Genomic DNA, 40838 nt, shown 5'->3' with positions numbered 1-40838 from the left:
GCAAGGGCGTCACCCCATTGACCTGACCACCCATCAGGACCACCCCGGCCATCAGTATGGATTTCTGATGGCCACCAGTTGAGAGAACCCAAGTCCACCTACCTGGGGATCTTCATGGCCGTTGACACCACGTCCCCGCCATCGAACCAGACGATGTTTCGACTCTCGGCCAGCCGTGGGGGCGACCGTCCTTTGGCCCACTCCCAGCCCTGGACCAGGTCCACATCGTTTCGATCCTCGGCTGCCTGTGGAAGGCGACCGCCAGCACCGACCCCGGCTGGGTCAACGACCCCGGCGTGTTTCGATGCTCGGCCGCCCGTGGGAGCGACCGCCGTGATCAACGACACCACTCTGCCGGTGACGCCGGTGGTGTTTCGATGCTCGTCCACCCATAAGGGCGACCCCTTCAGCCTGACTCGTGGTTCTTGGCCGCGTGCTCGGCGCGGACGGCCCGCCGCTGCCAGCGGCGCACCTGCTCCTGCATGTGCCGCTGAAGATGTGACAGGGTCGCCGTCGCGATGACGGCGGCGAGCCACACGCCGCAGATGAATGCCGTGACGGCGGTGGCCATGACCAACGGCGTTTCGGATACCGTCCCCAAAGCGTGCTCGATAAAAATATTCGACGAGAGATCGGCGCCCATCGCGAGATCCTCCCTTGTTTTCCCGGCGACTCCGATGATTTACACTTCGAACGTTAAGCTCCTCTGCGAGCGACGTAAACGATCACTTTGTGCACAGTTCGGAGACAGGGGACGTAAACGGGACGCGGAAGGTACGGCCGGTGGACGGAAGCACAAGAAACGTGCTGGCGGAGTGCGAGCGAGAGCTCAGAGAACTGCGCAAGGCTATGGGCTGCACTCCCGAGCGACTTGTGGAGTGTCCAGAACTGATGAACGTGCTACAGAATTCCACTGGGCCAGGCCGGTCGAGAACAATCCAGGCTTGTATAGACGCACTCACAGACTTCGTCAAGCGCATCAGCGACACAAAGTATCGAGAACCTCTTCTCGTCGCGCTCCATCTCGACCCGGTTCATGAGGGTGACACGCTCGCACGACGGCGCGGCAGTTACGTCGCCGCGCTCCGGTCGTCCAGAAGTCCTTTGGCCGCGGACGTGCGTACGATCGAGCGGCGGGAGAACAGGGCGATCAAGGCGGCCGTGCGGCTGCTGCTGGAGAACCGCGAACCGGCCGACGGCGGCAAGCTCGCGCTGGCACATGCGGCAGGACCGTCCTTCTCCAAGGATCTGGCCATCGAGGCCATCTCCCATGTCTGCCGCTTCTCCGATACCGGTGCCATTGTCGAGCAAGAGGTCACCCGATGGGTGCGCGCGGTGGTTCCGCTCGCCGATCCCCGGATCCTCGTCGCGAACAGATATCTCGCAGAAAGCCGTCCGGGGGTGCTCAGAATGGAGAATCTGTACGGGTGCCGCGTGATCGACCAGGTCGAGGATCCCGGCGGCAGCATTCTGGCGACCGTCGAGATACTCCAGCAACTCAGGCCGGAGGACGGAATATACCCGTTCAGTTGCCGGCTGCTCATCGACAGCCGTATCCGTTCCCAGCCGGTCCTCCGATGGCGCCCGCCCTTTCATCACCCGAAGCGAATCGAGTTCAAACTGCTCTTCGAGCCGGAGATGGTTCCGATCCGGGCATGGTGGTTCGGCGCGACATTGGATATCGAGGGGCAGCTCGAACCCGCGCGGAGCGAAGGCCGTCACCTGAAATTGCTTCATGACGGCCGATACCTCTACAAGGTGTTCGACGAGCAGCAGCTCATGCCGAACCATTACTACGGTATCGCGTGGGTTTGGGAGTCGTAACAGGCTCTGGTCCGTCGTTGTGTAGGGTACGTCGACACAACTCTGCCCGACGGGCACGCGCCCTTTTACACGATCAGATCGGAGGGATCAAGCGTATGGAAGGCGAAGGCTGAGCAATTTTGCAGGAAGCGGCAGGAAGCCCGTGGTTTCCTGCCGCTTCTTTTATGCGGATCCTGTGCCTTCCAAGACTTACTCTCCAGTCCTGAGCATGAAGAATGCTCAGATTATTGGCCATTTTGGGCATGCGGCGAGGCGGTTTTGGGGTAGACCTCATGACACAGGCCACACTTGCCCCAAAAATCCCTTACGTCACTGTAGCGGGGTCTAACTTGCTTCTCAAATTGGAGTCGCCACGAGCGTACGAGAGAGTCCTGGAGCCGTGTAGCGGCGGTCGGCAGCCGCTCGTCACAACGGAGAAGGCGCAGCTCAAGGGCGATATTCGGGCATGCGACCGCACAGACCGCCATGCGTCTGCAACCGGCTTGCCGTAGGGTTCTCTCGCGTCCGGAGATCATCGCGGCAGTCGCACCCTTTGCCCGTACGTCTCCGTTCAAGCACTTACTGTCCTGGATCGCCCCAGGTTGGGGCTTATGTCCAAACTGTGGCTGGAGTATTAGGCTCTGCTGCGTGATGAGAAGCAAGGCTGCTCGGAGTGCCGGGGACGTCAAACGTGAGCGCACGCGAGCCGTTCTCCTCAGCGCGGCTCGCGCGCTGTTCACCGAGCGTGGCTGGTATCGCACACGAATTGAAGATGTGGCGACGACAGCCGGGGTGAGTGCGGCCACTGCCTACAACCATTTCAAGAGCAAACAAATTCTGATGGGATTTGTTTATCGCCCGCTCGTCGGCCAGCTGTCGAAATCGGTGGAGCTGGCCCTTGGGGACGAGTCTGATCCGGTCGACGCCATACTCCGGCATTTCCATGATTTGGCGGCTCTGGCGCGCAGACGCCAACGGCTGACGGAGTCGCTGGTCGCCGCGATGAACGAACAGACGATCAGACACGGCAGAGTGAGCGCGGAACCCAACGAAGCGGATGTCCGTCATCTTGTGCCGCTGTACACCATGCTCGCCAAACTGATGGAGCACGGCCAGAAATGCGGAGTTCTGCGGTCGGGTCCTTCCGTCATCGCCGGGGCGGCCTTCTGCACCGATGCGCTGTTGCACCAGGCCCTCAACCTGCACGAGGAATCCGCTCACGACACCGCCCTGAACATGCTGGACCAACTGCTCTCCACGTGGGCGGCGAACTCCGACATCTCCAGCGATCGTGCCTCCATCGCCGTCGCCTCGGACCGGAAGGGCCAGGAGGATCTATCTCTGGTCCTGCACCGGCTCATGCGGCGAGACGCGGACGGGTCCCGGCGGGCGCTCGCCAACGACAGCCTCACCAGGGAATATCTGGAAGCCGGTCTCCGGCTGAGTTCCGTCGCTGACGGCCCCGACACCTACTTAGGACTGCCGTCGGAGTACGAGATCTTCAAAGAGATCGAGCGGGCGGGACGGGCGCCGGGAAACGAAGAGGAATTCCACAAGAGATGGTCCAGTAGGGACGACTTCGCGCTCGATCTGCTTGCTTACGCGTTATGGGTCAGACATTGGCGGCCGGATTCCATCGTGAAATCGGCGGATCTGATCTCCAATGCCGTGGACCCGGTACGGGGGGCGCAGGAGGTCAGCAGCCAGGAACTGGCGTCCATTCTGGCGAACCCGGCGATGGGTCTGTCCCTCATCGCCACGGCCATGGCAGATCGCTTCCCCGAACTGAAGACCACGACCGGCAGCGCCAGGAGTGCGGTCCGGCAGAAATGGATCCCCATCTACGAGGAGATGCTGGCGGTGAACGATCTGAGACTGCGCCCCGGCATCACCATCGAGGACCTCGCGGACATCCTTTCCGTGACCGTCGAAGGCGTCGCCTTCCGCGCGCTGTCTGGTCCGGCGGAGGACTATGAGCGCCTCAGACTGACGCTGCGCAAGGCCGTGCTCGCCGTCCTGGTCTCCATGGTGGATTCCGGGGACGATCTCAGCCTCGACGAACAACTGCGGCGAATCATCCTCGCCCCCCGGAACATCTGATCTGTGCCAGGCCAGCACTCAGGGCCTCGGGATCGACGGACATGATGCCGACGCGGGCGTCCACCTCGACTAGCAGCCCGTACGGTGGGTCCGGCAGGCGGCCGGGTGCGTGGATGCTGTCGTGTCGATCCAGACCCACGGGCGCCCAGCGGCGTGGGCCCGGATCTACCTGAGTTTGCGGAACTGCACCGGCAGGAACGGCCGCGGGGTCTCGGGTAGGCCGAGGACCGGCCGTAGTGCCGGTGGGCTGTGCGACCAGGAGCAGGCCCACACGATGTCGAAGAGTTCGGCCAGCCGCCGCAGCGCGAGTCTTCGCCGCCACCGTCCCCGCCGAGGTGCTGACGACCATGGCGACGGCCGGGCCAGCCGCGTGGGCCGCATACCTGGCTGAACTGCGCACCTGAACGTGGTCAGCGACCTGCCTTTGCCCGGGGTCGGCGGGCGGCCAGTTCGACCCGGACGAACAGCATTACCAGCACAGCCATCACGACCGACGGGGCCACGAGCCAGAGCCAGCGCTGGGCCCACCAGCCGACGGTCGGCTCCGCCGGCAGGGTGCCGCCCAGCCCTTCATAGGCCCACAGCACCACCAGGTACGCGGTCATGTGCCAGAGAAAGATGGTCAGCGCGCCCACGTTGAGTGCCACCACCGGCTTCCAGGCAGCCGGGCGGCGCAGTAGGCGTTCGGCGGCCGGCGTGATCAGGACCAGCAGCCCGAGCTGGAAGACGGCCAGGGAGGCGATGGCGGCGTTGGTCGGGAAGATGTTGGATTCGACGCCGGCGGTGGCCACCATCGAGGCGGGGTAGCCCGCTACCGCCGTCAGCCCGACCAGCCCGGCCAGCCCGGTTCCGGCGACCGCGAGCCGTTGCGCCGGCGGCCGCCGCCCCAGCTCCCAGCTACGCCAGGCGTAGCCGAGCTGGTGGCAGAACAGCCACACCAGGGCGGCGGTCGCCCAGCCCGCCCAGGTCAGGCCGGCGCCGCGGTGCGCCACGCTGCCGAGGGCGATCAGCAGGACGAGCACTGCCAGGACCCTGGCTCCGTAGCGGGCGTTCAGGCTCGCGGTGATCGGCACTGCGGCGATCAGCAGGCCGTACACGACCAGGAACCACAGCGGCGTCAGATAACCGGGGAACCACTCCCACATCCATCGGTGCGAACCGGGCAGGGCAGCCGCGATCAGCTCGCCGGCGAGCCAGATCAGGGCCCAGACGGCGGTCGGCCAGAGCAGCCGGCGCAGCCGGCTTCGGACGAACCGGCCGGCGGTCGTCCCACGTGCCTGGGCCCGTTGCCAGCCGACCAGGTTGGCGTACCCACCGACCAGGAAGAACACCGGCATGATCTGCAGCACCCAGGTGGCCAGCCAGCCACCGGGCACGGCATGGATCGGGTTCGGCATGGCCAGGTTGCCGTCGGCGGTGCGGTGGGTGACCGACAACGTCCAGTGCCAGAGGGTGACGACCACGATGCACAGCGCGCGGGCGGCGTCGACCACCCGGTCGCGGGACGCCGGCGTGGCCTCGACGAGCCGGTCCAGCGTCGATCGTCGGTCCGTGGCGCTTCGGGGCCGCCGGTCTTCACGTCCTGCGCTCAGCGGTACAGCTCCTCGATGTCGGCCGCGAAGTCCTTGTGGACCAAGGCACGCTTGACCTTCAGGGTCGGGGTCGGATATCCGTTCTGCTCGGTCAGGTCGACCGGAAGGATCCGGAACCTGCGGATCGACTCTGCCCGGCTCACCATCGTGTTGGCCTCGTCCACGGCTGTCTGCAGCCTGGCCAGCAGCTCCGGATCGTCACGGAGCTCGGCCGGGCCGGCCCGCCCGGGCCTGCCGGCGGCCCGCTTCCATGACGCCGGCGCCTCGGCGTCCAGGGTGATCAGCGCGGCGGTGTACGGCCGCCGGTCGCCGACGACCACCGCCTGGCTGATGAGCGGATGGGTGCGCAGGCGGTCCTCCAGCGGCTCCGGGGCGAGGTTCTTGCCGCCGGCGGTCACGATGATCTCCTTCTTGCGGCCCGAGATCCTCAGGAACCCGTCCTCGTCCAGGGCGCCGAGGTCGCCGGTGAGCAGCCAGCCGTCCGCGGTCTGGGTCTCCCTGGTCTTCTGCTCGTTGCGCCAGTAGCCCTGGAACAGGATCGGACCCTTGATCAGGATCTCGCCGTCGTCGGCGATCCGGATGTCGACCCCGGCCAGGGGCGGCCCCACCGAGCCGATCTTCTGCGCGTGGGGCGGGTTCACGGTCGCGGCGGCACTGGTCTCGGTCAGCCCGTAGCCTTCCAGCACGGTGATGCCGATTCCCCGGAAGAAGTGGCCCAGCCGTACGCCCAGCGGCGCCCCGCCGGAAATGGCGTAGCCGACCCGGCCGCCGAGCGCGGCCCGCAGCCGCCGGTACACCAGCCGGTCGGACAGGCGGTGTGCCAGGCGCAAGCGCCAGCCTGGCCGCCCGTCTTCCAGCGCCTGGCTATACGCTACGGCGGTACGGTCGGCCCAGTCGAAGATCCTCCCCTTGCCCTGGGCGTGGGCCCGCTGCTGAGCACCGTTGTGGACCCGCTCGAACACCCTGGGCGCCGCCAGCAGGAACGACGGTCGCAGAGCGGCCAGGTCCTCGGTCAGCCTGGCCCGGTCGGCGCTGTGCGCCAGGCACACGCCCCGCTCCACGCAGGCCACTGGGATCACCCGCGCGAACACGTGCGCCAGCGGGAGGAACAGCAGAGTCGAGGCGTCCCGGCCGAAGATTCGCTCCAGGCTGACGATCGCGGCGCGCGCCTCGTACAGCAGGTTGCCGTGACTCAGCATGCATCCCTTCGGGCGGCCGGTGGTGCCCGAGGTGTAGACGATCGTCGCCAGGTCGTCGGCCGACACCGCCCGGCGGCGCTCACGCAGCCGGACGTCGTCCACGCCCCGCCCGTCCTCGCGGAGACGGTCCAGCCCACCTCCGTCGACCTGCCACACCCGCAGCGGCCCGGGCAGGCCCTCGGCCGCGTCCTCGACCAGGCGGCGATGCGTCTCGTGCCCGACCACCACCGCGACCGGACCGGCGTCCTCCAGCACCCAGCGGACCTGCTCGGCCGAGGAGGTCTCATAGATCGGGACCGGCACCGCCGCCACCGTCCACAGGGCATAGTCCACCAGCGTCCACTCGTAGCTGGTGGCGGCCAGCAGCGCGACCCGGTCACCAGGCCGTATCCCGGCGGCGAGGAAGCCGGCCGCCAGACTGCGAACGTCGGCCGCGAACCGCCCGGCCGTCACCGGACGCCAACCGCCGTCCGACCGGCGCTTGAACAGGACCAGGTCGCCGTTGACCCGGTCGTCGGCGAACACCACGTCGGCGAGTTGGGTGTCCGGGGCAACGGTTATAGGAGCGGGGATCGCATAGACACGCATCGTCCATCTCCCTTGAACAGAGGCCGGTCAGGCGGGCGTACGGCGGCGAGAAGCAGCCCATTAGCCTGTTTCCCCAGGTCACCAGGCGCACACTTGACTGTCCGGGGTGCTCCGCGGCGATAGGCGGCCGGAGCCCGGCAGGACAGGCCGGGTTCGTGCCACGCGCAGCACAGCAGCGCCGCACAGGTACGAGAGCACCCCGGCCCATGGGAGCCCGGTCGGCCCGTGGTAGCCGGGGCCGGAAACGGCGACGAAGAGCAGCCCGGCCAGCACGGCGGCCAAGCCGAGCACAGTCGCACCATCGCGCCACGGACCGCGCTCGGCGGAACGCGGCGCCGACCGGCGCAGTTCGATTCGCGCGAAGAGGGCGACCAGGACGACGAGGACGAGGGCACAAGCCGCTGTCCACGGCACTCGCCACAGCAGCCACGTCGTGGAGTGCAGCGGGGGCTGCGGCAGTACACCGGTCGGGAACAGCAGAGCGGCCGCGACCGCCGCCGCTCCCATATGCCAGAGGAACACGGTCAGGTTGACCGCGATCACCGCACTCCACGGGCCGGTCCGGCGAAGCCATCGGTTGGCCGCGGGCGCAAGGGCCAGGACCAGTCCGGTCCGCGTGGCGGCGAGCGCCATCAGTGCCAGGGTCGGCGGAGCCGTGTTGTACCCCACCATGCCGACCGGGTACGGGCCCACCACGGTCAGTCCGATCAGGGCGACCAGGCCGCCGGCCACGACCGCGAGTGCCTTGCCGCGGCTCAGCCGCAGGAGCCCGTCCCGCCAGCAGAAGCCGAGCTGGTAGATGTGGCTGCCGACAGGCGGCCGGCCGTCCGAGGCCGGCGATGCGCCATCCAGGCGAACAGGTAGGTGCTCTGACCGACGACCGGCACGTGCAGGCCCCTCCGCAGCAGGTCGGCGACGGCGACGATGACCACCATCGCCAGCGGGGCGGCAAGCCCCGCGCGGCGGTGCAGCGCGTGCAGCCACGGCGTGAGCACCACCAGGACGAGGTAGGCCAGCAGGAACCACAGCGGGATGGAGGCAAGCCACGCCGCGTGGCCGAGCAACTCGCTGTTCACCCCGGCTGCCACCGCGGCCACCGATACCAGCGGCAGCACCACGAACAGCGCAGTCGTCGGCCGGAGCAGCCGGTCGGTCCGCCTCAGCACCCAGCCGATGCCGTCGCCTCCGGAGGCGCGGTGCGATGCCATCGAGGCGCTGCCGGCGTAGCCACCGACCAGGAAGAAGATCGGCATCACCTGGAACAGCCAGGTGACCGGGTCCATCCAGCTCAGGACGTCCAGCGCGTTGTACCCGGACAGCCGGCCGTCCCGGTAGGTCACGGCGACGACGAACCAGTGCCCGAATACCACCAGGCAGATGGCCAGCGCGCGCCACATGTCGACGCTGCGGTCGCGACTTTCCGGCGTGCGCGCCGCCAGGTCACGCACCATCGCCGCCAACCCCCGCATGACTGCAACCCTCGCCCACCATGGATCATCGTGCGACACTTCGCCACCGGAGCGGAGGCAATGTTGATCCCGTCCCCCTGACCTGCGGTTCTCACCTCAGTAGGCAGCCGTAGGTCATCAGTACAGCGGAATCGGCCCCAAATACCGCAGCAGGTTGACGCCAGGACGTAGGAGGTGGTCCCCACTGTGCGGGGTGAGGATCGGGGCACGGGCGGACGTGCCGATGTTCACCCACCGGCTGCGGTCGGGGGTGCGGGTCGAGGTCGGCTCCGTGCGCACCGACACCCGCACCGTCTACGCCACCCCGAGGGCGGTTTCGTGCTGGAGCAGCACGCCCGCCCGGTGCGCGGAACTGGAGGTGCTGCGCCTCCTCGCCACCGGGCTGAGCAACGCCGAGCTCACTGACCGGCTGAGCCTCAGCCCGACGACGGTGAAGACTCATGTCGCGCGCATCCTGTCCAAGCTCGGCCTCAGGGATCGGGTGCAGGCGGTCGTTCTCGCCTACGAGACCGGGTTGATCCCCCCAGGCTCCCCCGTCGGCCGGCCGCCACCACCTTCACTCGGGCGCCCAGGCCCCTGTAGGTAGGGCGAATCGGCCAGTAACCGGTGGCCAGCAGCACCGCATCGACCTGTTCGCGACCACTGCCGTCGGCCCCTTCCACCTGCCGGCCCTCCAGCCGGGCGGACATCGGCCAGCGCCGCAGGCGGCCCTCGCGTAGCGCCGCCGGTAGCGACCGCCATCCAGCGCCGGCGTGGCGGGCGTGCGCACATGGATGGCGATGCTGCGATACGCCTGGGCATTCACGCACAGGTCAAGCCGATGATCGGACATCGTTGCCGGACGCGACCGCCACGATCCGGCCGAGATCGAACGGCTTCGTACCTTACCGCTCTCACGCGCGATCAGCAGGCTCGTAGGAGCCGGTACCGGCCACCACGTTCAGCACCGTCTGCGCGTCCCCCGTGCGCGCCCCAGGTGCCGTTTGTGACACACGGCGAGATCAAGGGCCTATGACGGTGATCGTTCCATCATCCGCTTTCCAGGAGATCGACCCGTTCTGGAATCGGCTCAGTCTGCCCATCCCCGGCCAAGGCTCCTCGTCGGCGATGGGATAGCCGAGCAGTCCCCCTGGTCCTCCGCGCTGCCACCAGGCATCCCGGATGAGACCCTGCACCTCGTGGGCGCCGGTTGGCGGCGACCAGTAGATCGACCCTCGGAATATCTGACGGTCGATCATTCTTTGGAAGTGGCTGACGGCGCCCCCGTCGGGGGCGGGCAGCTCGTCACTGACCGGATAGCCGTACTTCTCCCGCCCCAGTTCTGTCCACTTGTGCAGGATGGCACCGTGCACCTCATGGGCGGTGGTGCTGGGACTCCAATAAATAACTCCGTACTCGTACTCCCGGCGTTTTCCGACGTTATCCGTATTGAACATCTCCGGGCTGGTCGGGCCGCCGAGCGACAGCGTTTCCGCGGCCAGCGCGTGGTACTTCGCGTCGATCTCCGCGTAGTCCAGTACATCGGCCTTCAGGTCGTATCTCATATGGACCCGCTGATTGCCTACGCCGTTGATGGAGAACTTTGAGTATCGCGCTCCCATTTCCCCGTCGATGCGGGCCCCGGCACTGTTGGATCCGAGGAAGGGAACGTCCCATCCGGCGGTGAAGCTGAATCCGGAGCCCAGGTAGCTCACGGTGCCCTGGACACCTGTTGCGAGGCCGATGCTCTGGGCGCTGAACACCCCAGAATGACCAGGAGGGATCTTGTCAGGCGGAAGCTCGTGACATCCGCCGTGCACGTCTTTCTGCGCCCAGAAGGCCAGAGTCATTTTCGTGTGGTTATCGATCTGGAGAATCGCGGATCGACTCTCGAAGCTCCCCGACAGTTCATTGAGGATCTGGATGAATCCCTGCGAGGCCGTCACTCCGTCGCCGAGATCTCCGACTGTGATTCCCATTCTCGTCTCCCTCCTGGATGTGGGGTGATTAAGGGATGTAGCACCTTCGATGCGCGACGACACATCGCAGCATGACGCTGTGGACCGGCTTGCGATGGGCCACCGCGTCCGGCCCTCAGGACCAGTGCCATCACGGCGAGCTCTCTCGTAGCAGATCGAACCGTAGATGGGATACGGGGCCGGCCAGCAGCGGAAGCCGTCGTCGCTGGCGCCACAACACTGGCTTGCCATCCGTGGCACGCGCCAGCGCGTACCGACGCTCCAGCCGCATGCCCTGGTTCGGCACGGCGGAGGCCGCCAGGACGTGGCCGTTGCCCGCCCCGAGCAACTCGGACTGGGCAGCGGCCCGGCCTGCCACCAGCCCCTGTACGAACATCCTGGATGAGCCATGCTCGATCCGGTAAGGATGCCAGTGCTCCGGCAGGGTGGTAGAGGCAAGCCAGGTGAACCTGCGCGTGCCGGTACGGCGGGTCTCCTCCAGGGCCGCTGCGCTGTCGGCGGACAACGCACGATCGATGCCGTCCGCGCGTAGTTCCACCGCCCACAGCAGATTGGCGTCTTCATCCACCCCGAGCAGGACGTCGTCGAGCGCCGGTCCGGTCAGTGGCGTTGCCGCCGTCGGCCACACGACCAGCGACGAGCGGTCGAGTCCGGACGTCCGGAACAGTGACCATGGACCCGGGGCCTCGTCCGCCTGGGCAGGTGGATCGGAGTCGCCCGGCGGAATGTTCAGATCCCACCAGTCGTCGAAGGTGTCCTTCACCCGTACGTCACCGAGCCCGACCACGACGCCGGACGTGGGACGCCCTTCATCCCCGGGCTCGATGCGCGGGGCGGGGACAGGGAAGGTGAACCAGTCGTTGGCGTGGTCGCAGACCAGTTCCAGGAGCAGTGCGGTCGCCAAGTGGGCGCGGTCCGGCGGGAAGCCGCCGATGTCGACCGTGCCGTCCTCGATCTGCCACCACCGGGGACCGGGCGCGCCTGGATACTGCAGCCGCTGCGGCACCACCTGGCGAGTCTGGAACGCGGGAGCCGGCAGGGGCGCTTCGGCGTCCGCGGTGTACCAGTCGACGTCTCCGCCATCGTGCGCCCGGACGTGGAGTGTCGTTCCGCCAACTGGCACCTGGCACTCGTAGGTGAGTGTCGTCGGCTGCCAGAAGTCCGGCCGGTCATCCAGCCCTGTCAGCGCGGGATGCGTTCTGTCCACAAGACCGACGCGTGCCAGCTTGAGCCCGTCCACTTCGTCGGCGAAAGCGTCGCCGTACGGCTCGGGCAGCGTGGTGAAGGCGGCCTCAGCCCGTTGCTGCGGTGACAAGGTGTCGGCGAAGGCGCGGCCGATCCGGATGCGCCGCCCGATGGTCCACCAATCCTCGGCAGCCCCCTCCAGCAACGCCTCGGCGGGAACGACGGTGGGATCCAGCCCGGCCACCGGCTCCAGCGGCGTGTGCGCCACCGGCGCCTCGACCAGCACGGGGGCCGAAGCGTCCTCGCCGGCGTGCTCGCCCACCTGCCACTGCCGGCCAAGCATCCAGAGGGGGTCGGCGAGCTCGGCGGAGAAACCACGCTGGAGATCGGTGTAAGGCGGCATGGGTTCGATGCGGCGGTAATATTCCCAGGTCATCATGGCTCCACAAGGTCGGCGCCGGCGGGGCCGGCGGCCAGGATCATTGACGTGGGTACGGCCATCGACCAGGCGTCGAGCTGGTCCGGGTGAGCCATCCTGGCTCGAGCGAGCTCGCGGGTGGCGAGGACGATGCCGGGTAGGGCGTCCGGGGCGAGCGGCACCTGCTCGTCCGAGGGGACGGCGAGCAGCACCGCCTGTGGTGCGCGGGCCCGCGGCGCGTCGAACCCGAAGGCGGCGAACGTCGTGTGCTGATCGCTCGGCACCGTCTCGGCCCAGTCGTCGAGCAGGGCGATGGCCACCGGATCGTCGGACTGCAACCCGGGACCGTAAATGACCAGACGATGCTCACCCTGCTCCGGCTTCGTCCACAGCCGGGCGGGGTCGTCGACTGCTCCCGGCCACGGATGCAGCAGTTGGTGGGCCTCCAGCCGGGCCAGGGCCGGCCGTACGGCGGCCACCACCTCGAGCCAGTCGCGGTCGAGCGCGGGAGTGATGACCGTCGCCGGCAGCGTGCCCTTGCAGATGAGCGGCAGTCCGGTGACCGGGGCGAGAAGGACTCGAATCCGCTCGCTGAGCGCGGCCGCGTCCGCTGTGGCGTCGTCGGCCGGATCGCCGGCCTGCTCCAGCCGCAGGGTCAGGAGCTGTCCGGCCTGCTCCGGGTCGGCCGGCAGTCCCCAGCGCGCCGCGGTTCCTGTCTGGGGTGGGTCGGCTACGAGCGCGGTCAGCACGTCGGCGGCAGCTGTCCTGAGCGTGCCGAGCCGGGTGCGTAGCTCGTCCTCGCCCGTGGCTCCGAGCAGGCCGGGCAGGCCGTGCTGGGCTTCGAGCAGCGAGCAGAGCCGGTCGGCGACCGCGTGCCGGTCGGGTGCCGTGCCGCCTGTGGCGGGCCCGCCGAGTACGTTCGCGACGAGTTCGTGCAGCCGGTCCCGGGGGATGAGAACGGTGTCGGGAACGTCGAGGGCGAGGTCCGCGAGTGTGACCGATGTGCCGTCACGCGTCCAGGTCCACTCCGTGGCGGAACCGGCCTCGTCGCGAAGCAGAGCCGCCAGCGCCGGGTCGGCGATCTCCATGGGAGATTGGGGATCGGTCGCGCCCGGGAACGGCAGCGCGATGAGCACCGTGGTGCGCACCGACGCCCCTCGACGCTGGGTACGCAGCAGCCGCAGCTCCGGCGGGGCACCGAGCCCCGCCGCGGCCTCCATCGACTCCTGTGCCTGCGCTGCGCGTCCGGACACCACATCGTGCACGGCATCGGCGACCAGCAGATCCCCGTACGTGTCCAGCACGCCACGCAGGTCGTCCAGCGGGCCCAGTCCGGCGGGCAGGTCTCCCGAGGCCGCATCGAGCACTCTGAGCCCGTCGCAGACCCGGCGCCCGGCCTGTTCCGGACGCGCGGGAAAGCGCCGGCGCAGATCGAGTACCAGGGCCGGGTCTCCAGCACGGCGTTCGATCTCGCGACCGACCGCCTCGCTGGGATGCACGCCCAGCCGGACATCCGCGCCGAGCCGGGCGGCCAGGCGCACCTGATCGGAGCGGGCGGTGATCTGCCAGCGCGCGTCGTCGTCGTGCACCGCGTGGTCGCGCAGCACGGCGGCGGCCAGAGCCTGGCTGTGTCCGGGCGTGTGCAGCAGCCCGGCTCGGGTGGGCGGAGTGGGATCGTCGGCGGGGCTCAGGTCGTCCACCCAGCCATAGGCGCCGAGGCGACGCGGCACGCCCCGGGCGGCCAGCCGGCGCAACCGCCGGCTGGCCGGTGCGGTGGCCCACGGGTCGATCCGGTGGCTCGCGGAGTCCAGAACGGTGGCCACGGTCGGAGCCAGCCGCCCGCCCTCGACCCATTCGTCCCCGAGTTCGGCCAGCAGTTCCACGGCCTGTCTGACGTCGAGGAACTGGCGGGTGATCGCCGCCACCCGGGGGTCGGGCGGGTATTGCTCGCCGAGCAGGTCAAGAGCGTAGTCGGGTAGGTCAGTGACGTAGCCGCCTCTGCCGGCGTCGTGAGCCAGTTGCTCGGCCTCGTTGACAGGGAGCACGTACGGTGAGGTCCAGTGCGGCCAGCGATCGGGGTCGAGGCGGGCGACCTCGGCCTGGGTGAGCAGCAGTGACTGGCGCACCAGCCGGACGAGCAGCGGGTGTTCGCTCTCTTGCTCGGTGAACGCCAGTTCCTCCCAGTGCATGCCCAGGTAGCCGTGCAAGATCTCGCGCACGTGGCCCGTGGCCGTGGGTGCTGCTTGCACGTAGCCGTACGCCTGGTAGCGGCGGAGCGGATCAGGAGCACCGAGAGCGGCGGAGAGATTCAGCACGTCCGTCGCGTTCTGCCGCCAGAGGTCCAGAACGGCCTGCGGGTGTTCGCCCGTGGCCAGATCGCGGAGCAGGGCGTGGACCTCGAGTGGCAGCAACATCCGTGAGCCGGAGGCGCGGCTGGTGGGGACTCGGCCCAGGATGTTCAGCAGTCGTGCGGCGTCGGCGCCCGCCGCAGTGCCTCCTTCGGCTGCACCCTGGGCCCAGCTCGGCAGCGCGGCCTTGAGCACGGTGACGAGCGGGGCTTCCCACGGCGGGTCCCCCGTTGCAGCCCTCCACGCGGATAGGTCCGTCGTCGGCAGAACACCGTAAGGCAGGTCACCCACGCGCACGGCGGGGAAGGGACCGAGTGGGGTGAGAAGCCGGCCGGCCCAGTCGCCCATCGCGACCACCTCGTGCGGTACGCCCACCACGTCCTTGAGCCAGCGTTGCCAGAGCACCGGCCAGAGCGCGGTCACCAACGGTGACACCGCCGTGAGCAGGGAGATGTCGGCGGAGGGGACCCCGTCGAGCAGCGGCCGGCCGGTGAGCCAGAAGGCGAGCCCGTTCGCCGTGCCGCTGCCGGTCGCGCGCGCGGTCGCGAGCCACGTCGCCGTGTCCCGGCCGAGGTCCGCGGCGGGCGTTCCGCCCACGGTGTTGGTCGGGCTCATCGGTTCGACGACCCCGAGCGCTCCTCGGCCGGCCCGCGCCGCGAAGGCGCCTTGGGGATCGTCGTGGCCGAGCCCTGTGACGAGAAGCGCCTCCAGGTGTGGCCCATCGGGCAGGACCACCTCGATGGCCAAGCCGACCTCGTGGGCGGCCCGATAGGAGTTCCACCACAGCTCGGGCATTCTGTCGTGCTCAAGGCTGCGCAGGGCGGAGTCGAAGTCGGCCTGCTGGGCGATGCGGGCGTGATCGGGGCGTAGTTCCCCGAGGAGCCGCAACGTACCGTCCGTCCTGCCCCAGAGCTGCAGCACCTCCGGGAGTGCGGCGTGGTAGGCGACGGCGGGGATGCCCTGCTCGCGGTGCGCGCCCCAGGGGACGAAGGTGGTGCCATCCGGCACCACCGGCACGGTCCGCAGCAGGTAGGCGGCCCGGCCGCCCCCGACCGCTCCGGCCAGTGCGCGGAAGGCGGCTTCTCCCGATTCGGTGCTCAGGTCGCCGTCACATCGGCTCCAGCATTCAGCGACCAGTTCCGCCTCCGCCGCGGTGGTGGTCGGTGGCGGGGCGGCGAGCGCAATGGGATCGGGATGCACCCGTACGCGCAGCTTCCACGGGTCGTCCTCGTTGTCGCGCGGGCTGAACCGCGTTTCCAGCCGAACCGGCAGGAGCACTCCGATGGACTGGTCGGCGTCCACGGGGTCGAGCCGGATCCGCGCGGTGTGGTCGAGATCGAAGACGTCGTCGTCGGAGAGCCTGGCGGCGTCGACGAACGCCGAACCGCCACCGACCTGGCCTCCGTTGGCCGCGACGGTCTCCACGATGCGCTGCGCGGTCGCGGCCGTCATTCGCGGCTCCGCGCCCAGGAAGAGCCGCCGAGGGTCGGGATGCAACTGGGCCAGCAGTGTCCCGGAGTCCGGCACGGTGGCGAGCCAGTTCGACCACTCCAGGAAGAGGTAAATGTTCTCGGGCAGCGGGCTGTCCAGGGCGTCGAGTTCCGCATCGAGCGCCAGGACCCCTCGGTGGGCGGCGTCGAGGTCGGCCGACAGCGCGGTCGCATGCTCGGCCATCGCTCGGTGTTCGGGGTCTGTCAGCCGGGATGGGTCGCCGACCAGGAGCCAGCCCGGTATCGCGGCGAGCTCGGCGGCGATCTCCGTCGTCCGCCGCAGCCCTGCCTGGCGGGCGGTTCGCGCTGTCTGGATGAGGTCGCGGCGGGCTGTCATAGCAGATTCCCCAGGAAGACGCGGGTCGGCGAGGCGAAGGTCGACTGGGCGTACGTGGCGCCGTCTGGTGAGTCGTCGTCGTCGGGGCGCCGGAACCGGTATCCGGGCGGCGGTTCCTCCAGCACCAGCCAGTGGTCCTCGCCGGCTGCGGGAGGGACGTCATAGCCGAAGAAGACGAGGTCGGGTGTGAGCCGTCCGCTGAAGGTGGGGTATTCGCGGTGCGTCCCGCCGCTGTCGACGTCGGGCACCTGGCTCCAGTCGGTCCTGCCCCCGGCGTTCGGGGCCAGATAGGCGGCGGTGGCCGGGTAGCGCCGGAACAGCTCGGTGTGCAGCACGATGACGAGTTCCGCACCGCGGCCTGGATCGGCCTGATGCGTAGGGTCACCCAACTCGCTGCCGTACGGCCAGAGCGGTTGACCGGAGCCGAGCGCTACGACCGGGCCGATGTCGGTGGCCGCGGAGCCCTGAGCGACGTCGATGCGCTGCCAGAACCGGCGTAACGGCGTCCACCTGGACGTGATCGGGACGTTCCGCCACCGCAGCTCGCCGAGGGTCTGCGCGTTCGCACCGAGCAGTACCGCCTCGACGAAGGCGGGGTTGCTCTGCACGGCCAGCACCCGGTCCGGTGGGATGCCGTCCGAGCCGGGCAGCAGCCAGTCGGGGGCGTTGTCGGCCAGGAATCGCCACAGCGGGATATCGAGTTCCGGTGCGATGTCGGGTTCGGCGAGCAGGGGCTCGCGCAGCCCGCGCAGCGTGCCGAGCACCCGTCGTACGGCGGCCGGCTGGGGGGTGGTCGGATCGACGCCCGCGGCGATCGAGTCGGCCACCGCGTCGAGATCGGACAGCGGTCGGCAGTTCTCCTCTGGCCGCGGCTGTCTGGCCAGGTCGAGCAGCTCCTCGGCCGGGAGCGACTCAGCCAGCGCGCCGGCCATGTCCGCGTTGTCATAGAACTCGGTGAGTATGTGGGCGGCCCGGGATCTCAACCGGCTGATGAGCTCCTGGTCAGGAGCGGCGACCGCATCGGCGATCTGCTGCTCGGCCTCCGGCAGGCGCTGTCCCTCGGGACAGCCGTTGGCCGCTTCGATCAGCTCGGCAAGGGCGGTTGCTCCGGGCTGGGCAGCACGGTGCAGCGGTCCGCGCCTGCGCAGCATCCGCTTGGCGGCGCTGGAGAACAAGGCGGGCACCAACGCGGGAGTCCGGCCGGTGATGGCCTCCAGCGCACTGCCGCCGCCGGCCACCGGCATCCTGGCGAGCAAGGGGGAAAGGACGGCGAGCTTGGCGAGGGGGGCGTCAGGTAGCCGCCGACGCCACAGGCTGCCCGCGGCCCGCAGACCGAAGACGAGATGCCGGATCCGCTGGGCTGCGGCGGCCACCGCCCCAGCCTGTCGCACGGCAGCGTCAGTGATACGGTCCTGCCAGGCGATCGCGATCCAGGCCCCGAGACCGGCCGCGCCCCGATGGCGAGGGTCGACACGCAACTGTCGCCGCCAGCCGTCGGAAACGACGTCGTCGCCCGGTGGCGGCCAGGTCCACGGTTCCGCGTCAACCGGGCCAGGGTGCCAGGGCACGTCATAGCGGGGCAGCGTCAGGACCCAACGCCCGTTCCTGACCTGATGCAGAGTGCGCTCCTCAACGGCGGCAGCCACGTCTGGGGGCAGCGGGTCGATCTCCGGAGCCGTGACCGCAACGAGCGCCGCACCTGCCGACAATCTCGTCTCCGGCAGCGTCGTTCCCGGCGGCGGCGTGGCCAGAGGGCCGACCGTCACCTGGGCACGGCCGAACTGGTTCTGCTCCAGCAGAGCGCTCTCGTCCTGGCTGAGTGGTTCGAGCCGGCCGGCCACCGTGGCGAAGTCACCCGCGTCCGCGGTGGTGCGAAAGCTCCAACTGTCGAAGCTGGGCAGCGTCACCGAGGCCGTGCCGGTGTCCCAGGAGTCGGCCAGCGTCTGATCGGGCAGTATCCGCCAGGCGGGGACGAGCGCGGCGGTGTACTCGCGCCCGGGCTCCAGCATCCGCGGGCTGAGGACCCTGGAGAATGTCCGGCCAGGTGTCCGGTGAACGTGCGCCCACCGATACGACCTCTTCAGTGGATGCTGTCCGAACAGCTCAGCGCCAGTCAGCCGCACCCGCCCGTCCGGCAGCCGGTGCACCTCTTGGGAACTGCCCACCACCAGCACCAGCCATGGCCGCACCGTCGCGATCCCGGGGGCGTGCGCGACGCGGGAGTAGCGCCACGGCATATCGGCGGCGGCGAGTTCGATGTGCGGCATCATCGTGGAATCCGCGTCGGCGCAGCCGGGATGCGGGCGTCGCCCGATGATCTGTCCCGCAGACAGGAGGGCGACGTCACCCGGGCCTGCCAGGAGAAAGCCGGCCGCGGCCCGGACGTCGCCCAGCTCATCGTGGAAGGTCAGGGGGAGGGTCGCGGTCAAACGCGGCGCCGAGGCCGGGCCGGGTTCGGCGGCCAGCGCGAACATCGCCGGACGCTGCCAGGACAGGAAGTCAGGCATCACAGGTCCTCCAGCGCGACGGGAACGGCCAGATCGGCTTCCGCGACGGCGAAACCGCCGCTGATTCTCGACATCTGGTGGGCGGCGGTCGCGCTGCCGTGGACGGCTCCGTCATGGGTGGCCACCCACGGTTCGTCCACAAGACTCACGAGCGGGTCCACGTTCGTGGCTGCCGGGGAATCGTCACGACCGGTGAGCATGCTCTGCACGATCCCCGGCAACGTCAGGATGTCGATGGTGGCGAGCGGCAGCAGCCCCTCCCCGCGTACCTTGCGGAGCACGGTGTGTCCGCCCGGCTGTGCTGTGACGGGGCCGGTGAGATCCTCGCCGCCGGAGCAGACGATCCCGGCGGGCAGCGACTCGAATGCCGGCCGGTTCAGTGCCTCCGCCTGGGTCAGCATGATGAACGAGCCGGGCGCGAACAGATCCTGTGTGATGGCGGTCAAATGCGGGGCCGTGACGGTGACGGTCTGAACGCCGCCAAGAGGCGCACCGTCAAGGCGATCGATCGGAACAGTCAGCGGCACCCTGTGCTGCTCCCAGCACACCCCTCCACGCGGGCTGATCAGCGCCAACCCGGCAGGCACCGGCAGCTGTGCCGGGACCACGTCAGGGTCGTGCCCGCCGACCGCCCGCAACGCCTGCGGGCGCACCTCCTCCTTCAGGACCTCCGCGGCACGTTGCGGCCCGGCCTGCACGGGGCCGCCCGAGCTGCTGCCGAAGGTGAACGTCGCATCGAAGTCGAAGTCCTCCAGGAAGGTCTCGACGGTCAGTCGACCACGCAGGGTCAGCGGCCCCGGCCCATCGAGAGTGCCGTCCAGGCGTACACCGCAGAAGGTCACGCCGAAGACCTTGACCTCGAAACCTGCGCTGACTTCGGCGTGTACGTGAAACGGAGTGAATTGAACGATGGAATCGACCGACAAGAACCCGTGCGCACCGCAGCCCGCCGCCCTGATGCCCACCTCGAGACGGCCGCCGAGCTGGACGCTGTTGGAGGTGATCGCGAGATATCCCTCGGCCCGCAGCGAAATGCCGGGGACGGGGACGTCGAGGTGATAGCCGAGACGGTTGAGCGCAGGGATCGTGGCGGGTTCGGGCCGGTAGCCGGGATAGAAGCCGCCGGCGGTCAGCACAGTGTGCGCACGTGGCCCCCAGCATTGCCGGAAAGCGACGTCGCCGTAAACACTGAAGACACCCAGCAGTCCGCTGTCGATCAAACTCGCATCAACGGCCACAGTGCTCTGGGCCAGGTCGATCGCCCCTGCCACATCCACCCGCAGCCGCAGCACAGGCTTGATGCCGGCCCGGGCGATCCCGACCACCACCACGCGCTGCGGGCCGGGCAGTTCCATCAGCACGGCTACGTCGAGTGAGCAGAACCCCTGGCCGGCGATCTCCAACCAGGACAACCGCAGAGTCGGACCAACGACGGACGCGCCGCTTCGAGCCGGGAGGATCTCCTCCAGTGCAACGAGCGCTCTGCGGGCACTGTCACCGAGGTCGAGCGGGAAGAGAACCTGCCCCGCGCTGCCGTCGCGGAGGCGACCGGCCAACTTCTGGGGGTCCACACTGCGATCGGCGCCGACGACGCCGCCGACGCGGGACAGCTGGAACCCGAAACCGAGCTGGAGGCCCGGTGTGAATCCGGCCGACAGGACGGCTGCGACTGACGGGCCGGCACCGGCACGGCGCAGGCTCATGAGCGCGGCCGCCTCCACGATCCCGAGGTCCAGGCCCAGCACCCCGCGGGCTCCATCCGGGAACATCTCGAGGACGCCGCTACCGCCGCCTCCACCGAGGTCGAGACGGACGCCGATGCTCTTTGGCGGCAACGGCCCAACCACGATGGCGGCGGCGGCCGGATCCCGTGGATCAGGAAGTGTCAGGTGAGGGCAGGTGAGGTGGAGAGCAAAAGGGCCGAGCCCCGCGGCGAAGTGGACGCCGTCGGGCGCCGCCCAATCGCGCGACGCCGGCAGCGGTGCCGGAACCCCGGTAAGCAGGTAAGCCATGAGCCGGTCTCGCGTTGCCCCTATGGCGGCGCGCCATCTGGCCACCGCCCCGTCCAGCACGGCGGGCGCGGACAGAGCCGCGTCGAGCGCGTCGGCTGCAGCTCTTAGCTCGACGGCCTGCGGGTCGCCCTCAAGGCCCGTGCCGGTGATGACGTTGTCAGCGTATCGACGCACAGAACCAGCCATCGAACCCCTCCGCTCCTGGCAGGACGAAGTAACTGATCGGCAGATTCGGGGCCGCGTCTGTTCTGCCTGACCCAAATCCACGATTGCTGCAGGAATGCCGCTGGGAAAAGCCCTTGCACGCCCCCGGACCGCCTGTCGCGGCCAACCGAATGAGGAACAGCGTATTCGCCGTTGCCGGAGGATTGCATGGCTCTGACCTTTCCACTCAGCGGTCATTCCTACCGCCCTCAGGCCACCGATCATGCTTCGTGACCCACCGCAGCGCCACGACGATCGAGTCATACCACATCAGGACGGGCTCCACTATGCAGCCGACCGGATACTTTCCCAAGCGGGAAACACTGTGGGCAAAGCGGTTAGGTATGTCCAACTCGGTCCTGTAATTGGCGAAAGCGCCGAGTTCCATCTGCCATTTTCAGCCGTGCCGAAGATCGACGATCTCAAAAAAGGGGTGTTTTCAGGACGGTCTGCCCTGGTCATCGAAGGAGTAAGGAAGGACGACTTTCGGGTGGTGCCGTGCCCAGACGACGCCCTCGTACAGTCCCGGGCAGCATTCCCGTGACGTGGTCAACAGCAGCGAGCGGGATTGACCAACCCACTCGACAAGATCGTCCCGTGGGAACTCCGAGCTTCGGGCTCGGAAACTGGATTCCTGCGCCGCACCTCGGCCAAGGCCTCGGCGTAGTGGATATTTGTCCGCCGGCGACGCGGCCGCCGATTATCCGGTCGGCGCGTCCGCGCCCACATCCGGACCGCTGAGGCTCGCTTCCGTCGCGTCGAGGCTCACGTGCGAGGCGTCGAGGCTCATGTCCTGGGTGCCTATGACGGACAGCAACTCCAGCTGGGCCGCACCCTGGCTGCCGGGCGGCGCGGTGAACCACAACAGGCGCTGGCGGCCGTCCTCGCTGAACAGGCTGTGGCAGTCCACCTCGATGATCCCCAGAGCCGGGTGGACCAGGCGCTTGTGGTCCGCCCGGCGCAGCGCCACGTCATGGGCGTCCCACAGGGCGGCGAACTCGGCGCTGCGCCGCCGCAGCGCGGCCACCATCCGCACCACGTGGGCGTCGCGGCCGCGCCGGGCAGCGACCGCCCGCAGGTCGGACACGAAGACCCGGGAATGGTGCGAGTGCTCGTCCGGCGGGTAGAGCGCGCGGGCGGCGGGGTCGGTGAACCAGCGGTAGACGTAGCTGGCCTCCGGGCCGCGCCTCATCGGGTGCCGGCCGATCAGCGCGGCGGCCAGGTCGTTCTGCACCAGGGTCTCGTGCAGGTCAGTGATGATCATCGCGGGCGTCGTGGCCAGCCGGTCCAGCATGGCCAGCATGGCAGGCTGGACGTGCGCGGTCGGGCCGTGCGCCGCCGGGACGCGCCGGCCCGCGAGATGGAACAGGTGATCGCGCTGGTCGCCCTCCAGCCGCAGCGCGCGGGCGAGCGCGGCCAGCGTCTGGGCCGACGGCTGGGCGCCGCGCCCGCGCTCCAGCTCGGTGTAGTAGTCCGCCGACAAGCCCGCGAGCTGCGCGACCTCCTCCCGGCGCAGCCCGGGTACCCGGCGCCGTGGGCCGGCGGGCAGGCCGACGTCGGCCGGCCGGACGAGGGCGCGGCGAGTCTTCAGGAACGCGGCGAGTTCGCGGAGGTTCACCTCTCCATCGTGACCCCGGCCGGCCCGTCGTAGCCAGGGGATGACAACCCCTGGGTGAACTCAGCCCTGGCCGGCGGGCGGGCATGAGGCAAGCGTGGACGGTACCCCCGCTGGACGGGACCCGTACCAATGAAGGCAAGGAGAATCATGAGACGCGGTATCGCCCTACTCATCGGCGCGGTCCTGGCGGCGGGCCCCAGCCTGCCTGCGCACGCGCACCCCAGCCACCCGACGCCCACGACACCCGGCGCGACGCCTGCGGCGGCCGAACCGACCTACGGGAAGGGGTGGCAGCCGCGGGCGGCGATCGGCGGCGGGCCCCGCCAAGAGCACAGCGTCACCGCGCTCGCCCACCGGGTCTACGTCATCGGCGGCATCGTCCCCGACCCGGCCGGCGGCGTCGTCACCACCGGGCGGACAGAGGTCTACGACACCCGGCGCGACACCTGGTCGGAGGCGGCCCCGCTGCCCGTCGTGATGAACCACCCCAACGTGGCGACGGTCGGTGGCCGGATCTACGTGCTCGGCGGGCTGTCCGGCGGCGCGTCGTGGCAGGCCCTGCGTGACAGCTTCGTGTACGACCCGCGTACCGACCGGTGGACGCCGTTGCCGCCGATGCCCGCCGGCATGGAGCGAGGGAGCGCCGCGATGGGCGTACGCGGGACGAAGATCTATCTCGCGGGCGGCATGCGCACGCTGACGCCCGGCCCCGGAGGCCTGCAGGACACGGTGGACCTCGTATCGTCGTACGACGTCGTGACCGGCCGGTGGGAGAGCCTGCCGAGCCTGCCGCAGGCGCGCGACCACGTCGGCGGCGCCATCGTCGGCGCGACCTTCTACGTGCTCGGCGGCCGCGACCGGGGACAGGTCAACGTGCGCGACACCGTGTACGCGCTCGACCTGCGCTCGCGCCGCTGGTCGGAGCGGGCGCCGATGCCGACGGCCCGGGGCGGGATCGCCGCCGCGGCCGTGGGCGGCACGATCTACACGTTCGGCGGCGAGGGACGGCACGACGGGACGAACCCGAACACGGTCTTCGCCGAGGCCGAGGCGTACGACACGGCGCGCGACCGCTGGGTGCGCCTGGCGCCGATGCCGGTGCCCCGGCACGGGACCGCCGCCGTCGCGGTGGGCGGCACGATCTACATCCCCGGCGGCGGCACCGCGGGCGGCGCGGCCCCCGTGGACGTCAACGACGCCTACCGCCCGACGGCCGTCGGGCGTCAGGCGCCCTCGTAACCGGGGTCCGGCAGACGAGGACCGGCTGGGGCGACGTGATCTGGCGGTGGCTCAGAAGCGGGTGCCGCAGGTTCGGATCCTGCCGGGGGCGCGCATCTCCACCAGACACCTCGACCCCTGACCTGCGGCTTCTCAGCCGCAGGTCTTCTGCTTTGTGGACCTTGACAGGCAGCCGAGAGCGCCCGTAGGACCTTGATCCGGGGATGTGGCTGGGATGATCTAAGCGGTGTTTTCTCAGGTCAGACACCGATTCGGAGGCCATCTTGGTGTCCAGCCATCCCCCACGGGCGCCACGGGCCGCGGATTCGGGACCGTCACGGCGACCATCGACAGAACTCGGGGCCCACCACCTCGGACCACGTCGGTCGGAGACGAAACGTATTGCCCGTGAGAGGGCCGGAACCTTGTGGCAGCTCGCCGTGCTTCCGGCGCTCCAGTCCCGTGGCCTGGGAAGGCTGCTGATCCAGGCCGCCGAACAGCGGATCAGCAGCCGCGGCCTGCGCAGGGCGGAACTCGCTGTCGAGGAGGACAACCCCCGGGCTCGCGCTCTGTACGAACACCTGGGCTACGTCGCCTACGACCGAAAGCCGGATGCCTGGGACGAGGAAGGACCCGACGGCTCGATCCGCCGCCACGAGACGACATGCGTTCTCATGCGCAGAAGCCTCTGAACCTTCGTCCGCCGTGGGCCAGCACGTCATGACGGCGCAGGACGTCGTCGCGCTGCTCGGCGGACTCGACGGCCGGCAAGTGGACGTGTGCACCGGTGGCGGCTCTCACTCGTGCTGACCACCGATGCCGGCGCCATCCTCGAGTTGAGTGGCGCGGGCAAGGACTCGGCGGGAGGCCTCGAGTTGCTGGTCCTTGTTGATCGCGAGTGCCCGGAAGTACGCCGCGTGCGCGCGAATGGCGTCTTGCTGAATGCGTTTCTCCGCCGCGGCCCAGATCGGGACGAGATCGGTCTTCTCTTTGCACCACACGTCTGTCTCCGCCGCCATGATTTCCAGACGGGAAGGACTCCCGGCGCTCATCCACCGCTCGTCGGTGACGGCCGCGAGCGGGTCCGGGTAATGAAACCCTTTCTCCCTCATGCATGCGCTCCATGCGTGAAATGCCACTCCGACATCTCCGTCGCGCCGAGATTCGTCGAACGTCTGGCCGATGAGGGAGTTGAACAAGGACGCGTCGATATTCTGGGTGTCCTTCGAGAGGATTTCACGGGCTCTCTGCGAGCAGCCGTCCGCATCCTCGGCGGGGTCACCATAGGCCGCCCGTCGCGCCGCAGGCGACAGTTGCTTCATTCGGTCGTCCCGTGCCGCGTTGTACTGCGCCACCGATGGCCGGTCGGAGGGCGTGTGGTAGCCGAAAAGGCGGCCGATCTCCGGTTCGACGACGCCGTAACGGCGGCGGTTCTGCGGTTCGATGTCCTCCCCGGCCGGGAGGGGCACGACGTTCCACTCCATCCCCTGGCCGCGCATGCAGTCACGGATGAGGAGATCCTCCGCTGCCTCGATCGTCATGATCTCGGCCGGGGAGAAATTGTAGGCCGTCGAAGGGGACGACGAGTTGCTGAGCCTCTTCACCTGGCAGCGGAACATGCACAGCGGACGCTGTCGTCTCGCCCGGCTGAGAGGGGGATTCCGCCGTGACCGCCGAGCAGCCACCGGCTGCGACGACGAGTGCCAGCACCGCGCTCGCCGGCCGAACAGACACGTTGAGCTCCTGTCAGACATGGGCGGAGTGCGGCGACGATGGCGCCGGATGCGCACTCCGCCCCTACCCGTGCGACTACCTGAGGGAGCTCGCCTTATTGTCGAAGCCGTTATTGCTGAAGTCTTCGTCCTCGCTGTTGGGCTTGGCGGTGTAGCCCACCGCGCCCGCGCAATTGGCGCTGTTATACAGCCTTACGGAGCGGCCCGTGTCATTGATCATCGAGCTCGCGCTGTTGTTCATGGGGCCTTCCACATTCTGACAGGTGCCGTCCGGCCAGAACAGCATGTACTTCCCGCCCCAGAAGTTGTGTTCGTCATGCTGGAACAGGCAGAACGTGCCACATGGCGTGGCGGCCGAGCTGGCCTGAGCAGTGGCGCTCGTACCGAACAGGGCAGCGGCGCTCAGCAATACGGCGCCTACGGTGAGAGTGGTTTTACGCTTCACGTGTGATGCTCCAATTCGGTTGATTCGCCACAGCACCTGTCCGTACCGATGCCTCAAGTCGTGATCGGACCAAAGCACTATTCGCTCGGCTTCACTCGCCACGCTACTCGACATCGGCACATCAGACGTATGCACAGACTCCACGCTTTTTTAACACTGCGTCCACAAGAGATTCAACGCGGTGCCTGTTTCCTCCGCGTTTCCATCCCGCCAGGACCTATGCAATGAGCCCTTTTTCGCGCTCCCAGAATAACGGGAGGTGAAGCCGTGACGAAGCGTTAATCTTGCTCTTCGTACGCTCGTCGCGGCTCGCCGGAGCAGGTCCGGTCCGGGCAGCTGCCACGAGGTCCGGTAGCACCACCACCCACCAGAAAGTCTCTGCCGAAGCAGGGCGATCTTTCGACCTCGGCATGAGGTATTTCGCGGTGGCCGGCCGCGCCCTATAGTCGCCGAGGTGAGCGATCTTCAGCCGGGTGTCTACCAGCATCTGATCACTCGCGAGGTGGACGCCCTGCTGCGTGCGGTGTCCGATCGCGACCTGATCGACCGGCGATCGTTGGATCTCGCCGACTCCCACGAGACACTGGCCCGGCACCTGGCCGCGCTCACTCGCCGGGCGCTGCGCTCTGTGCGGGGTGAGAACGACACGGTACGGCTGGCCCGGCAGGTGGAAATCGTCAACCGGGTCGCCGACCTGCTCGGTGAGCTGGTGCCCGAGGCCGCCGCGCCCGGGGAACTCGTTGAGGCCGCAGATGAGTTGCTGGGCATCGCCAGGGGCCGGGACGCGGGCGGGCGCGTGCACTTCCCCGCGCGGCCGGTGATCCCCCTCACCGGAAGCGCGTTGCTGGTCAACGGCCGCGGACAGCCGGAGATCGGCCATGAGCTCAAGCGCGAGCTGGCCTCCGCCGGCCACGTCGACCTGCTGTGCGCGTTCGTGAAGTGGAACGGCGTGCGGGTGCTGGCGGAGGCGATCGAGGAGTTCATACAGCGCGGCGGCCGGCTGAGAGTGGTGACCACCACCTACATCGGTGCCACCGACCGCCTCGCTTTGGACCGGCTGGCGGCCATGGGCGCCGAGATCCGCGTCTCCTACGACACCCGGATGACCAGGCTCCACGCGAAGGCGTGGCTGTTCCGCCGGGACAACGGGCTGTCCACCGCCTACGTGGGCTCGTCCAACCTGTCGCGCACCGCTCTCAGCCACGGCCTGGAGTGGAACGTCCGGCTCGCCCAGGCGGAGCAGCCGCACCTGATCGACACGTTCTCCGCCACGTTCGACGACTACTGGGGCGATCCGTCGTTCGAACCCTACGACCCGGCGCATGACGCCGAGCGGCTCGACCGCGCCCTGTCCGCCGAGCGGACCGGCGGCCGGCCGGTCGTGCTCGACTTCGCCCACGTGGACGTCCGCCCGTACTCCTACCAGCGCGAGATCCTCGACGAGCTCGCCGCCGAACGGCAGATCCACCATCGGTGGCACAACCTGGTCGTGATGGCCACCGGCACCGGCAAGACCGTCGTCGCCGCGCTCGACTACCGGCGGCTGCGAGCGGCCGGGCAGGCGGAGTCGGTGCTGTTCGTCGCCCACCGCAAGGAGATTTTGCGGCAGAGCCTGCTGACGTTCCGGCAGGTGATGCGGGACGAGACGTTCGGCGAGCTGTACGTGGACGGTGCCCGGCCCGAGCAGTGGCGGCACGTGTTCGCCTCGATCCAGACCTTGCAGGCCAACCCGCTGCCGGAGCCGGACCGGTTCGACATGGTGATCGTGGACGAGTTCCACCACGCCGAGGCCGCCACCTACCGGAGCCTGCTCACCGGAGTGCGGCCCAAGGTGCTCCTCGGCCTGACCGCGACACCGGAACGCGCCGACGGGCAGGACATCAAGCACTGGTTCGACGGCCGGATCGCCGCCGAGTTGCGCCTGTGGGAGGCGCTGGAGCGGGGGCTGCTGGCCCCGTTCCAGTATTTCGGCGTGCACGACGGCACCGACCTGCGCCAGATCGGCTGGCGCCGGGGTCAGGGCTATGACATCGGCCAGCTCTCGAACGTCTACACCGGCAACGACCGCCGCGCCGCCGTGGTCCTGGAGACCCTGCAACGCAAGATCGGCGACGTCGGACGGCTGCGGGCCCTCGGCTTCTGCGTGAGCATCGACCACGCCCGCTTCATGGCCGACCGCTTCACCCGGGCCGGGCTCCCCTCCGTCGCCGTCACCGCGCACAGCCCGCGTGACGAGCGCGACCAGGCACTACGCCACCTGCGAGACCGAAAGATCAACGCCGTGTTCACCGTCGACCTCTTCAACGAGGGCGTCGACGTCCCGGAGATCGACACCGTGCTGTTCCTGCGGCCCACCGACAGCGCCACCGTCTTCCTGCAGCAGCTCGGGCGCGGGTTGCGGCTGGCCGACGACAAGCCGTGCCTGACCGTGCTCGACTTCGTCGGCCACCAGCACAAGCAGTTCCGCTTCGACCGCCGCTACCGGGCGCTCACCGGCGCCGGCCGTACCGGCATCGCGCGGGAGATCGAGCAGGGCTTCCCGACACTGCCCGCCGGCTGTGTCATCTACCTGGACCGCGACGTACGCCGGCTCGTCCTCGACAACGTCCGCCAAGCGCTCAGCCTGAACTGGCGGGACCTGGCACGTGAGCTGCGCGACCTCGGCGACGTCGACCTGTCCACCTTCCTTCGGGAAACCGGCCTGGACGTCGAGGACCTCTACCGTCGCAGCCGCCAGGGCTGGGCCTCACTCCGCCACACCGCCGGCCTCGACGCCGCCACGCCGGCCGACGAAGGGCTCGGCCGGGCCTTCGGCCGGATGCTGCACATCGACGACGTCGAGCGGCTCACCTTCGTGACCGACGTGCTCTCCGGGCGGGCGCCCCGCTCCCCGCGCGAGCTACGCCTGCTGGCCATGCTGGACGCCATGTTGTGGGGCGGCACCGAGCCCGGCTCCGGGATGGAGGCCCGGCTCGCCCGCCTCGCCGGCGCCCGCGCGGCGGAGCTGGGAGAGCTGGCGAACGTGCTCCGCTCGGGACTGCGCCACGTGGCCCCGCCGCTGGACCCCGTCGTGCCCCTGCACGTGCACGCCCGCTACAGCAAGAACGAGGTACTGGCCGCCTTCGGCATCGACCGGCCCGCACACATGCGGGAAGGCGTCAAGTACGTGCAGGAACACCGAGCGGACCTCTTCTTCGTCACCATCGACAAATCAGAGGACCACTACTCCCCCACCACGCTCTACCACGACCGCGCGATCAGCGAGAACCTGTTCCAGTGGGAGTCGCAGAGCACCCTGCGCACCTCGACCGCCACCGCCCGCCGCTACCTGACGGGCGAGTCCACCGTCCATCTGCTCATCAGGCAGTCCAGGCGCGACGAAGGGCTCGGCGCTCCGCCCTACACGTACGCGGGTCCGATGCGGTACGTGAGCCATGAAGGCGAGCGGCCCATCCGCTTCGTCTGGCAACTGGACCATGCGCTACCACCTGAGGTGTTCCACTACGCCAAGGCCACCGCCGGCTGAGCCGGCTGCGACAGCACCACTTGTGTGAAGACACCCGCACCGACCAGGCCAACAGCACTGAAAAGATCGATCAGGTCAGGTCGGGAAAGCCGTCGGTGCTCGCGTCCCCAGCCGGCTCGAAGCGGTCCAGCAACCACGCCACCCACGGCCGGCGGGGCGAGTTCCCGGTTGGCGGCCAGCCGTAGAAGCCGCCGTCAGGGCCAGAAAGAAGATCCATGCGTGTCCTTCACTGCCGGGTGCATTCGGGAGGAGAGGGGAAGGATCGCGACCGTGGTGGCAGCGGTAAGCGGTCGCTGTCTCACGGCCGCACCGCCTGGCCCGGGCTCGACCGGGGTCACGTCCACCAACGTGTCGATCTCCGCGTTGTCTCATGCGTCAGTGGACGCCGGGAATCACGAGAATACGTGCTACAACAAGAATGTCCAGGCTTATGGAGCGGCGGGCTCCTCACCGCACTCGTACTCACTCAGGCCAGGATCTCGCCCCGCGTAGGGCGAGCTGGTGACGGGTCGCTGGGTAGGGCGATCCGTTCGGCCGCCTACGGCCGGCGCGGCGGCCCCTCGGGCGGCACGCGGTGGTCTACGGGTGCGGCGCGCCCGCATGCGCCGCAGCCGGACGGCGCGCGGCGAGGGCCTGGTCGAGGTCTGCCATCAGGTCCTCGTGGTCCTCCAGCCCGATGGAGAGCCGGACCAGGCCGGCGGGCGGCCGGGCCTCGGGGGCGACGGGCCGGTGCGTCAGCGCCGCGGGATGCTGGATGAGCGAGTCGACACCGCCGAGGGACACCGCGTGGGTGAACAGGCGGACCGTCGATGTGAGGTGCCTGGCCTGCTCCAGACCTCCGCGGAGGTCGATCGAGATCATCGCCCCGGTGCCTCTCATCTGCCGGTCAAGAAGTCCCTGCGGATCCCCCGCGATCCCGGGGTAGTGCACACGGGAGACGCTCGGATGGGTGCTCAGCCAAGCGGCGACGCGCTGGGCGTTCGCCTGCTGGGCCCGGACCCGTATCGGGAGCGTGGCCAGCCCCCGGTGCAGGAGGTAGGCGCCAAGCGGGTGGAGAAGGGCACCCGTGATGGCGCGGACCCGGCGCAGCGCGGCTGCCTGCTTCTGGTCGCAGGCGATGACGCCGGCGATGACATCGCCGTGCCCCCCGAGATACTTGGTCGCGCTGTGCAGCACCATCGAGGCGCCGAAATCGACGGGGTTCTGCAGGATCGGGGTCGCGAACGTGTTGTCCACGAGAACGGGAACGCCGCGGGCCGCCTCGGCCACGGCGCGGATGTCGACCAGGTCGAGTGTCGGGTTGGCCGGTGTCTCCAGGATGATCAGCGCCGTGTCCGGCCGGAGCGCCGCGGCGACGCCCTCCGCCGTACAGTACGTCGCCTCGACACCGAGTACGCCGGAAGCCAAGAGGTGATCGGTCCCGCCGTAAAGCGGCCGGACCGCCACGATGTGGCGGTGGCCGGTCTCCCGCGTCGTCGCGAGAATCGCCGCGGTGGTCGCCGCCATACCCGATGAGAACGCCACGGCTGCCTCGGTGTGCTCCATCCGTGCCAGCGCCGACTCGAACCGGGCCACGGTCGGGTTCCACAACCGCCCGTAGACGGCTCCGCCCTCCGCGTACGGCGTGCCCCCGCCGGCCATGGCCTCGTACGAGAGGCCGCCGGCCTCGATGTCCGGCAGCGGGTTGGTCGAGGACAGATCAAGGGGAAGCGCGTGGACACCGAGTTGGGCGAGGTCCTCGCGGCCGGCGTGGACGGCGATGGAGTCGAGCTGCAGCCGAGACGAGATCATGCCGCAACGATGGGCGAATCCACAGAGAATTTCAATGCTCATTGCGGAAGTCGGCGCCGTTCGCCAGGATCCATGCACAACCAACAAAAGGAACCCTCATGCCCGACCTGTCGTCGAAGAAATCGCAAGCCGCTCCGGGCTCTCTCGACGGTACCGACCTGGCCATCCTCGCCGCGCTCGTGGAGGACGGCCGCATGACCAACGCCGCACTCGCCGCCCGCGTGGGAGTCGCCGAGTCCACATGCGCGTACCGGGTGCGCGCGCTGAGGCAGTCGGGTGTCATCGCGAGCGTCAACGCCCGGCTCAACCTCGGCGCGCTCGGCCACCCGATCCACGCGATCATCAAGGTCCGCCTGGGAAGCCACAACCGAGAGCACGTCCGCAACCTCTACGACAAGCTGGTCGCGGTGCCGGGGGCGCTGACGGTTCTCCACGTGGGCGGCGTCGACGACTTCCTCCTGCACGTCGCCGTTGAGAGCCCGGAGAAACTCCGGGATCTCATCCTGGAACACGTGACCGTCTACCCGATGGTGCAGCGGGCGGAGACTCAACTGGTGTTCGAGGTACGCGAAGGCCGCGGCGTGCTGAATCCGTGAGCGTCTTCGTGCAGGTCGCGCCCGGGTCGTCCGGCTGACCATGTCCCCCTCCCCCGAGGCAAAAGTGTCTTCGGAGGAGGGAGAGCCTCGGCGAGGTCACGGGGACAGCGCTAGCGCCGTCCCTGTGACCGAGATTCCACTTGCCGGATCTTCAGGAATTGACAGCGTGATTCTGCTGGGGCGGCCCATGTCGTGGCCCTGATACACAGTCGCCGTCGCGGGGAGCGCGATGAGTGCGAGGGCGCGCAGGTAGCCACCGAATGCCGCCGCGGCCGCGCCCGTCGCCGGATCCTCCACTATGCCCCCGGGTGGGAAGAGGTTCCTGGCGTGGAACACATCAGCACTCTCCCGCCATACGAGGTCGATCGTCGTCCACCTGGCTCGGGCCATCAACTCGGCGAGGACCGGGAAATCGTAGACCAGATCTGCCAGGCGCTCACGAGTGGCGGCAGCGATGATCGGGTGGGACGCGCCCGCGTTGGCCACGCGTGGTGGCAGTCCAGGATCCAGGTCGGTTGGCGACCAGCCCAGAATCGCCAGGAGCTCGTCGAGGAGCACCTCATCCATTGCCTCCACGCGCGGCGGAACGCTGACGAGCGTGGCGTCGGTGAATCCGGCAGGGTTCACCGAAGTGGACACCTTGATCGGACCGGCCTGTGTGCTCAGTAGCAGGTCTCCAGGTCCGTGAACGTCCGCGAAGGCCACCGCTGTTGCGATTGTGGCGTGTCCGCAGAAGGGCACTTCCATCTTTGGGCTGAAATATCGGACTGAAAGTGTCCGGCCTGTCCGTTCCGTGACAAAGGCCGTCTCTGAATAGCCAACTTCCGCAGCAATTTCGAGCATTCCTTCAGAACTGATCCCATCGGCGTCCAACACGACTCCCGCGGGGTTGCCTCCGTCGCCGCGCTCGCTGAAGGCCGCGTACCGTAGTAGCTCCATGGTGGAACGCTAGGACCATACGCAGGGTTCCACAAGCCGATGCCGCTCAGATAGATCTTGCTGTAGCGGCGCATGGTGATCTTGTCGAGGATGCCGGCGGTCCGGTGCCGGGCGCGCTGGGAGGCGCCGACCCGCGCGAGGTCACGGGGACAGCGGCCATGAACAGTTCTGCTCCTGGCCATTTTGAATCTCGGAATACAGAACATGGTAGCGTTCGCCCATGGCCAGACCGCGAACCTTCGACGAAGGCGTGGTTCTCGAAGCCGCAGCGGCGCAGTTCCGCGTCCACGGCTACGCTGACACGTCGACCGAGCAGCTCTGCGAGGCAGCCGACGTGCGACGCAGCAGTCTCTACAACGCGTTCACGTCCAAGGATGAGCTTTTCGTGCGGGCGCTTGAGCACTACGCGTCCGCCATGCGGGCACGCCAGGCGTCCATCCTCACCGACGCCTCCCTCAGCGGCGCCGAACGACTCCGGAAGCTGATCGACGTGATCGTCGATGAGGAGCGTATCGCCCGCGCCGAGGGGCATGCCGCCGGCTGCATGGGCGTGCACACCCTGATGAATCCCGACCTGCGGGCGCGCGATGCGCGCATCGCGCGCATTCTCGAGCGAGATCTCCAGGAGCGTCTGGGCCTGCTGGAGGACACCATCCGGGCCGGCCGCATGGACGGAAGCATGCCTGACGGTCCTGCGGCCAGCGAAGGCGCACTCCTGATCAACACCCTCATAGCCGGCATCCGCGTGACGGCCCAGACCGGAGTCGCCCCGGAGACTCTGCACCGGATCGCCCTCGACGGGCTTCGCTCCCTGCTGACCTGAGCGAAGGGGGCGACAGGCCGCCCTTTCCCCTGCCCAAGTTTTGGATTTCAAAATACAGAAAGGCATTGCTTGATGAAACGGCCTCTCTATTGGCTCATGCTCACCCTTCTCGTCGTCGTCATGAGCGAACTGCAGACGATGGGCATGCTGCCTGAAATGGCACGCAGTCTCAGCGCCTCGACCACCACGATCGGCACGCTGATCTCGATCTACGCCTTCGGCATGGCCATCGGCGGCCCACTTATCGTCATGACCCTCCGCCTGGTCCCGCCCAAGGGCGCGCTACTGGGCGTCGTCACCGCTTACGCGGTGCTCGAAGCGTCCGTGCCCCTGGTGCACAACTACTGGTGGATCGCCGCGCTTCGCCTGCTGACCGGGAGCCTCAGCGGCGCCGTGTTCGGTCTCACCCTAACCATGGCCGCCCGCCTCGCCCCTAGGCCCGAGCGCGTCGCGTCGTCGATCTCCATCGTGCTGAACGGCCTCATGTTCGGCGCCGTCCTAGGCCTGCCCATCAGCCACGCCATCGCCACCACATGGAACTGGCAGGCAAGCTTCTTCGCCCTGGGCGGCACCGGCCTGATCATCGCCCTGCTCGACCTGCGCACCCTGCCCGCACTGCCCGCCGTCTCCGCGCAGACCTCCACCGACGACCTGCGGCAGTTCCGCTCGCCGCGGCTGTGGAGCCGCTACCTGGTCAGCCTGCTCACCATCGGAGCAACCTACGGCGCATTCTCCTACTTCACCCCCCTGCTGGAACATGACGCGGGCTTTTCCTCCAACATGACGACCATGATCCTCTTCGGCTACGGCCTGTGCACCGTCTTGGGCAACAACGTGGTGGGCCGCTACGCAGACCGTCACGCGGTACTTCTGCTGCGCATCGGTCACCTCGCCCTGGCCGGCTCGCTGGTGGTCCTCGCCCTCTTCGCCCACCTGCCCCGGGCCGCCCTGCCCGGCGTGCTTGTGGTCGGCCTCGTCGGTGTCACGATGAACCCCGCACTCGTCGCCCGCGTCGTCGAAGTCGCCGGAGCCGGCGGTCTGGTCAACACCGTGCACACGTCCGTCATCACCTTGGGCGTCGTCGCCGGCAGCGCCATCGGGGGCCTCGCCATCAGTGCCGCCGGTGACAGCGCCGCCGCCGCCATGTGGACCGGCGCCATCCTCGCCATCCTCGCCACCTGCGTCCTGAACGTTCAAACCCTCAATGACACACGCGTCCGCCCCGGCCAGTACAAGTCTGACCCTGCAAGCCACCCAGCGACACGCCCGCAACGCTCACAACACGAGCAGGCGCAACAGGAAATCACTGACAACTCCGGCGCCTGACCGGCACGTCCGCTCGTGGACCTTGGTCGCCCCTCAGCGCTGAGTGGAGGTCTGCTTCGCGTCACGCCGGCAGGTGTAGAGAATGAGCCCCCTGTGAAACTTGCCCACCTTGTCGTACAGCGCCCGAGCAGGGGCGTTCTCCAACATGTTCCAGTAGAGGCTTGGGAAGCCGTGCTCCTTGGCGTCCCGCGCCACCCACCCGATCATTGCCGTCGCGATACCCCGCCACCGGACTTTGTCCGTTCGTAGTCGTCGTCGCTCCGTTCGACCCCGAAGTACGTGCCTTTGCCACGGGCCAGCAGTTCCCAGCAGGCGCGGTCGGATTCGGTCGGAAAGTTGATCTCCAGCATGGCGCCCATCCTCGCCGACGGTCAGGTCTGCGTGGGGCACGTATCAGGAAGCCGGTCAGCGCCGCGTCGAACGTGGCGGCCGGCCCGATCCGGGGCAGCCGGCGCCGACGCCGGTGTTGGCAGATCCACGGTTCGGGCTCGCGCGCGGTGCTGCCGCGTTCGCTGAAACTTCTGATGGGCGCCGGTGAGCCTCACCTGAAGCCCTTCGACCTCGCCGAGCCTGCCGCGTTCGGTGACTTCGCGTATCCGGTCGTGCAGATTCGTGATGATCTCTGCCAGCCGCGTCGCTGGTGCTGGATCTGGCAGCATCGGGACATCTCAGGCAGGCTTCTCTGATCCAGACCATCGCTCTGCCTTGCGGAGTCGCCGTGGACCGCTGCTTCGCGAGTGAGGCTCTTGACCCTGACGTAGCGTCAGGCGGCAAAGTCGGTGCCGTGGAGGATCACTGGACCGTGGGACACGTGGCCGACCTGGCCGGCGTGAGCGTCCGCACGCTGCATCACTATGACGATATCGGGCTCGTCCGGCCGTCGGCGCGGACCGCGGCCGGATACCGGGCCTATTCGGCGGGCGACGTGGAGCTGCTGCGGGAGGTGCTGGCCTATCGGCGGTTGGGCTTCGGACTGCGGGAGGTCGCGGAACTGGTCGGCGACCCGTCCACCGACGCGGTCGCGCACCTGCGCCGACTGCGCGGCCTGCTGCTGGAGCGGCGTGATCGCGCTGACGCCATGGTGGCGGCCATCGACAGGGAACTTGAGGCACGGGCGAAGGGACTGAAGGTGACACCGGAGGAGCAACTGGAGATGCTCGGTGCACACCTGTACGACGCGATCGGCGGCGCTTACACTGCGACACGGCGTACCGAGCCGCGGATCGCCGCGCAGATCTGGGACGCGCTCGGGGACGCGCGGACGGTGCTGAACGTCGGGGCCGGCACCGGCTCCTACGAGCCTGCCGACCGCGACGTGACCGCGGTGGAGCCATCGGCGGTCATGCGGGGACAGCGGCCTGCCGACTCGGCGCCGTGCGTGGCCGCCGCCGCGGAGAGCCTGCCGTTCGAGGACCAGTCCTTCGATGTCGCGATGGCCGTCTCCACCGTTCACCACTGGGGGGACCCGATAGCGGGGCTGCGCGAGATGCGGCGCGTGGCCCGTCGCGTGGTGGTGCTCACGTTCGACACCGACGAGCACGGATGGCAGGACCGGTTCTGGCTTACCCGCGACTACCTGCCCGAGTTCGCCGGCGTCCTCGCAAAATTTCCCTCGCTTGCCGGGATGGCCGACGCGATCGGCGCCCGCGCTGAGCCGGTGCTCATCCCGTGGGACTGCGCTGATGGCCTGTTCGAGGCGTACTGGCGCCGACCGGCGGCGTATCTGGAGGATCACGTGCGCCGTGCGATGTCGGTGTGGACGAGGGTCGGGCCGCAGGCCGAGCAGCGGGCGGTGCGAAGCCTCAGCGACGACCTCGACTCCGGCCGGTGGTCCGAGCGCAACAGCGACCTCGCCGACCTCGACGCGGCAGATCTCGGTCTCCGCCTGCTCATAGCTTGAACCGCGCCGCAGGGTCAGCGTCATGGCGGCTCCCGGACGACCCGCCGGTCATGTGCGGCGCTGAGCGGGCATGGCGCTGTGGACGGGACCGGCGGCGTGACCCTGCATGCCCAGGTCGATCGCCCGCGAGCTCCGCTGGTCGATCGCGCAACCTTGTCCTCCGCTCCGGCGAGGCTGATTCACAGACCTTCGATCTCGCCGAGCCGTCCTTCGCGTTCGGCTTCGGCGATACGGGCGAAGCAGGTTGTCCCGGATCTCCTCCAACCGGGCGCGTCAGGCCGGTCGGGTCGGATTGAGCAAGCAATGAACACAGGGGCTTGAAAAGGCACGAGTGCAGATGCCGATGGATACCTTGCACTTCCGAAGTGCGCGAGGCTGGTCCGTCGAGATGGGCCACGAGCGCGCGCGTTCGAAGACCACGCCGCACAAGCCGTCTGGGCATGGCGGACCAGCGGTGCCGACGAGATCTGGCACAAGGGTTTCGTCCCGGTCGACGAGCTGAGCGCGATCCCGCCGCAGGTGCTCAAGAAGATCAAGCACGACGAGGAGTACGGCTGGGTTGTGGCCCGCCAACTTCCCGCTTCCCCGGCCGAGGCGCAGATCCGCTGGGACGACGGGTCCGTGATGCGGGTCCCCGTGATCGGGCCGCGAGAAGCACTGATGGCTCTGTCTCCCTGGCCTGAGGAGTACACCTTCCCTGACGACGAGGTGTACCACCTGACTGGAGCAACCTTCACCACCATGCGACTGAACACCGTCCGAGGGATGGCAACCGTGCCCGCGTGGCGACTGTACTTCTCGGACCTGCCCGGCCCGATTGACTACGTCGCGGTCGACCGGGACGCAGTCGGCACCATCGGAAGCGCCGTCGGCACCCACAGTTCAGGCGATCAGGAGGTCTCAGACTTCGAGGTACTCGACGAACACACGTTGCTGGTGAGCTACGAGTACGGGTCCTGCATCCGCAAGCCGCTCGATGTCAGACTGCGAGTCCGTGAGGCGCCCGATGTGGTGGTGCTGGGGCTCGACGTTCCCGATCAGGGCACCGGTCTGTGCGCGGGCACCGGCCGGCTGGGCCGCGACGTCATCAGGCTTGACGAGCCGCTAGGGGATCGCGTGGTGCTGGACGCGACAAGCCGACTCCCCCTCGTGTGCCATCGCGCGCCGGACGCGTGTCGCAACAGCACCGCATGACCGGAGAATGACCAGATCACTCCGTTACGGGCAGGCACTCGGCGAGCAGGTCGACGACGTCGCGCCAGGCGCGCTGCGCGTGCCGTGGGTGGTAGCCGACGCCGGGGAGCACCTCCTGGTCGACCGGCGGGTGGTGGAAGGCGTGCAGGGCGCCGCCGTAGACCACGAGGCGCCAGTCGACGCCCGCGGCCTGCATCTCGGCGGTGAACGCGTCCCGTTGCGCGGGCGGCATGATCGGGTCTTCCGACCCGACCCCGGCCCACACCGGGCAGCGAATGCGCGCCGCCTCGCCCGGCCGGCCGGTGATCAATCCGTTGACTGTCCCGATCGCGCGCAGGTCGACGCCGTCGCGTCCGAGCTCCAGCGCGATCGCGCCCCCGGTGCCGTAGCCGACGGCGGCGATCCGGTCCGGGTCGGTCCGCGGTTCGGCGCGCAACACGTCGAGCGCCGCGTGGCCGATGTCCCGCATCCGGTCGGGGTCGGCGAGCAGCGGCATGCAACGGGCAAGCATCTCCTCGGGGTCGGCGAAATAGCGCCCGCCGTGGATGTCGAAGGCCAGCGCCACGTATCCCAGTTCGGCGAGCGCATCGGCTCGGCGGCGCTCGACGTCGCTGAGCCCCGGGCCCTCTGGTCCGAGCAGCACCGCGGGGCGACGCCCGGTGCCGGAGGGCAGCGCGAGGTGCCCGATCATCGTCAGGCCGTCAGCCGGGTACTCGACCGTGCGCGTTGTAACCGTAGTCATGAGACTGGACGGTAGTGCTCGTCGAGCCCGGGCGGGCCGGGGTTCACCGCTGGCAGAGTTCACCGATGGCAGAAAAGCGCGGATGTGCCTCGACGCCGACGTGTCCTCCTGGGTCCGGGACGACCGAGCCGGACGGGACGTGCCCTTGTACGAAGCCGTGACAGCCTGGCTGTCCACGCCATGGCCCCTCGGAACGCTCGACTATCACCGGCGTTGAGCCCGGGGAGACCGCAACGGCCGTTCGCGGCTCGCCTCGCCTGCGTAAGGACTCAGAACCACCGAAAACAGGTCCTCAAACGCCTAAGATACGTAGCCCAACGGCGCACCAGGCACCGCATATCCCGACTGCGATCAGCACCCCCTGGTGGCCCGGGGGGTTCGTCTACCGTTCGGGAGGGGCACGTGCGCACGTTCGACGATGTCACCGGGATGGCGTTCCTGTTGCTCGACGACAGCGGGCCGGTGGTGGGTCCGGCCGTCGCGGATTCGTATCCCGGATCGTCGAGCGGATTGCTGCACAAGGCGCTGCTCGGCGGGCTGGTGGAGATGCGATCCGTTGAGCGGGTGATGCTCGACGATCGGGTGCTGCCTGGTTGGGGCGTCAGGGTGGAGTCGGGTGTGTTCGGCGTCGTCGCTCCCGGCAATCCGGCGTTCGTCGACGATCTCGCCGCCGAGCCGCCGGACGGCTGGGTCGAGGCGGCCGAGGCGCGCGGCGCGGTTCTCCTTCGCGGCCGCGTAGTGCAGGAACATTGTCGCCTCCGGCGACAGGACCGCGGCCGAGAAGATGTGCACGATCCTCCCGGAACGCCGTTCCCGCATCCCCGGCACCAGCAGCGCGCCCAGCCGCACCGACGCCAGGTAGTTCAGGTCGAGCGCGTCCTGCCACTCCTCGTCGGGGATGGCCGAGCTGCCCTCGTACGGCTGTGCCCCGCCCGCGTTGTGCACCACGATGTCCACCCCGCCGAGCACGTCCTGCGCGGCCGCGGCGAGCGCCTGCGCTCCAGCCCGTGTCCGCACGTCGGCCGCCACGAACGCGGCCCCCTCCGGCGCCGTGCTCGTCGCCGACCTGGCGGTCGTGAGCACCTCGGCGCCCGCGTCAAGAAGGTGGCGTACGACGGCCGCGCCGATTCCGCGAGTACCGCCCGTGACCAGGGCGCGCTTCCCCGCGAATTCTCGCGTCCCCGGTCCGTTCTCTACCACGGTCATGCCAATGGCCTCTCGATAGCGTGTCGATCCGCTCGACAAAGCAGAATCGGGGCGCACAGAGCGCGAATCCTCGGAGAATCGCGACGGGCACCTCGTGGAGCTGTTTCACGCTAATCCTGGAAAAGAACGAGAGGCAAAGACGAAATGTCAGCAGGCGCCATAGGCGATTCCTATGGCGCCCGGTCCAGCACCAGATCGCGCGCCGCGCTCAGTAGATGCGGTTCCGACAGCACGGCGTGTCCTCACCGACCACGACCGCGTTCCGGGTGGGGGCCGGGTCCTCCATGGCATCGCACCCCCGTGAACCGCGGTCAGAAGGTGGCGATCGGGTTGACCGGGCTGCCGGACGTACCGGCGAAGCGGACCGGCGCGACGGCGAGGTGGAAGTCCCACTGGCCGAGTTCGGCGGCCGTCGCCGCGCACGCCTCCAGGTCGCAGTTGTCCAGCATCCACAGACCCATCGCGACGAGGCTCACGGCGTGCACCGGCATCAACACGCCTTCGTACCCCGACGGCTGAACGTCCTGAGGGGTGTCGGCGCCGATCAGCGCGACCCCGCGTTCGTGCAGCC

31 protein-coding genes and 2 pseudogenes are annotated in these 40838 nt (G+C 68.7%); 12 read left to right on the top strand and 21 right to left on the bottom strand.

The genetic code is table 11. The features are described 5' to 3' along the window. Positions 1–406: 406 nt before the first annotated feature. Positions 407–643 carry a hypothetical protein gene (locus tag E1292_RS26350; protein ID WP_132597888.1) on the bottom strand — a complete coding sequence of 79 codons (237 nt, stop codon included), beginning with the start codon at positions 641–643 and terminating at the stop codon, positions 407–409. Between the two features lie 140 nt (positions 644–783). Between E1292_RS26350 and E1292_RS26345 the strand changes: the two genes are divergently transcribed. Continuing rightward, positions 784–1824, top strand: a complete 1041-nt coding sequence (locus E1292_RS26345; protein WP_132597887.1) for a hypothetical protein — start codon at positions 784–786, stop codon at positions 1822–1824. A 630-nt stretch (positions 1825–2454) separates the two neighbouring features. After that, the gene (locus E1292_RS26340) at positions 2455–3903 is read left to right on the top strand and encodes a TetR/AcrR family transcriptional regulator (protein ID WP_246090342.1); all 1449 of its coding nucleotides are present in this window, start codon (positions 2455–2457) and stop codon (positions 3901–3903) included. Positions 3904–4313: 410 nt separating this feature from the next. Here the strand turns inward: E1292_RS26340 and E1292_RS26335 are convergent, their stop codons facing one another. The 4 genes from E1292_RS26335 to E1292_RS54065 all read right to left on the bottom strand — a co-directional run bounded on the left by E1292_RS26335 (position 4314) and on the right by E1292_RS54065 (position 8751). Further along, positions 4314–5396, bottom strand: coding sequence for an acyltransferase family protein (locus E1292_RS26335; protein ID WP_132597885.1), 1083 nt, complete (start codon positions 5394–5396; stop codon positions 4314–4316). 95 nt (positions 5397–5491) lie between these two features. Next, entirely contained in the window at positions 5492–7282 is a 1791-nt protein-coding gene (locus tag E1292_RS26330; RefSeq protein ID WP_132597884.1) for an AMP-dependent synthetase/ligase, read from the bottom strand. Positions 7283–7360: 78 nt separating this feature from the next. Continuing rightward, positions 7361–8014 (bottom strand): hypothetical protein, encoded by a 654-nt coding sequence (locus E1292_RS54070; protein ID WP_246090341.1) that lies wholly within the window; start codon positions 8012–8014, stop codon positions 7361–7363. A gap of 23 nt (positions 8015–8037) precedes the next feature. After that, positions 8038–8751 (bottom strand): acyltransferase family protein, encoded by a 714-nt coding sequence (locus tag E1292_RS54065; RefSeq protein ID WP_246090340.1) that lies wholly within the window; start codon positions 8749–8751, stop codon positions 8038–8040. Positions 8752–9100: 349 nt separating this feature from the next. Between E1292_RS54065 and E1292_RS26320 the strand changes: the two are divergent. Next, positions 9101–9337: pseudogene (locus E1292_RS26320) on the top strand (response regulator transcription factor); the annotation flags it as partial. 415 nt (positions 9338–9752) lie between these two features. Here the strand turns inward: E1292_RS26320 and E1292_RS26315 are convergent. The 6 genes from E1292_RS26315 to E1292_RS26290 form a co-directional block, all read right to left on the bottom strand. Further along, positions 9753–10709, bottom strand: a complete 957-nt coding sequence (locus tag E1292_RS26315; RefSeq protein WP_165974747.1) for an LGFP repeat-containing protein — start codon at positions 10707–10709, stop codon at positions 9753–9755. Between the two features lie 130 nt (positions 10710–10839). Next, on the bottom strand, positions 10840–12180 hold the full coding sequence (locus E1292_RS26310) for a hypothetical protein (RefSeq protein WP_220447072.1): 1341 nt from the start codon (positions 12178–12180) through the stop codon (positions 10840–10842). 149 nt (positions 12181–12329) lie between these two features. Then, positions 12330–16487, bottom strand: a complete 4158-nt coding sequence (locus E1292_RS26305) for a hypothetical protein (protein ID WP_132597881.1) — start codon at positions 16485–16487, stop codon at positions 12330–12332. Further along, positions 16484–18994: an amino acid adenylation domain-containing protein gene (locus E1292_RS26300; protein WP_132597880.1), complete on the bottom strand. Its 2511-nt coding sequence runs from the start codon at positions 18992–18994 to the stop codon at positions 16484–16486. The genes E1292_RS26305 and E1292_RS26300 overlap by 4 nt, the downstream gene beginning before the upstream one ends. Then, positions 18994–21192: a DUF6603 domain-containing protein gene (locus E1292_RS26295; protein ID WP_132597879.1), complete on the bottom strand. Its 2199-nt coding sequence runs from the start codon at positions 21190–21192 to the stop codon at positions 18994–18996. The genes E1292_RS26300 and E1292_RS26295 overlap by 1 nt, the downstream gene beginning before the upstream one ends. A gap of 718 nt (positions 21193–21910) precedes the next feature. After that, positions 21911–22828 (bottom strand): helix-turn-helix domain-containing protein, encoded by a 918-nt coding sequence (locus tag E1292_RS26290; protein ID WP_132597878.1) that lies wholly within the window; start codon positions 22826–22828, stop codon positions 21911–21913. Between the two features lie 147 nt (positions 22829–22975). Here E1292_RS26290 and E1292_RS26285 point away from each other — a divergent pair, with 147 nt between their 5' ends. Both E1292_RS26285 and E1292_RS55045 read left to right on the top strand, forming a co-directional pair. Further along, positions 22976–24067: a Kelch repeat-containing protein gene (locus tag E1292_RS26285; RefSeq protein WP_132597877.1), complete on the top strand. Its 1092-nt coding sequence runs from the start codon at positions 22976–22978 to the stop codon at positions 24065–24067. 266 nt (positions 24068–24333) lie between these two features. Continuing rightward, on the top strand, positions 24334–24738 hold the full coding sequence (locus E1292_RS55045; RefSeq protein WP_281284060.1) for a GNAT family N-acetyltransferase: 405 nt from the start codon (positions 24334–24336) through the stop codon (positions 24736–24738). 105 nt (positions 24739–24843) lie between these two features. Here E1292_RS55045 and E1292_RS26275 read toward each other — a convergent pair whose 3' ends face one another. Both E1292_RS26275 and E1292_RS26270 read right to left on the bottom strand, forming a co-directional pair. Then, positions 24844–25650 carry a hypothetical protein gene (locus E1292_RS26275; RefSeq protein WP_132597876.1) on the bottom strand — a complete coding sequence of 269 codons (807 nt, stop codon included), beginning with the start codon at positions 25648–25650 and terminating at the stop codon, positions 24844–24846. A 205-nt stretch (positions 25651–25855) separates the two neighbouring features. Next, positions 25856–26224, bottom strand: coding sequence for a peptidase inhibitor family I36 protein (locus E1292_RS26270; protein WP_165974746.1), 369 nt, complete (start codon positions 26222–26224; stop codon positions 25856–25858). Positions 26225–26678: 454 nt separating this feature from the next. On the opposite strand from E1292_RS26270, the gene E1292_RS26265 reads away from it, so the two are divergent. Beyond that, positions 26679–29750, top strand: a complete 3072-nt coding sequence (locus E1292_RS26265) for a DEAD/DEAH box helicase (RefSeq protein ID WP_132597874.1) — start codon at positions 26679–26681, stop codon at positions 29748–29750. 70 nt (positions 29751–29820) lie between these two features. On the opposite strand, the gene E1292_RS51360 is transcribed toward E1292_RS26265, so the two are convergent. Beyond that, positions 29821–29967, bottom strand: coding sequence for a hypothetical protein (locus E1292_RS51360; RefSeq protein ID WP_165974745.1), 147 nt, complete (start codon positions 29965–29967; stop codon positions 29821–29823). Positions 29968–30329: 362 nt separating this feature from the next. Next, positions 30330–31541 carry a trans-sulfuration enzyme family protein gene (locus E1292_RS26260; RefSeq protein ID WP_132597873.1) on the bottom strand — a complete coding sequence of 404 codons (1212 nt, stop codon included), beginning with the start codon at positions 31539–31541 and terminating at the stop codon, positions 30330–30332. A gap of 98 nt (positions 31542–31639) precedes the next feature. Between E1292_RS26260 and E1292_RS26255 the strand changes: the two genes are divergently transcribed. Next, the gene (locus E1292_RS26255) at positions 31640–32137 is read left to right on the top strand and encodes an Lrp/AsnC family transcriptional regulator (RefSeq protein WP_132597872.1); all 498 of its coding nucleotides are present in this window, start codon (positions 31640–31642) and stop codon (positions 32135–32137) included. A gap of 96 nt (positions 32138–32233) precedes the next feature. Here E1292_RS26255 and E1292_RS26250 read toward each other — a convergent pair whose 3' ends face one another. Further along, complete coding sequence (locus tag E1292_RS26250) at positions 32234–33076, bottom strand: PhzF family phenazine biosynthesis protein (RefSeq protein ID WP_132597871.1); 843 nt, start codon at positions 33074–33076, stop codon at positions 32234–32236. A gap of 220 nt (positions 33077–33296) precedes the next feature. Here E1292_RS26250 and E1292_RS26245 point away from each other — a divergent pair, with 220 nt between their 5' ends. Further along, on the top strand, positions 33297–33899 hold the full coding sequence (locus tag E1292_RS26245) for a TetR/AcrR family transcriptional regulator (RefSeq protein WP_132597870.1): 603 nt from the start codon (positions 33297–33299) through the stop codon (positions 33897–33899). Positions 33900–33971: 72 nt separating this feature from the next. Further along, complete coding sequence (locus E1292_RS26240) at positions 33972–35225, top strand: MFS transporter (RefSeq protein WP_132597869.1); 1254 nt, start codon at positions 33972–33974, stop codon at positions 35223–35225. Positions 35226–35258: 33 nt separating this feature from the next. On the opposite strand, the gene E1292_RS52850 is transcribed toward E1292_RS26240, so the two are convergent. Both E1292_RS52850 and E1292_RS52845 read right to left on the bottom strand, forming a co-directional pair. Next, a complete protein-coding gene (locus E1292_RS52850) occupies positions 35259–35432 on the bottom strand; it encodes a hypothetical protein (RefSeq protein ID WP_220447069.1) in 174 nt (57 codons plus the stop codon). Beyond that, a complete protein-coding gene (locus E1292_RS52845) occupies positions 35429–35575 on the bottom strand; it encodes a hypothetical protein (protein WP_220447068.1) in 147 nt (48 codons plus the stop codon). The genes E1292_RS52850 and E1292_RS52845 overlap by 4 nt, the downstream gene beginning before the upstream one ends. A gap of 147 nt (positions 35576–35722) precedes the next feature. Here E1292_RS52845 and E1292_RS26230 point away from each other — a divergent pair, with 147 nt between their 5' ends. The 3 genes from E1292_RS26230 to E1292_RS26220 all read left to right on the top strand — a co-directional run bounded on the left by E1292_RS26230 (position 35723) and on the right by E1292_RS26220 (position 38319). Further along, on the top strand, positions 35723–35911 hold the full coding sequence (locus tag E1292_RS26230; protein ID WP_132597868.1) for a hypothetical protein: 189 nt from the start codon (positions 35723–35725) through the stop codon (positions 35909–35911). A gap of 98 nt (positions 35912–36009) precedes the next feature. Continuing rightward, complete coding sequence (locus E1292_RS26225) at positions 36010–37125, top strand: MerR family transcriptional regulator (protein WP_220447067.1); 1116 nt, start codon at positions 36010–36012, stop codon at positions 37123–37125. A gap of 519 nt (positions 37126–37644) precedes the next feature. Next, on the top strand, positions 37645–38319 hold the full coding sequence (locus E1292_RS26220) for a hypothetical protein (protein ID WP_132597867.1): 675 nt from the start codon (positions 37645–37647) through the stop codon (positions 38317–38319). A gap of 16 nt (positions 38320–38335) precedes the next feature. On the opposite strand, the gene E1292_RS26215 is transcribed toward E1292_RS26220, so the two are convergent. The 3 genes and pseudogenes from E1292_RS26215 to E1292_RS26200 form a co-directional block, all read right to left on the bottom strand. Then, complete coding sequence (locus E1292_RS26215) at positions 38336–39061, bottom strand: dienelactone hydrolase family protein (RefSeq protein ID WP_132597866.1); 726 nt, start codon at positions 39059–39061, stop codon at positions 38336–38338. Positions 39062–39412: 351 nt separating this feature from the next. After that, entirely contained in the window at positions 39413–40267 is an 855-nt protein-coding gene (locus E1292_RS52840) for an SDR family NAD(P)-dependent oxidoreductase (RefSeq protein WP_220447066.1), read from the bottom strand. 311 nt (positions 40268–40578) lie between these two features. Next, positions 40579–40838: pseudogene (locus E1292_RS26200) on the bottom strand (cyclase family protein); the annotation flags it as partial.

Source organism: Nonomuraea deserti (assembly GCF_004348685.1).
GTDB classification, from domain to species: Bacteria; Actinomycetota; Actinomycetes; order Streptosporangiales; family Streptosporangiaceae; genus Nonomuraea; species Nonomuraea deserti.
This window is presented reverse-complemented; position numbering and strand designations above follow the sequence as displayed.

Bases quoted from the DNA above. Each gene is read 5' to 3' on its own strand.
- E1292_RS26350 (WP_132597888.1), bottom strand. From the start codon at position 643: ATGGGCGCCGATCTCTCGTCGAATATTTTTATCGAGCACGCTTTGGGG.
- E1292_RS26340 (WP_246090342.1), top strand. From the start codon at position 2,455: ATGAGAAGCAAGGCTGCTCGGAGTGCCGGGGACGTCAAACGTGAGCGC.
- E1292_RS26330 (WP_132597884.1), bottom strand. From the start codon at position 7,282: ATGCGTGTCTATGCGATCCCCGCTCCTATAACCGTTGCCCCGGACACC.
- E1292_RS54065 (WP_246090340.1), bottom strand. From the start codon at position 8,751: ATGCGGGGGTTGGCGGCGATGGTGCGTGACCTGGCGGCGCGCACGCCG.
- E1292_RS26315 (WP_165974747.1), bottom strand. From the start codon at position 10,709: ATGGGAATCACAGTCGGAGATCTCGGCGACGGAGTGACGGCCTCGCAG.
- E1292_RS26305 (WP_132597881.1), bottom strand. From the start codon at position 16,487: ATGACAGCCCGCCGCGACCTCATCCAGACAGCGCGAACCGCCCGCCAG.
- E1292_RS26300 (WP_132597880.1), bottom strand. From the start codon at position 18,994: ATGCCTGACTTCCTGTCCTGGCAGCGTCCGGCGATGTTCGCGCTGGCC.
- E1292_RS26295 (WP_132597879.1), bottom strand. From the start codon at position 21,192: ATGGCTGGTTCTGTGCGTCGATACGCTGACAACGTCATCACCGGCACG.
- E1292_RS26285 (WP_132597877.1), top strand. From the start codon at position 22,976: ATGAGACGCGGTATCGCCCTACTCATCGGCGCGGTCCTGGCGGCGGGC.
- E1292_RS51360 (WP_165974745.1), bottom strand. From the start codon at position 29,967: ATGGATCTTCTTTCTGGCCCTGACGGCGGCTTCTACGGCTGGCCGCCA.
- E1292_RS26260 (WP_132597873.1), bottom strand. From the start codon at position 31,541: ATGATCTCGTCTCGGCTGCAGCTCGACTCCATCGCCGTCCACGCCGGC.
- E1292_RS26255 (WP_132597872.1), top strand. From the start codon at position 31,640: ATGCCCGACCTGTCGTCGAAGAAATCGCAAGCCGCTCCGGGCTCTCTC.
- E1292_RS26250 (WP_132597871.1), bottom strand. From the start codon at position 33,076: ATGGAGCTACTACGGTACGCGGCCTTCAGCGAGCGCGGCGACGGAGGC.
- E1292_RS26245 (WP_132597870.1), top strand. From the start codon at position 33,297: ATGGCCAGACCGCGAACCTTCGACGAAGGCGTGGTTCTCGAAGCCGCA.
- E1292_RS26240 (WP_132597869.1), top strand. From the start codon at position 33,972: ATGAAACGGCCTCTCTATTGGCTCATGCTCACCCTTCTCGTCGTCGTC.
- E1292_RS52850 (WP_220447069.1), bottom strand. From the start codon at position 35,432: ATGATCGGGTGGGTGGCGCGGGACGCCAAGGAGCACGGCTTCCCAAGC.
- E1292_RS52845 (WP_220447068.1), bottom strand. From the start codon at position 35,575: ATGCTGGAGATCAACTTTCCGACCGAATCCGACCGCGCCTGCTGGGAA.
- E1292_RS26215 (WP_132597866.1), bottom strand. From the start codon at position 39,061: ATGACTACGGTTACAACGCGCACGGTCGAGTACCCGGCTGACGGCCTG.
- E1292_RS52840 (WP_220447066.1), bottom strand. From the start codon at position 40,267: ATGACCGTGGTAGAGAACGGACCGGGGACGCGAGAATTCGCGGGGAAG.